General features: G+C 47.7%; 64 protein-coding genes (2 of these 64 cut by a window edge). 5 read left to right on the top strand and 59 right to left on the bottom strand.

All coding sequences use genetic code 11. From position 1 onward, the window contains the following. The 8 genes from csaB to P22_RS02380 form a co-directional block, all read right to left on the bottom strand. On the bottom strand, positions 1 to 824 hold the 5' portion of the coding sequence (csaB, locus tag P22_RS02345) for a polysaccharide pyruvyl transferase CsaB (protein ID WP_054258604.1). 286 nt of this gene lie to the left of the window's left edge; only the first 824 of its 1110 coding nucleotides appear in the window; the start codon lies at positions 822 to 824; its stop codon lies off the left edge, out of view. Then, complete coding sequence (locus P22_RS02350; RefSeq protein ID WP_054258605.1) at positions 817 to 2961, bottom strand: DUF5693 family protein; 2145 nt, start codon at positions 2959 to 2961, stop codon at positions 817 to 819. The genes csaB and P22_RS02350 overlap by 8 nt, the downstream gene beginning before the upstream one ends. 77 nt (positions 2962 to 3038) lie before the next feature. Then, entirely contained in the window at positions 3039 to 3734 is a 696-nt protein-coding gene (locus P22_RS02355) for an LmeA family phospholipid-binding protein (RefSeq protein ID WP_054258606.1), read from the bottom strand. Positions 3735 to 3752: 18 nt separating this feature from the next. Continuing rightward, positions 3753 to 4851, bottom strand: a protein-coding gene (prfB, locus tag P22_RS02360) for a peptide chain release factor 2 (protein WP_216598013.1) whose coding sequence is annotated in 2 segments (ribosomal slippage) — positions 3753 to 4778 and positions 4780 to 4851 — 1098 coding nt in all. Because the reading frame shifts where the segments join, the coding sequence is not laid out codon by codon here. 86 nt (positions 4852 to 4937) lie between these two features. Beyond that, on the bottom strand, positions 4938 to 7451 hold the full coding sequence (gene secA, locus P22_RS02365) for a preprotein translocase subunit SecA (RefSeq protein ID WP_054258607.1): 2514 nt from the start codon (positions 7449 to 7451) through the stop codon (positions 4938 to 4940). Positions 7452 to 7683: 232 nt separating this feature from the next. Continuing rightward, positions 7684 to 8403, bottom strand: coding sequence for a cytochrome b/b6 domain-containing protein (locus P22_RS02370; protein ID WP_054258608.1), 720 nt, complete (start codon positions 8401 to 8403; stop codon positions 7684 to 7686). 13 nt (positions 8404 to 8416) lie between these two features. Next, the gene (locus P22_RS02375; protein WP_054258609.1) at positions 8417 to 8728 is read right to left on the bottom strand and encodes an iron hydrogenase small subunit; all 312 of its coding nucleotides are present in this window, start codon (positions 8726 to 8728) and stop codon (positions 8417 to 8419) included. Between the two features lie 243 nt (positions 8729 to 8971). Then, on the bottom strand, positions 8972 to 10237 hold the full coding sequence (locus P22_RS02380) for a [FeFe] hydrogenase, group A (RefSeq protein WP_216598014.1): 1266 nt from the start codon (positions 10235 to 10237) through the stop codon (positions 8972 to 8974). A 176-nt stretch (positions 10238 to 10413) separates the two neighbouring features. Between P22_RS02380 and P22_RS02385 the strand changes: the two genes are divergently transcribed. Continuing rightward, positions 10414 to 10632: a hypothetical protein gene (locus tag P22_RS02385; protein WP_054258801.1), complete on the top strand. Its 219-nt coding sequence runs from the start codon at positions 10414 to 10416 to the stop codon at positions 10630 to 10632. A 46-nt stretch (positions 10633 to 10678) separates the two neighbouring features. On the opposite strand, the gene hpf is transcribed toward P22_RS02385, so the two are convergent. From hpf to P22_RS02565, 35 genes are all read right to left on the bottom strand, one after another. After that, entirely contained in the window at positions 10679 to 11218 is a 540-nt protein-coding gene (gene hpf, locus P22_RS02390) for a ribosome hibernation-promoting factor, HPF/YfiA family (RefSeq protein ID WP_054258610.1), read from the bottom strand. A gap of 141 nt (positions 11219 to 11359) precedes the next feature. After that, entirely contained in the window at positions 11360 to 12139 is a 780-nt protein-coding gene (locus P22_RS02395) for a polysaccharide deacetylase family protein (protein WP_054258611.1), read from the bottom strand. A gap of 96 nt (positions 12140 to 12235) precedes the next feature. Continuing rightward, on the bottom strand, positions 12236 to 12433 hold the full coding sequence (locus P22_RS02400; protein WP_054258612.1) for a cold shock domain-containing protein: 198 nt from the start codon (positions 12431 to 12433) through the stop codon (positions 12236 to 12238). Positions 12434 to 12547: 114 nt separating this feature from the next. Then, positions 12548 to 13267, bottom strand: a complete 720-nt coding sequence (locus tag P22_RS02405; protein ID WP_054258613.1) for an amino acid ABC transporter ATP-binding protein — start codon at positions 13265 to 13267, stop codon at positions 12548 to 12550. Next, on the bottom strand, positions 13254 to 13919 hold the full coding sequence (locus P22_RS02410) for an amino acid ABC transporter permease (RefSeq protein ID WP_054258614.1): 666 nt from the start codon (positions 13917 to 13919) through the stop codon (positions 13254 to 13256). The genes P22_RS02405 and P22_RS02410 overlap by 14 nt, the downstream gene beginning before the upstream one ends. A 286-nt stretch (positions 13920 to 14205) precedes the next feature. Then, a complete protein-coding gene (locus tag P22_RS02420; RefSeq protein WP_054258616.1) occupies positions 14206 to 14985 on the bottom strand; it encodes a basic amino acid ABC transporter substrate-binding protein in 780 nt (259 codons plus the stop codon). A 183-nt stretch (positions 14986 to 15168) separates the two neighbouring features. Further along, entirely contained in the window at positions 15169 to 15951 is a 783-nt protein-coding gene (locus P22_RS02425; protein WP_054258617.1) for a basic amino acid ABC transporter substrate-binding protein, read from the bottom strand. 194 nt (positions 15952 to 16145) lie between these two features. Next, positions 16146 to 16430 (bottom strand): zinc-ribbon domain containing protein, encoded by a 285-nt coding sequence (locus P22_RS02430; protein WP_054258618.1) that lies wholly within the window; start codon positions 16428 to 16430, stop codon positions 16146 to 16148. Positions 16431 to 16944: 514 nt separating this feature from the next. Next, positions 16945 to 17919: a dTDP-glucose 4,6-dehydratase gene (locus P22_RS02435; protein ID WP_216598015.1), complete on the bottom strand. Its 975-nt coding sequence runs from the start codon at positions 17917 to 17919 to the stop codon at positions 16945 to 16947. After that, positions 17894 to 19051, bottom strand: a complete 1158-nt coding sequence (gene pseC, locus P22_RS02440) for a UDP-4-amino-4,6-dideoxy-N-acetyl-beta-L-altrosamine transaminase (RefSeq protein ID WP_054258619.1) — start codon at positions 19049 to 19051, stop codon at positions 17894 to 17896. The genes P22_RS02435 and pseC overlap by 26 nt, the downstream gene beginning before the upstream one ends. Positions 19052 to 19065: 14 nt before the next feature. Then, the gene (pseG, locus tag P22_RS02445; RefSeq protein WP_216598016.1) at positions 19066 to 20190 is read right to left on the bottom strand and encodes a UDP-2,4-diacetamido-2,4,6-trideoxy-beta-L-altropyranose hydrolase; all 1125 of its coding nucleotides are present in this window, start codon (positions 20188 to 20190) and stop codon (positions 19066 to 19068) included. Then, positions 20183 to 20818: a formyltransferase family protein gene (locus tag P22_RS02450; RefSeq protein ID WP_054258620.1), complete on the bottom strand. Its 636-nt coding sequence runs from the start codon at positions 20816 to 20818 to the stop codon at positions 20183 to 20185. Before P22_RS02450 ends, pseG begins: the two co-directional genes overlap by 8 nt. A gap of 40 nt (positions 20819 to 20858) precedes the next feature. Next, positions 20859 to 21908 carry a pseudaminic acid synthase gene (pseI, locus tag P22_RS02455; RefSeq protein WP_054258621.1) on the bottom strand — a complete coding sequence of 350 codons (1050 nt, stop codon included), beginning with the start codon at positions 21906 to 21908 and terminating at the stop codon, positions 20859 to 20861. Between the two features lie 14 nt (positions 21909 to 21922). Beyond that, entirely contained in the window at positions 21923 to 22657 is a 735-nt protein-coding gene (locus P22_RS02460) for a cytidylyltransferase domain-containing protein (RefSeq protein ID WP_054258622.1), read from the bottom strand. Between the two features lie 18 nt (positions 22658 to 22675). Next, positions 22676 to 23272, bottom strand: a complete 597-nt coding sequence (locus tag P22_RS02465; RefSeq protein WP_054258623.1) for a hypothetical protein — start codon at positions 23270 to 23272, stop codon at positions 22676 to 22678. 34 nt (positions 23273 to 23306) lie between these two features. Beyond that, positions 23307 to 24317 (bottom strand): UDP-N-acetylglucosamine 4,6-dehydratase family protein, encoded by a 1011-nt coding sequence (locus P22_RS02470; protein ID WP_054258624.1) that lies wholly within the window; start codon positions 24315 to 24317, stop codon positions 23307 to 23309. A gap of 12 nt (positions 24318 to 24329) precedes the next feature. Continuing rightward, complete coding sequence (locus P22_RS02475) at positions 24330 to 25067, bottom strand: cytidylyltransferase domain-containing protein (RefSeq protein ID WP_054258625.1); 738 nt, start codon at positions 25065 to 25067, stop codon at positions 24330 to 24332. Further along, positions 25064 to 26062 (bottom strand): glycosyltransferase family protein, encoded by a 999-nt coding sequence (locus P22_RS02480; protein ID WP_054258626.1) that lies wholly within the window; start codon positions 26060 to 26062, stop codon positions 25064 to 25066. The genes P22_RS02475 and P22_RS02480 overlap by 4 nt, the downstream gene beginning before the upstream one ends. After that, on the bottom strand, positions 26034 to 27335 hold the full coding sequence (locus P22_RS02485; RefSeq protein ID WP_082378372.1) for a DegT/DnrJ/EryC1/StrS family aminotransferase: 1302 nt from the start codon (positions 27333 to 27335) through the stop codon (positions 26034 to 26036). The genes P22_RS02480 and P22_RS02485 overlap by 29 nt, the downstream gene beginning before the upstream one ends. After that, complete coding sequence (locus P22_RS02490; RefSeq protein WP_054258628.1) at positions 27332 to 28342, bottom strand: Gfo/Idh/MocA family protein; 1011 nt, start codon at positions 28340 to 28342, stop codon at positions 27332 to 27334. The genes P22_RS02485 and P22_RS02490 overlap by 4 nt, the downstream gene beginning before the upstream one ends. Before the next feature lie 4 nt (positions 28343 to 28346). Further along, positions 28347 to 28907 carry a GNAT family N-acetyltransferase gene (locus P22_RS02495; RefSeq protein ID WP_054258629.1) on the bottom strand — a complete coding sequence of 187 codons (561 nt, stop codon included), beginning with the start codon at positions 28905 to 28907 and terminating at the stop codon, positions 28347 to 28349. After that, positions 28889 to 30814, bottom strand: a complete 1926-nt coding sequence (locus P22_RS02500; protein ID WP_054258630.1) for a motility associated factor glycosyltransferase family protein — start codon at positions 30812 to 30814, stop codon at positions 28889 to 28891. The genes P22_RS02495 and P22_RS02500 overlap by 19 nt, the downstream gene beginning before the upstream one ends. 177 nt (positions 30815 to 30991) lie before the next feature. Further along, complete coding sequence (locus P22_RS21435; RefSeq protein WP_054258631.1) at positions 30992 to 32191, bottom strand: flagellin N-terminal helical domain-containing protein; 1200 nt, start codon at positions 32189 to 32191, stop codon at positions 30992 to 30994. A 331-nt stretch (positions 32192 to 32522) separates the two neighbouring features. Beyond that, on the bottom strand, positions 32523 to 32867 hold the full coding sequence (locus P22_RS02510; protein WP_054258632.1) for a flagellar protein FliT: 345 nt from the start codon (positions 32865 to 32867) through the stop codon (positions 32523 to 32525). Beyond that, a complete protein-coding gene (gene fliS / locus P22_RS02515) occupies positions 32864 to 33262 on the bottom strand; it encodes a flagellar export chaperone FliS (RefSeq protein WP_054258633.1) in 399 nt (132 codons plus the stop codon). Before fliS ends, P22_RS02510 begins: the two co-directional genes overlap by 4 nt. 44 nt (positions 33263 to 33306) lie before the next feature. After that, positions 33307 to 34821 (bottom strand): flagellar filament capping protein FliD, encoded by a 1515-nt coding sequence (gene fliD / locus P22_RS02520; RefSeq protein ID WP_054258634.1) that lies wholly within the window; start codon positions 34819 to 34821, stop codon positions 33307 to 33309. Positions 34822 to 34854: 33 nt separating this feature from the next. Next, complete coding sequence (locus P22_RS02525; protein WP_054258635.1) at positions 34855 to 35244, bottom strand: flagellar protein FlaG; 390 nt, start codon at positions 35242 to 35244, stop codon at positions 34855 to 34857. Between the two features lie 70 nt (positions 35245 to 35314). Further along, positions 35315 to 35581, bottom strand: a complete 267-nt coding sequence (csrA, locus tag P22_RS02530) for a carbon storage regulator CsrA (protein WP_054258636.1) — start codon at positions 35579 to 35581, stop codon at positions 35315 to 35317. A 1-nt stretch (position 35582) separates the two neighbouring features. After that, positions 35583 to 36038, bottom strand: a complete 456-nt coding sequence (gene fliW / locus P22_RS02535; protein ID WP_054258637.1) for a flagellar assembly protein FliW — start codon at positions 36036 to 36038, stop codon at positions 35583 to 35585. Positions 36039 to 36071: 33 nt separating this feature from the next. Next, positions 36072 to 36632 (bottom strand): DUF6470 family protein, encoded by a 561-nt coding sequence (locus P22_RS02540; RefSeq protein ID WP_156318833.1) that lies wholly within the window; start codon positions 36630 to 36632, stop codon positions 36072 to 36074. Between the two features lie 30 nt (positions 36633 to 36662). Further along, the gene (gene flgL, locus P22_RS02545; protein ID WP_054258639.1) at positions 36663 to 37571 is read right to left on the bottom strand and encodes a flagellar hook-associated protein FlgL; all 909 of its coding nucleotides are present in this window, start codon (positions 37569 to 37571) and stop codon (positions 36663 to 36665) included. A 14-nt stretch (positions 37572 to 37585) separates the two neighbouring features. Continuing rightward, positions 37586 to 39400 carry a flagellar hook-associated protein FlgK gene (flgK, locus tag P22_RS02550; RefSeq protein ID WP_054258640.1) on the bottom strand — a complete coding sequence of 605 codons (1815 nt, stop codon included), beginning with the start codon at positions 39398 to 39400 and terminating at the stop codon, positions 37586 to 37588. A 12-nt stretch (positions 39401 to 39412) separates the two neighbouring features. Further along, positions 39413 to 39910 (bottom strand): flagellar protein FlgN, encoded by a 498-nt coding sequence (locus tag P22_RS02555; RefSeq protein WP_054258641.1) that lies wholly within the window; start codon positions 39908 to 39910, stop codon positions 39413 to 39415. A 26-nt stretch (positions 39911 to 39936) separates the two neighbouring features. Next, positions 39937 to 40215, bottom strand: a complete 279-nt coding sequence (gene flgM, locus P22_RS02560) for a flagellar biosynthesis anti-sigma factor FlgM (RefSeq protein WP_054258642.1) — start codon at positions 40213 to 40215, stop codon at positions 39937 to 39939. A gap of 151 nt (positions 40216 to 40366) precedes the next feature. After that, positions 40367 to 40774 (bottom strand): flagellar protein, encoded by a 408-nt coding sequence (locus tag P22_RS02565; protein ID WP_054258643.1) that lies wholly within the window; start codon positions 40772 to 40774, stop codon positions 40367 to 40369. Positions 40775 to 40973: 199 nt separating this feature from the next. On the opposite strand from P22_RS02565, the gene P22_RS02570 reads away from it, so the two are divergent. Next, positions 40974 to 41567 carry an HD-GYP domain-containing protein gene (locus tag P22_RS02570; RefSeq protein WP_235814530.1) on the top strand — a complete coding sequence of 198 codons (594 nt, stop codon included), beginning with the start codon at positions 40974 to 40976 and terminating at the stop codon, positions 41565 to 41567. Here P22_RS02570 and P22_RS02575 read toward each other — a convergent pair whose 3' ends face one another. Continuing rightward, the gene (locus P22_RS02575) at positions 41568 to 42233 is read right to left on the bottom strand and encodes a ComF family protein (RefSeq protein WP_054258645.1); all 666 of its coding nucleotides are present in this window, start codon (positions 42231 to 42233) and stop codon (positions 41568 to 41570) included. Next, positions 42227 to 44386, bottom strand: a complete 2160-nt coding sequence (locus tag P22_RS02580; protein WP_054258646.1) for an SF1B family DNA helicase RecD2 — start codon at positions 44384 to 44386, stop codon at positions 42227 to 42229. The genes P22_RS02575 and P22_RS02580 overlap by 7 nt, the downstream gene beginning before the upstream one ends. Before the next feature lie 140 nt (positions 44387 to 44526). Between P22_RS02580 and P22_RS02585 the strand changes: the two genes are divergently transcribed. Then, the gene (locus P22_RS02585; RefSeq protein ID WP_054258647.1) at positions 44527 to 44799 is read left to right on the top strand and encodes a TIGR03905 family TSCPD domain-containing protein; all 273 of its coding nucleotides are present in this window, start codon (positions 44527 to 44529) and stop codon (positions 44797 to 44799) included. Positions 44800 to 44817: 18 nt separating this feature from the next. Here the strand turns inward: P22_RS02585 and P22_RS19890 are convergent, their stop codons facing one another. From P22_RS19890 to P22_RS20875, 6 genes are all read right to left on the bottom strand, one after another. Continuing rightward, complete coding sequence (locus tag P22_RS19890; RefSeq protein ID WP_069972740.1) at positions 44818 to 44967, bottom strand: YvrJ family protein; 150 nt, start codon at positions 44965 to 44967, stop codon at positions 44818 to 44820. 32 nt (positions 44968 to 44999) lie between these two features. Continuing rightward, on the bottom strand, positions 45000 to 45212 hold the full coding sequence (locus P22_RS02590) for a DUF2922 domain-containing protein (RefSeq protein ID WP_054258648.1): 213 nt from the start codon (positions 45210 to 45212) through the stop codon (positions 45000 to 45002). A gap of 64 nt (positions 45213 to 45276) precedes the next feature. Next, the gene (locus P22_RS02595; RefSeq protein ID WP_054258649.1) at positions 45277 to 45501 is read right to left on the bottom strand and encodes a DUF1659 domain-containing protein; all 225 of its coding nucleotides are present in this window, start codon (positions 45499 to 45501) and stop codon (positions 45277 to 45279) included. Between the two features lie 4 nt (positions 45502 to 45505). Further along, complete coding sequence (locus P22_RS02600; RefSeq protein WP_054258650.1) at positions 45506 to 46096, bottom strand: RNA polymerase sigma factor; 591 nt, start codon at positions 46094 to 46096, stop codon at positions 45506 to 45508. Positions 46097 to 46277: 181 nt separating this feature from the next. Then, entirely contained in the window at positions 46278 to 48152 is a 1875-nt protein-coding gene (locus tag P22_RS02605; protein ID WP_054258651.1) for an ABC-F family ATP-binding cassette domain-containing protein, read from the bottom strand. A 61-nt stretch (positions 48153 to 48213) separates the two neighbouring features. Beyond that, positions 48214 to 48363: a hypothetical protein gene (locus tag P22_RS20875; RefSeq protein WP_172675795.1), complete on the bottom strand. Its 150-nt coding sequence runs from the start codon at positions 48361 to 48363 to the stop codon at positions 48214 to 48216. Between the two features lie 193 nt (positions 48364 to 48556). Between P22_RS20875 and P22_RS02610 the strand changes: the two genes are divergently transcribed. Then, positions 48557 to 49150 (top strand): hypothetical protein, encoded by a 594-nt coding sequence (locus P22_RS02610; RefSeq protein WP_054258652.1) that lies wholly within the window; start codon positions 48557 to 48559, stop codon positions 49148 to 49150. Here the strand turns inward: P22_RS02610 and P22_RS02615 are convergent. From P22_RS02615 to P22_RS02640, 6 genes are all read right to left on the bottom strand, one after another. After that, entirely contained in the window at positions 49147 to 49626 is a 480-nt protein-coding gene (locus P22_RS02615; protein ID WP_054258653.1) for a glycosyltransferase family 2 protein, read from the bottom strand. The genes P22_RS02610 and P22_RS02615 overlap by 4 nt on opposite strands. A 74-nt stretch (positions 49627 to 49700) precedes the next feature. Continuing rightward, positions 49701 to 50387: a response regulator gene (locus P22_RS02620; RefSeq protein WP_054258654.1), complete on the bottom strand. Its 687-nt coding sequence runs from the start codon at positions 50385 to 50387 to the stop codon at positions 49701 to 49703. Positions 50388 to 50529: 142 nt separating this feature from the next. Beyond that, entirely contained in the window at positions 50530 to 52002 is a 1473-nt protein-coding gene (locus P22_RS02625) for a hypothetical protein (RefSeq protein WP_082378376.1), read from the bottom strand. 14 nt (positions 52003 to 52016) lie between these two features. Continuing rightward, positions 52017 to 52934, bottom strand: a complete 918-nt coding sequence (gene galU / locus P22_RS02630; RefSeq protein WP_054258655.1) for a UTP--glucose-1-phosphate uridylyltransferase GalU — start codon at positions 52932 to 52934, stop codon at positions 52017 to 52019. Positions 52935 to 53142: 208 nt separating this feature from the next. Further along, entirely contained in the window at positions 53143 to 53898 is a 756-nt protein-coding gene (locus P22_RS02635; protein ID WP_235814531.1) for a YdcF family protein, read from the bottom strand. 32 nt (positions 53899 to 53930) lie between these two features. Then, positions 53931 to 54665, bottom strand: a complete 735-nt coding sequence (locus P22_RS02640; RefSeq protein ID WP_054258656.1) for a hypothetical protein — start codon at positions 54663 to 54665, stop codon at positions 53931 to 53933. A 155-nt stretch (positions 54666 to 54820) separates the two neighbouring features. On the opposite strand from P22_RS02640, the gene P22_RS02645 reads away from it, so the two are divergent. Further along, positions 54821 to 55162, top strand: coding sequence for a hypothetical protein (locus P22_RS02645; RefSeq protein ID WP_054258657.1), 342 nt, complete (start codon positions 54821 to 54823; stop codon positions 55160 to 55162). A 43-nt stretch (positions 55163 to 55205) separates the two neighbouring features. On the opposite strand, the gene P22_RS02650 is transcribed toward P22_RS02645, so the two are convergent. Then, positions 55206 to 56573 (bottom strand): phosphohexomutase domain-containing protein, encoded by a 1368-nt coding sequence (locus P22_RS02650; protein ID WP_054258658.1) that lies wholly within the window; start codon positions 56571 to 56573, stop codon positions 55206 to 55208. A gap of 137 nt (positions 56574 to 56710) precedes the next feature. Continuing rightward, on the bottom strand, positions 56711 to 57671 hold the 3' portion of the coding sequence (locus tag P22_RS02655) for a mannose-1-phosphate guanylyltransferase/mannose-6-phosphate isomerase (RefSeq protein ID WP_054258659.1). The gene runs 422 nt beyond the window's last position; only the last 961 of its 1383 coding nucleotides appear in the window; the start codon falls outside the window, past its right edge; the stop codon is at positions 56711 to 56713.

A 57671-nucleotide genomic window follows, 5' to 3' on the forward strand; every position in this document is an offset into this window, starting at 1 on the left:
AGCAGCATATCCAGATTGCCCACTAGTGATAATAATTCATATGTTGTATATTCTTCGCTCAGAACATGAACCTGCTGCCGGCAGCGGGAAACAATTTTTTTTGCGGCCAGCAGGTCTTCCGGGCATTGCATGGGTATAAAAACCACCCTGGCGCCAAATTCGGCTACGATCCGGTCGGCCGTTTCCGCCAGAACCTGTTTATAATAATCCCATTCCCGCCATTCCCGCACCGATATACCGATCAGCGGCGTCGCGCCTTCCAAGGCATGACGCCGCAAAATAGCCCGCCCGATTTCCTTATCCACGGGATGCATGGCCAGCACCGGGTCAGCCGTAACATAAACCGCCGGCCGGGTAACCCGGAGCCGTTTTAACTCATCATACGAGCCTTCATCCCGCACAGTAATCAGATTCACCATATTGCCAATATAACGCATGGCTGCCTGCGCCAGTCTGCCGCATACCGGCCCGATTCCCTGGGCATACAGCATAACCGGCACCTTTAGTTTTTGAGCCAGCAGCATAATACTCAAATAGTAATACAGGCTGCGGTCGCTGGTTACATCCTGCAGCAAGCTGCCGCCGCCGCTGATTAACAGCTGGCTGCCGGACAAAGCCCTGGCGATTCCCGGATAATTGAGACGATATACGGCTTCTACTCCATGGCGTTGACGGGTATCGACCGGATTACCGGAAAGCACAATGATTTTTACTCTGGGATTCAAATCGGTCAGCGCCTCGATCATCGCCGCCAGCATGGCTTCATCCCCGGCATTGGCAAAACCGTAATAACCGGAAATAACAATCTGACATACCTCACTCATGTTCTGCAGTTCTCCTTCCCCACACAAACACCAGGTAATGAAGAAGCTGCACTCCGGCCAGCGCAATCACGCCGCATACAATCCCCATAACCAAACCGTCCAATCCGCGCACAAACGACATAAGAACCGGCGTGCGCATGTGGGCAAACGTTTCTACCAGCGACCCCTGACCAATCGTAGCCGCCACAACCAGTGCATAATGCAAAATCGAAGGCCAGCGCCGGTAGGCCGCCATAACCAGGAGAAAAAAGGCGGGATGACCGACCATAAATTCCTTGCCGCGGGGACGTGCATACATTACCTGCTCCAGCAGATATCTTAGCTTAATCTCCAGTGCAGGCACCGGCACTCCCGCCGTATGCCCGGACCGGCCGACATAAATCCAGGCCGCAAGAGCTACAAAAGCTGCTCCCAGCAGAGTTTTCATATACACGGGATAATTTAATATCCTGTTTACCTGCTGCCGGATGCTCCAAAAACCTACTTCATCCTGCTCGCCGAAAATATTGTACCGCGTCATATAGATAAGCGTAATCACCACCAGAGGCGCTACAAAAATCAGCTTTACACCCCGGAAAATTTCTATTTCCAGCAGGAAACGGACGTCGGCCAGCATCGCGCCAACATAAAAACCCCCGATCAGCGACAACAGCACCGTTACAGTAAGAGCACGGCTGGCAACCCCGATCATTTTTCCCAGGCCAACCCTTTCATCTGCGGCAAATTGTCCGTTTTGCCGCCAGCGGTCCAATTGCCAGGTCATAGCCAGTACCGGAAAAAGAATGGCACTCATTGTAGCTACTGCCTGACGGATGAACGTTCCGCCGCCGGTAAACAGCGGAATAATCAAGAGCACCGACAGCACGGCCAGCAGCCCATACTGATAACGCACCGCAAAGGGATAAATCAGCGTTAATAATAAAACCCCGGCTGCCGTAGCGCCGACTATTACCAAGGCCAGCAAATAAGGTGAAGGAAAATAGGGGGAAAAATAAGTAGCCCTTCCCAGGGTAAAACCATTCGCTTTTAACTCTCCGGCCACACCCGCCACATAATCCAGGTTAGTCTCCACCAGTGTTTTTCCTACTTCAGGCTTTTCATAAGTCCGGAGCAGATTCATCCGTATGTTGCGTTCCTGATCGGTCAGCAGCCAGCGGTGAATAGCTTCCGTCGGTTTCAGCTTGGGCTGCTCGTCCTTCGGAATGACATATACCCTGGCCGCCTGATAGCCATGGGCCGCTGCCAGATCCATTAGACCCTCCTGCTTGACAAACTGCAGCTGCAGCGGATGCTCAATCATTGCCAGGGTAAGGTTATGCTGTTTCATTTGCTCCACAGTCTGCGTCAGCAAATCGGGATACCCCAGCACTTCCTCACCGGTAAACATAATAGAACTCACGTTGCCGATGCCGGACAAACGTCTAAAGACGGCATTGACATCATCCGGTTTCACTTTGGTATAGTTGGAAGGACGTGCCACCACATAAAACCCGTTTGCAGCCACTTCCCGCATTTCCGCACTTGATAAACCAAGGTTCCACTTTATGACCTTTTCATAATCGGCCTTGATGACCAGAATCGGCGTATTCCCGTCAACCAGAACCCGCACCCGCTCCAGGCCCAGCCGCCGGATTAAGTCTTCCTTAACCTCGGCAAACGTCTCGGGGTCATGTCCGATCACATACACATCCTCCGCCCGGATGCGCCCTGCTTCCACAAAACTACGCCATAACGGATCGGCCAGTCCACTGCCGCCCGTACGATAACGCTGTACAATCTGCATGCCGGGCACGGCTGTTACCAGACCATTCTCGTTCAGTTTCTCGCCTGTGCCGTACTGCTGCAAAATCTGTGTTCCGGGTACGGTTGACACCAGGCCGCTCGCATTCAGCTTTTCCAGGGTCATCTCATATACAGACAGCGACGTAATACCGGCTTCTTTAAACCGGCGCATAAGTTCCGGCACAGCCACACCATCAATGCGCGCCAGAGTGGTAAGGTCCTCATAATCCAGTACCATTTCCACCCGGGTATTATTTTCTTCCTGAACATGCCGCTGCCATCCGATGGCCAGGGCTGCCAGCAAGCCGATAACAATAAATAAAATAAGTACTTTATTATATTTGTATTCCGTCAACAATCTCTCCACCTTTATCAAATAACTCCAAAAGAAACATCAGCAGGCAAAATGACTTCCCCACTGTTCCCGGCTGATCACCGGGACCGGTTATCCGTGTGGATCGTCACTTTGCCGTGTTCCATCACAACGTCACGCGCACTGACATTAAAGGCGAGCTTCTTCAAATCTACAAGCGGGATTTCTGTTAATACCGCACCGCCCAGATTTCCTACCAAATTATTGTTAAGCAAGAAGCGTTCCGTAACAAAAGTAATTTTCTGTCCATTACCCACGACCTTACCCTCTAAGGTAATCGCCAGGTTGGCAAAACCGCCAATGGAGAAATTGCTGCTGACCTGCACTTTGTCAGGCGTAACCGTCACGGCAGCATTCCGTATTCCTTTCACCGACTGGTTCAAATAAGCGGCTAATTCATTGGCAGTGAGAACCACAGCCAAATCCACCGTTCCCACCGAGGTAAGCTTCACTGCCCGCTGACCAAGCAGTGCCGGCATATCCAATTGGACATCGGTCAGCACGGCATGCAGTTCGCTAAAGGTCAGCTTGTCAACCTGAGCCTGGGCCGCATCCAAAGTGATTGTATCAAATCCTCCGCCCAGCATCAAGAAACCCGGAGTTTTTTCCAGTTTAACGGCAACCTGATCGCTGTGAACCAGCTCCATCAGACCATTGGTCATAACCCTTGACAAGACTGACGGCAACAGCCATTGGCTGAGAACAACCAGCGCCAATCCGCTAAGCAGCAAAATTACGATAAGGCGCTTCGACATGCAAGGTCCCTCCTTGTTTTACAGTCCGCTCTTTAAGTAAGATTCAATGAACGGGTCAATTTCTCCATCCATCACGGCCTGTACATTACCGGTTTCAGTATTAGTCCGGTGATCCTTAACCAGATTGTAGGGATGAAATACATAGGACCGGATTTGGCTGCCCCACTCAATCGCCTGATATTCACCGCCAATTTCGGCTTTTTTCTCATCCTGTTTTTGCCTTTCCAGTTCAAACAGCTTGGCCCTGAGCAGTTTCATGCACTGTTCACGGTTCTGAATCTGCGACCGTTCACTCTGGCACTGAACCACAATGCCGGTCGGCAGATGCGTCATGCGCACCGCCGAATCGGTTTTATTAATATGCTGGCCGCCGGCACCGCCGGCCCGGAAGGTATCCACGCGCAAATCCGCCGGATTGATATCAATTTGTACATTATCATCAATTTCTGGCATCACATCGGCGGCGGCAAATGAAGTATGCCGGCGCCCGCTGGCATCAAACGGGGAAATACGCACCAAACGGTGAACGCCCTTTTCCGCTTTTAAATAACCGTAAGCATTACGTCCTGAAATGAGCAGGGTAACGCTTTTTACCCCGGCTTCATCCCCGGCCAGAAAGTCAAGCGTGTCGACTTTATAGCCGTTTTTTTCCGCCCAGCGCACATACATCCTGAGCAGCATCTGCACCCAGTCCTGCGCTTCCGTCCCGCCGGCTCCCGCATGCAGGGTCAGAATGGCATTGTTCGGATCATATTCCCCGGAAAGCATCAGCGCCAGTTCCAGGTGCTCCATATCCCGTTCCAGATTGTTTAGTGTCTCCAAAACCTCCGGATATACACTTTCATCCTGTTCGTCCATGCCCAGCTGCCATAAGACCGACATGTCGGCGTAACGGTCATAGAGCCTGTTAAATTCCGCCACACTGTCTTTATAGCCGGTCAGTTCCTGCATCACTTTCTGGGCCGCCTCCGGCTGATCCCAAAAACCGGGGGCGCTGATCTGATTCTCTAATTCGGCAATCCGCTCTTCTTTACCGGCAACGTCAAAGGGAAGCCCTCATTTCATCCAGCTTCTGCCCCATTTGATTAATTTGTACCCGCAAATCTTCCAGTAACAACTGTATCAACTCCTGAAAAGGTGCTAACGGCCTGTAAGCCCTTAGCACCAACTTATTTTTTATCAAACAGCCCAAACCCGGAACGGTTATTTCCCGCAGCAGCGTTTGTATTTCTTACCCGAACCGCAGGGGCACAGATCGTTGCGGCCAATATGCTCAGCATTAACCACCGGCTGCTGAACCGGCCGCTGTGCAGCTTCCGTTCCTTCCCCATGACTTTCATGGGCCGCTTGCAAACGATCTTCCGGCTGCGTAACAATATTCACCCGGTACATATATTTCACAATATCTTCCTGTATATTGTCAATCATCTGCTGGAACATATCATATGCTTCTATTTTATATTCGATTAACGGATCACGCTGACCATAGGCTCTGAGACCAATACCCTCACGCAGCATATCCATGGCATCCAGATGTTCCATCCATTTGCTGTCAACAACCTTCAGCATCACCACTTTTTCCAGTTCACGCATGTTATCGGCTCCGAACAACTGCTCGCGCTCATCATAAGCCGCTGTTGCCGTCTGCAGCAACTTTTCCCGCAGTTCTTCCCGGCTAAGCTTACTCAGGGCTTCTTCCGTCAGCTTGCCCGGAGGTGCAAAGTAACCTTCGCAGTACTCAATCAACCCGCCATAATTCCATTCTTCCGGAAACAGTTTTTCATCGGCATACAATTCCATTCCCCGGTCAATCAGTTTTTCAAGCATATGGAAAATATTTTCCCGCATGCTTTCGCCCATCAGAATCGAACGGCGCTGCCCATAAATAACTTCACGCTGCTGGTTCATGACATCATCATACTCCAGAACATGCTTGCGGATGTCAAAGTTCCGTCCTTCGACTTTCTTCTGGGCCTGCTCAATCGAGCGGGTAATCAGGGAATGCTCGATGGGTTCATCTTCCTCCATTCCCAGTTTATCCATAATGCCGGCAATGTTGTCGGCACCAAACAGGCGCATCAGGTCATCCTCCAGCGACAAGTAAAAACGGGAAGACCCGGGATCGCCCTGGCGGCCGGCACGTCCGCGCAGCTGATTGTCGATCCGGCGGCTTTCATGGCGCTCAGTCCCGATGATATGCAGTCCACCAAGTCCAGGCACACCTTCTCCCAGCACAATATCCGTACCACGGCCGGCCATATTGGTTGCTATCGTGACCGCATTGCGCTGTCCGGCCTGAGCAATAATCTGTGCTTCCATCTCATGATATTTGGCATTCAGCACGTTATGAACAATTCCGCGCTGCTTTAACTGCAGGCTGAGTTTTTCCGACTGTTCAATCGAGGTGGTTCCCACCAGAATAGGCTGTCCCTTGGCATTTAGTTGGGCAATCTCTTCGACAACTGCCTTGTATTTAGCCCGCTTGGTTTTATAAATTACATCCGGGAAATCCTGACGCTGGACTTCCTTGTTGGTTGGAATGACCAGAACATCCAGACGGTAGATTTTACGGAACTCGGTTTCCTCAGTTTTAGCCGTACCGGTCATGCCGGCCAGCTTTTCATACATCCTGAAGTAGTTCTGGAAGGTAATGGAAGCCAATGTCTGGCTTTCCCGTTCAATTTTTACGCCTTCCTTGGCTTCAATGGCCTGGTGCAGTCCATCGGAGTACCGCCGTCCGAACATCAGCCGGCCGGTGAATTCATCTACAATGATCACTTCGCCGTCTTTTACCACATAATCCCGGTCACGCTTCATCAGCGCATGGGCTTTCAGTGCCTGATTAAAATGATGCGACAGCTCAATGTTTTCACTCTCATATAAATTCTGGACATTGAGCAGCTTTTCCGCCTTGGCAATACCGCTTTCCGTCGGTGCCACGGCATGGGCTTTTTCATCTATGGTATAATCTTCCGTCTCTTTTAATTTTGGCACTACTTTGGCCAGGACATAATACAAATCGGTGGATTTTTCCCCCGGTCCGGAAATGATGAGCGGCGTCCGCGCTTCATCAATTAAGATGCTGTCCACTTCATCGACAATGGCATAATTGAGCGGGCGCTGCACCATTTGATCGGCGTGAATCACCATGTTGTCCCGCAGGTAATCAAAGCCGAACTCGTTATTCGTACCGTAGGTGATATCGGCGGCATAGGCAGCTTTTCGTTCGTTAAAATCAAGCCCATGCACGATCAGTCCCACCGACAAGCCAAGGAATCTATAAATTTTCCCCATCCACTCGCTGTCGCGGCGGGCCAGATAATCGTTTACCGTTACTACATGAACCCCCCTGCCGGTGAGTGCATTTAAATATACCGGCAGCGTCGCCACCAGCGTTTTCCCTTCACCGGTGCGCATTTCGGCAATATTTCCGCCATGCAGCGTAATACCGCCCAACAGCTGCACGTCAAAATGCCGCATGCCCAATACCCGCCGCGACGCTTCGCGCACCACGGCAAACGCTTCCGGCAAGAGATCATCCAGATTTTCACCCTGTTCCAGGCGCCGTTTAAATTCAGCCGTTTTAGCAGATAAAGAAGAATCACTTAGCCCGGTAAGCCCTCCTTCCAAAGCATTCACCCTATCCACATATTTCATCATTCGCTTGATTTCCCGTTCGTTGTCGTCTCCAAAGATGTTTTTAAGAAACTTAAACAATTATTATCAGCTCCTCATACAACGCTTACGAATATATATAAACCGCATCCCATCCATAACTATGGATTGCTCCTCCGATACGCCGGTTATACAATACACGCTATTATAAAATTTTACCAGACTATCGACACTCTGTCAAAAACCGATCGCCATAAATTTAAACAAGTTTTTTAACCCATTTTTCTATTATTATACACCAAAACACCGATTTAAATAAAAGAGAAAGAGCAGCTTAGTTGCTGCTAAGCTGCTCTTTGCGGATACTTTCCCTGCTGGCGGATATTTCTTCATCTTCCGTCAGCCGTTCCAGTTTGTTGGCCACCCATAGGGGATTATGCTGTTTGACCTCCGATAACAACTGCGTTCCGTCTCCCAGCATGGCTTTAAATTCACCCCAGTTATACACACCCAGTATAATATGTCCGATAATACAAAGCGTCATCGCCAGGCCGATCCACAAATGACCGAATTCAATCCAATAGATGAAAACTTTTGGAAGGTAGGGTATCATTCCATATAAGATCCAGCCGCTGCCGGCTAAAAATGCTCCGCCCAAAAACATGACCAGTCCCATCAGTTTTTGCCCGGAATTCATTTTATCCATCGGCGGAACCGGGACTTCCTTGTGCAGCAGGATTTTTTGCGGATAACCGCCGCCTATTTTGAGCCATTCCAGATCGTTCTTCCCCCAGCTGAGCGTTGTCCGGAAAAAGGCGATAATCCGGTCAAACCCGGTAAGAACAAAAGTCATAGCCGACAGGCTCAGAATAGCCGCACCAATCATATGGATGCGCATAGCCAGATTGACAAAATCCTCACTGCCAGGTTTCAGCCAGATAATCACTCCGGTCGCAGCGGCCGGCAAAAAACCCAGGATCAGCCCCCAGTGAAACAGCCGGGACGGCCAGCAGTGTTTCAGTACACGGGCCTGTTCTTCCTCATGCTTATTCATAATCTATCCCTCCTTAACCTAACTTGGTCCGGTCTATATAAGCAGTATGAAACAATTCTTCGGCTAATGGTCCGAGCGGTTTCCCGGCAAACCGGTCATACATATCTTTCAAGGCTGCATTATTGTGGCTTTGCCGGACTTTGGCCTTTACGTCATCCCGGTAAAGCCCCTGCGTCCGCATCCGGATATATTTGGTGCGGTCCTGAATCAAATCGGTAGCCGCATAAGCGCCACTCCAAAGCAGAGCGGTGGCGACCCCCGCTGCAGCGATAAATTCCCGACGCGTAATTTTTACGGCTTTTTCCACATAATCATAACGTGCCATCCCTAAAACCTCCTTAATGCCACTCCCGGCACAATGTCCGACTGCCTGTTACTGACGGCAATCTTTTTTTACCGCATTCTTCCTGGTGGCGGGAACAAAAAAAGACGATGTATGCGCGGCACCGTCTCCATAATCCCGCCGGCAACACGAAAGAAACACTGATCACAACACTGTGCCAACGAGTTTATCTTCACCGGTTACTCTAAATTTACCGCGAAGTCTCTATTCATTTTTTGCTTGCAACTAAGCCCAGGGCAGCAATGCCTTATATTTATCCACCCAGGAAGTCCCCATCGGGTTAATCGGCTGTCCGCCGCCGTTAATACAGCCGCCCGGACAGTTCATCACTTCAATGAAATGATAGGGAGAGTTGCCGGCCAGTACCTTTTCCACCACCGGCCGGATATTTTCCTTAAGTCCGTGTACCACCGCCACTTTCAGGCGAATGTCCCTGCCGGTTTTGGCATCTTTCAGCACGACCTCGGACTCCTTAACGCCCTGCAGCCCCCGCACCGGCTCATACTCCAGATTCTCCATTTCCCGTCCGGTTATAACAAAAGAGGCGGTTCGCAGCGCCGCCTCCATAACCCCTCCGGTGACACCAAAAATAGTACCTGCCCCACTATACTGTGCCAAGGGATTATCTTCAGCGGACCACTCTGTTATTGCCGTGAAGTCGATATTCATTTTCTTTAACAATCGCGCCAGATCCCGTGTGGTAAGTACGGTATCCACATCCGGATAATCGGCGTTTTCGCCTTGCTTTCGCCAGTACTCCGCCGCACTGTGAAATTCCGGCCGCGAAGCTTCAAACTTTTTCGCCGTACAGGGCATAATACCCACTACATACATATTTTCCGGCTTTACCTGCCAAATGTCCCGGGCACCATACGTTTTGGCGGCCGGTCCCGCCATCATCATCGGTGATTTGGCCGATGACAAATGCGGCAAAAGGCGGGGATAATTCAATTCGGCAAACCGCACCCAAGCCGGGCAACAGGAAGTAAATTGCGGCAGCGGCCCCAGCGGATGTTCCGACGGTTCACCCAACAAATGATGCCGAATCTTGGCAACCAGTTCCGTACCTTCCTCCATAATCGTGTTGTCGGCCGCAAAATTAGTGTCAATCACCTTAAATCCGGCGGCTTTCATTGCACCATACAATTTTTCGGTAACCAGCGTACCGGGCGCCATGCCGAACTCCTCACCAATCGCCACCCGGACCGAAGGAGCATTGGTCGCCACAACCGTAATCCGCTTGTCTTTCAACTTACTGATCACTGTATTCACCGGATCGATATTGTCTCTTATCGATCCGAACGGACAGTTAATCAGGCATTGCCCGCAGGAAATACAGGTTTCACTGTTGATGCGGTGTGTCGTCCCGTATTTGCCTTCAATCGAATCCGTCGGGCAAAACTGCTTGCACGAATCACACCCTTTACACTTGTTCCGGTCAATTTCGATAATATTCTTTAATTCTTCTTCTCGTAAACCGGCCACTCCCACTCGTTATCACCCCGCATACTAAATAGCATACTACAACAGAAAATAAATCATTGCCATATTAATATAATGTATGAAACTTACAAGAAAAGGGAATACTAAATACATTATACATGTATTCTACCATAATTTCACAAAAAACTAAAGAAAAAATATTTGGAAAGGGACGACAAGCTGGTATGAAAAACCTGGACATGATGGCGCAGCTCGCCGATCTAAAAGATACCGACTATAAAAACACCCTGGCAATTTCCGTGCTACTGGAACTCTTAGTGGAAAAGAACATTCTGAGCCGTCAGGACTTCGCCAAAAAAGCCCGTGAACTGGAAGCGGTCACCCTGGCCGAAATCCTTTCCGCACGCCGCGGCCATTACACCGGCGGCAAGCAACGCGGATAAAGCAGACAAGAATCCCCGCGGAATCAATTCCACGGGGATTCTTTTTTCAAAATTCCGGCTCTATTAAACCATATCTTCCGTCTTTACGACGATAGATTACGTTAACTTCTTCTGTATCCGAGTTGCTGAACACATAAAAGTCATGATTAATTAGATTCATCTGCATGATGGCTTCTTCCACATCCATCGGTTTTACTGCAAACCGTTTGGTTTTCACTACGCCAAGGTCTTCTTTATCCATAGCCGCTTCATCCGTTTGGGCAGCTGCGGCAAACTCGCCTTTAAAAACCCCGGCGCGCATTTTGCGGGCAAGCTTGGTTTTATACTTTTCAATTTGCTTTTCCAGTTTTTCAATAACCAGGTCGATAGAGGCATACATATCAGCAGTAGCTTCTTCACCCCTAAGCAGCATACCATTGATCGGCACCGTCACTTCCACAATATGACGCCCCTTTTCAACGGTGAGGATTACAGTAATGTCTCCCAATGCTTCAAAATACTTAGTGACTTTGCCGACACGTTTAGCTACATAATCTTTTAACGCCGGTGTAATTTCGATGTTTTTTCCTCGTACATGTATTGCCATTTACCCCATCCCCTTTCCTGTGTCTTATAAAGTATTATTCCCCATTAAGGCAAAAATTCCTGTCAAAAAAAACTTTATTTGCCGGATTTTTCGCAAAACCGGTCAAAGGGCAAACGGCAGGTCTGGTAAAGGCACCGGAACTCAGGGATCGTAATCTAAAACCGACGTCTTGGGATGGTTGCGAGTCAGCAATTCCAGGATTTTATCAAAATTGGTCGACCGGAAAACCGGGATGCGCCGCAAAAGATATACATTGTCCCGGTCCGGACGGTTCAGTCCGGTCAGAACGCTGAAGGCCCCTTGATAACCGGCGGCCTGAACCGCCTCAAAAACCGGCAGGTTGTAAAAACCGCCGGGATAAGCAAAAAAGCGGACCTCCTTCCGCACGGTCTTTTCAACTTTTCTTTTGCCGTCGTACAGCTCCTGTTTTAATGCTTTTCTATCCAGACCGGTCAGATCGGGATGTGTCCTGGTATGGCTTTCCATCTCCCAGGTTTGCGCCACCATCTCCCGGGCTTGTCCTGCCGACAAACGGTCATTCCGGTCAAAATTCTCCCCTACCATAAACAACACCGCCTGAAAGCCATAATGCTCCAATATGGGATGGGCAGCCGAATAGTTATCTTCATAACCGTCGTCAAAGGTAATCACAACCGGGCTGTCCGGCAAATCGACCTGCTCTCCCCGCATATACGCATACAATACCGCAAGCGGGATGCTTTGAAATCCGGCTTCCTTCAGTGCTCTCATTTGCCGGTCGAATTCATCAACCGAAACCCCGAGTTCCGGCAGATTATCCGGTCCGTCACTAATATGGTGATACAACAGCACCGGTATCCCATTCTGATATCCGGCGGCAGCATAGCCCCCGGTGACCAGCAGCGACAGACAAAAAAATAAACCGATCAGTCCGCTTCGCAATATTGTCTCTCCTCGTGATAAAATATCTTCCTATGGTAATACGACCGCATCAAAAAACCCGGCATGCCAGCATGCCGGGGTTGGTTAACAAGATAATTATGCTTTAACGACATTAGCAGCTTGCGGTCCGCGCGCGCCGTCGACAATATCGAACTCCACTTGTTGACCTTCAGTCAAGGTTTTGAAGCCTTGATCCTGGATAGCAGAAAAATGAACGAAAACATCGCCGCCATCTTCTCTTTCGATGAAGCCATACCCTTTTTCTGCGCTAAACCATTTTACTTTACCAATCATTGTGAAACTCCTCCTAAAATAAACTACAGGCCTATCTGACCACACGTTGGATTATATCATAGATGGGTATATCTGTCAATGAAAAGGCCAGAATTCCTGTATCGCTTTCAGAAATTACAAAATTTTTGATAAAAAGGCTTTGGTACGTTCTTCTTTAGCCCCTTTAAAAAATTGTTCCGGCGACCCTTCCTCAATAATCCGCCCTTCATCCATAAAAATAACCCGGTTGCCCACCTCGCGGGCAAAGCCCATCTCATGCGTGACCACCACCATGGTCATCCCTTCCCTGGCCAGTGTTTTCATGACATCCAGCACCTCATTGATCATCTCCGGGTCCAGTGCGGAAGTGGGTTCATCAAACAACATGACCTTCGGACGCATGGCCAGGGCTCTGGCGATGGCCACCCGCTGCTGCTGACCGCCGGAAAGCTGTTCCGGGTAGACCTGGGCTTTATCGGATAAACCGACTTTTACCAGTAAATCCAAGGCAATCTGTCTGGCTTCCTCTTTGCTTATTTTACGTACTTTGACCGGTGCCAGCATAATATTCTCCAATACCGTCATGTGCGGAAACAGATTAAAACGCTGAAACACCATGCCCACTTCTTCACGTACTTTATTAATATTGGCCTCGTTCGTCAGAGGAATTTTATCAACGATGATTTCGCCTTCAGTCGGCTGCTCCAGATAGTTGATACAGCGCAGCAGCGTGCTTTTTCCCGAACCGCTCGGTCCAATAATCACAACAACCTCGCGTTCTTTGACCTGGACATCGATCCCTTTCAGCACGTGCAGTTTACCAAACTTTTTATGAACACCATTAATGCTTATCATCTATTTTGTACCTCCGCTCCAAGTAATCCACCAAGCGGGAAATAGTCAAGGTCATAATCAAATAAATAAACGCCACCGTCAGCCAAATCTCGAACGAACCATAGGTTCGGGCAATAATCAGCTGTCCCCGGCGGGTCAGCTCCTCGAAACCGATAACCGATACCAGCGAAGAATCTTTTAACATGGCGATAAACTCGTTGCCCAGCGGCGGAATAATCCGTTTGAAGGCTTGCGGTAAAATGATATACCGCATCGTCTGCGCCCAGGTCATGCCTAATGACCGGCCGGCTTCCATTTGTCCCCGGTCGATGGATTGAATGCCCGCCCGGAAAATTTCAGCCACATAGGCACCGCTGTTGATACTGCAGGCCGTAATCGCCGCAATAAAAGGATCAATCCGCTGTCCTACCAAAAGCGGTAAAGCAAAATAAATAATAAAAATCTGTACCAAAAGCGGTGTCCCCCGGATAAAATCGACATACACAGTCGCCAGTCCTTTAATCGCCCATATTCTGGACAAACGGGCTATCCCGACAAACATCCCGATAATCAGCCCCAAACCGACACTGAGCAGGCTGATCTGCAGCGTTACCCCGGCGCCCAGCAACAGTAACGGAAAGGAACGCACAATTAAATCAAAATCAAAATTCATGCATTTTCACCCTTGATCATATAATAAGTCCGCCTTCCATGCACACACTGCATAAATTATATACATTTGGTTTTAGGCATGTCAACTGTTTTTTGTCCGGCCCCTGACGGTAAAACCCGGCGGAAGGAAACCTTTCCGGCATTGCAGGATTGACTTTTGTCCGGTCTAAACGCCAACAGGAAGTCCGGCCGTTACATACCCTGTTTTTTACAAAAATCCATCTAAAAAAACAAAAAGGCGCAACGGAAACATTGCGCCTTTGCAATACGCTCTTCAGTCTTTCTTACTATGGTTTTTTGCCAAACCATTTTTCGTAAATTTTGTCGTACTCGCCATTTTTCTTCAATTCATCCAGAGCTTTATTGATTTTTTCGCTCAGCTCGGTATTCTTCTTAGCAGTGGCGATACCGTAATCTTCGGAAGTCAGCGGTTCACCCACCTGCTGCGCATCCTTGCTGCCGGCTTCTTTCATATAATAATCGTTAACCGGTTTATCATTGATCACAGCATCAACGCCGCCGGCCTTAAGCTCCATAAAAGCTTCCGGCGGGGTATTAAACTCGCGCACCTGGGCATCTTTTATCTTTTTGGCTTCATCGGCACCGGTTGTACCGATCTGCACGCCAATCCGTTTTCCTGCCAGATCGCCAAACCCTTTAATCTGATCATTGCCCTGTTTGGTAACAATCGTCAGGCCGGATTTATAGTACGGCTTGGAAAAACTGACTTTTTGGACACGCTCATCCGTTATGGTCATTCCCGAGATGACCACATCAATATTGCCCGCCTCCAAGGCCGGAATCAGACCGTCAAAACCCATGCTCTGAATTTCTACCTGCATGCCCATCTGTTTGCCGATCGCCCTGATTAAATCCATATCAAAACCGGCATATTCCTTATCGTTCTCCCCCTGAAACTCAAACGGCGCAAAGCTGGGTTCCGTGCCAACCTTTAGCACAGCCGCCTTTTCCCCGCCGCCGGCAGGCTGCTGTCCGCCGCAGCCCGTCAATCCCAGGGCAAGCAGCAAAACTCCCATAAGCAAATACGCAATCGTTTTCTTCGACAAATCGACCCCTCCAGTGATTTCGTTTATATACGGAACAAACCCGATGTTTATAATTATACAACTGAATGTATAATCAGACAAGACTTTCAGGTTAAAAAAACGTTTTTGTCCTCGTACAACACACCTCACCCTGAAAGAAAGGAAAAACCCGGTCGTATAAAACCGGGCCAACATCGATTGTACTTACTGGGCAGGCTTAGTGCCAAACCATTTTTCATAGATTTTATCATATTCACCGTTTTTCTTTAATTCATCCAGCGCTTTATTGATTTTTTCGTTCAATTCCGTGTTTTTCTTGGCCGTAGCGATACCATAGTCTTCCGAGGTTAACGGCTCGCCAACCTGTTTCGCATCTTTGCCGCCGGCTTCTTTAATGTAGTAGTCATTTACCGGTTTATCATTGATTACAGCGTCAACCCCGCCGGCTTTCAATTCCATAAAAGCCTCCGGGGCCGTATTGAACTCACGGACCTGGGCATCTTTTACCTTTTTAGCTTCTTCAGAACCGGTGGTGCCGATCTGTACGGCAATGCGTTTACCCTCCAGGTCTTTAAATCCCTTGATCGCATTGTCGCCGCTTCTCACCACAATGGTTAAACCGGATTTATAATACGGCTTGCTGAAATTCACTTTTTGGGCACGTTCGTCGGTAATGGTCATCGCTGAAATGGTAGCATCAATATTGCCTGCTTCCAAAGCCGGAATCAGACCGTCAAAGTTCATACTTTGCACTTCGACCGTTGACCCCATCTGTTTAGCGATGGCTTTGATCAGATCCATATCAAATCCAATAAACTCCTTGCTTTTTTCATCCTGGAATTCAAAAGGTGCAAAGGCAGTATCCGAACCCACTTTCAACACGGTAGCTTTGGCCGGTTCCGCCGGTTTCTGTCCGCCGCAGCCGGCAAGACCCGCCGCCAGGACGAAAACTCCCAAAACCAAACAACTAATCAGTTTCTTAGACAAATCGTTCCCCTCCCATAAATGAAAACCATAAGTAGGAATGGCCTCAGCCATTTGCTTATAATTATACATTTATGTAGATCAGCAATGCAATCCTTTTTTACGTTAAAATGGCAAAACAATAAATTTTATACAGAATACATGATTATGGGCATAAAAAAGCCTGGTTGCAAACAACCAGGCATCAAGTCTGTTATTTATCGTTTGGCATTAAAGCAGTCCCGGCAATAAATCGGACGATCATTACGCGGTTTGAACGGCACTTTGGTGGTTACGCCACACTCTGCACATACGGCTTCGTGCATTTCACGCTGAGATCCCTCGCCGCCCTCACGGCTTCTCTTTTTCGCATCGCGGCAGTCACGGCAGCGTGCAGGTTCATTTTCAAACCCTTTTTCCGCATAAAACTCCTGTTCTCCCGCCGTAAAGATAAAATCAGCCCCACAATCCTTGCACTTTAGAGTTTTGTCCTGGAACGCCATTAAAGATATCCCCTCACCCTTTTTTTGTTACAACCCGGGAATAGTTCACGAATTGTAAAGCCCTTGCTTAGCCGACCTGGTCTTTGACCCCACACTCGCCTGCTGGGAGGCCCGCTACTAGGAATTCAATCCCCTCACTACTACTCCTCTCGAACCAGGCGTTACCCTTAGATTCGGCAGGTCTTACTCCTAAGCCGCACCATGCTCAGAGCTTTTTTAAACTCCTTACGTGGATCGTTTCGCCTGCGACTGGCATCGACTTTCAACCACAGACCTAAGCAAGAGGTCTTCAACTACGATTATAGTTGCCAACAGGGAAAAAAGCAAGCATAAAATAGGGGTATATCACTAAATTTTTTAAACATTCGCAAATTTTCGAGAAAAGTCGTTTAGTGGGACATCCCAGACAACGCCCTTATGCAATTTACAAGAGCCATTCTAATATAAAATCCTTTAACCTGGATCTATATTAAATCCAGGTTAAAGGATTGCTGCAGTTAAGGCAACTGCGTTCTTACATCAAATTTGAATTACTCTTAATCCATTCGGTCGTTTTAGCAATGCCTTGTTCCAAATTAAACTTCGGTTGCCAATTTAGTAATTTTTTTGCTCGTTCATAATTACACAACAATTTCATAATTTCGCTTTGCGGGTGAATATGCGGCAAATGTTTAATTTTATTCTTATCCTTTACGATAAGAAGGGCTAAGTCATTGATGCTAATATCTTTTCCTAAACCGGCATTTACAATCTCGCCATGGACAGCTTCACTATAGCCGCATTGCACAACAAATGCTGCGCAATCCTCTACATATAGAAAATCCCGGGTTTGCGTACCATCACCATAAATACCCAGTTCTTCACCCGCCAGTAATTTTTTAATAAAAATAGCAATTACTCCGCCTTCACCGCCCGTTTTTTGAAAAGGACCATAAGTATTAAACGGACGCACAACAACAGCAGGCATTTTATAAGCATGCCAATAAGATAAAACCATATTTTCACCGGCAATCTTGCTGCCAGCGTAAGGAGATGCCGGTTTTACAGGATGCTGTTCCGTGATTCCTGTTTCATCCAATGCCCGGTCGTACACCATGCAAGTACTCATAAAAACAATTTTCGTTCCATGCTTCTTACACTCCTCCAAAACATTAAAAGTACCCACCACATCATTTTCAAAAGTGGTCCTGGGATCATCGATGCTATCCTGAACATTGATACTCGCCCCTAAATGGTAGCAAATATCGAAACACTTTGAAAACAAACTACTAAGTAGTGCGGTATCTTTAATATCACCGTATACATACTCCATAAATCCAGGATGTGTTATAAACTCTTCGATATTCTCCCGCCGTCCGTTGGATAAATCATCCAAGGCCCATACCTGATGCCCATCCTCTAATAATCGTTTAACTACCCAGCGGCCAATAAATCCCGCCCCGCCTGTTACCAGTACCTTCATACTATTTTCCATTCCTTTCCAAAACATGTTTTACACTTCTTATTACATCTTGTACATCTTGATTCGCCATTTTAGGGAAAAGCGGTAATGTAATGGCTCTTTCGTAAAACTGTTCACTGTTTCTACAGGTTACAGCCTGATATCCATTGTCCTGATAATAAGGATGTTTATATACAGGAATATAATGTACGTTAACGCCGATATTCTCCTGCAGTAACTCCTCATAAATCTTCCGGCGGTCACAAGAAAGCCTGTCCAGCCGCACCTGAATCATATATAAATGCCAGCCGGAATGGCAGCCATCCTGCTGATAGGGGACAATCAACCCCGGACAATCTGTAAATGCCCTGGTATACATTTCGGCAATTTCCCGGCGCCTTGCCAGGAACCTGTCCGCTTTTTTTAACTGACTAAGGCCCAGTGCCGCCTGAATATCCGTCATCCTGTAATTATATCCCAGCGCCTGTTGTTCATAATACCAGGGTCCATGGTTACCCTGCATCAAACTCTTATCTCTGGTAATACCGTGGCTTCTGAATAGCAGGAGCCTTCGGTAAAGCTCTTCACTGTTGGTGGTGATCATACCGCCTTCACCCGTGGTGATATGCTTGACCGGATGGAAACTAAAAGTTGTCATATCTGAAATACCACCGACCATTCTGCCTTTGTAGTCGGCACCAACGGCATGCGCCGCATCTTCAATAACAATCAAATTATGTTTCCTGGCCAACTCGGTAATTTTATCCATCTCACACGGCTGACCGGTAAAATGGACAGGAATAATAGCCTTTGTCTTACCGGTTATTCTTTTACGTATCTCTTCAGGATCAATGTTATAAGTCCTGGCATCAATATCGGCAAAAACCGGAGTACCGCCACAATACAATACACAATTGGCCGAAGCCGCAAACGTAATGGGGGTGGTTATCACCTCATCCCCTTCACCGATTCCGGCCGCAAAACAAGCCGCATGCAATGCTGCCGTACCATTAGCTATCGCCACAGCATACTTGGCCCCGACATATTGAGCAAATGCTTTTTCAAATTCGGCAATAACCGGTCCTGTTGTCAAATAGTCCGATTGCAGCACCTTAACCACTGCCTGCACGTCGTCCTCATCCAGCCATTGCCTTCCGTAAGGTAAAAATGTATCGCGCACGGTTGATTCACCCCTTAATTAGCCTCTAGACTTTGAATAATCCTATTAACGATTCGTTCCGTTCCTTTTCCATCAACCAAGCTTTGCCCTTTGCAGCTCATGTCTTTGCGCTGCTGAACGGCGTTTATCAAGGTCAGCAAGCCATCCATAAACGCATTATCAGTCAGCCGGTCATGCCAGCCTAAATTATGTATATAGCCCAACTCAGCCATTTTTTGAACAATAAATTCCTGGTTATCCGCCATAATAAAGGCCATGACCGGAGTACCGCAAGCGGCAAATTCATATAACGAACTTCCCCCGGCGGAAATCGCCAAATCAGATCGCAGCATAAGGGGGGAAATTTCTGAGTAAACAATCTCTGGAAATTCATGAATTATCGCCGAATTGGCAAAAAGAAACACATTCTCATGGCTGTGTTGCAAGCTTATTAGATCGTTTATATTAGCAAAGCCGCCGCCCACCAGCACATTAAATCGTAAGGTGCGGCATTGTTCGTGCTGCAACATAACCCTGAGCAGTCTTGTTGTTATATGATAAGGATCCGATCCACCGGTAGTCAACATAATTTCCTGAACTTGCTCATTCACAATCCGTACCGGCAAGTGACTAAACTCCGAACGAATCATATTATAACAGGGTCCCAGTAATAACAATTGTTGCTCGTTATACTTCCGGTATGTAAGATACTTCCCTGTAATATTGCCATTGACAATGATGTCCGCCGGATAGGGAAAAGCGTTGATATCATCTACATATACTAAACGTTTGACATGTGGCTTAAGTGTCCTAAAATACTCTTCGTTCACGTGATAAGAATCAATGATCAGAATATCGATCTTATCATCAGATAATATATCGATCATTTTACACGTTTCAGCCAAACGCTCTGCATCACCAAAAAAAGAGCATTTTGTAGCCTGCTCTACCAAAGGCAACCGGATAACTGCAAATTGATCAAGCCCGATTCTTTCTATACCTTCGTCCAGCTTACTGATAAAAGAGACCCTATGCCCTCCTTGCCTAAAGGCATTGGCCAGTGACAAACAGCGCATGATATGACCCATACCGATTTGTTTCCCGCCGTCAGCTCTGATCGCAATATTTAAGATTTGGCTTCCCATTTTATTTCTATTCATCTTCTGCTTTTGCAATCTTTAAAATATATTTTTGATTGTTTATCCGAAAAAATAATGGATATCTTTCATTATCCACGATCCGCATGAGATTAAACTGTTCAGCTATTGATTTATTTATATCCAATTCACTGTCGCTAGGAGTCCTCCGTCGATAAAAACCTTCTTCTCCTTCTTGGGCCATACCCACCATTGGATATGAACTCACATATTTAACAGCCATTTCCAAAATCTTATCTGCAAGCTTTTCTCTTAATTCCGTCAACAATTCATCCCCATTAAACACAACCTTATCTTTCATGTATACTTTTCCACTGTCGACTTTTGTGTTTGCTTCAAATAAGGAAAGAACGACTTCATTAATTCCTTGCAAAATTCGCCAGGTCATCGGAGACCAGCCTTTTTCTTTCGGTAAATCACCGGCATGAATTACGATGTTGCTTTTATGTAATGTTAACTGTTCTGCTGTATAGATGTTTTCACAACTTAATAAAAAAGCAATATCTCCTTCCCGCTGGTCCAAAGATGAACAAAATTCGACTTCATGTTCGCCCTTAAGTCTCTGGCATAATTTTCTGCCATACTCAATAAACCAACTATCCGGCGAGTCTACAATAACTGAAATCCTCACAATGGCACCTGCTCTCTATCCATCGTTTTATTATATTCAATCATTCAAACATATTCCAAGCAAGAGGAGTTCCTCTCTCAATATCAGTTGCAGCTTTTCTTCCTAAAATATCATGATAATATTTGGGCTGTAACCCATAACCAGGCCTTATTACTCGAGTATTTTCTTCCGTTAATATTTCGCCTTTTTTTATACTTTGCGTAACAAAAATGGATTTACGGAATATAATACTACTCTTTTCACGTTCCGATAAACTATAGCTTACTTTTCCTATAGCTTTTTCTACTGTCCTTATATCTTCGACCATACTTTTGAACTCTTGCGGCTCCATAGAGAATGATGCATCAGGATTTTCGATCTTTCTACTCAGACAAAAATGCTTTTCTATTACATTAGCTCCCATCGCCACGGCTGCAACCGCTCCTATCGATCCCATCGAATGGTCCGATAAACCTGCCGGTACATTAAAGGTTTCTTTCAAATGCTGAATGGTTTTGAGATTCATCTCGGCCGAAACTGCCGGATATGCACTGGAACACTTTAACAAACAGATATTTTCATTTCCTTGTGACCGGACTGCAGCAACAGCCTCCTCTATTTCACCTAAAGAACCCATTCCTGTAGACATGATAATGGGTTTACCCTTTGCGGCAATATATTGGATTAAAGGAATATCCACTAGTTCAAAAGAAGCAATTTTATAAAAATCCACTTCCAATTCTTCCAAAAAATCCACCGCCGTCCGGTCAAACGGGGTGGACAAAAAATCAATTCCAATCTTATCCGCTTCCTGTTTTAACCTGCCTTGCCACTCCCATGGAGTATACGCTTTTTGATAGAGTTGATAAAGGGTTTCTCCCTCCCAAGTCCCTTTCTTAACTTGAAAATAATCATTATTACAATCAATGGTGATAGTGTCCGGGGTATATGTCTGCAGTTTGATACAATCGGCCCCACTTTCTTTAGCCGCGTGAATAATTTCAATCGCCCGGTTGATATCTCCGGCATGATTAGCCGACATTTCTGCGATAATGTAACAGGGAGAACCATCGCCGATCTCACGTTGTTTTACACATATATTACGATTCATAAGCTCCTCGCAAATTAAATCTTTTTTTGTTCAATATGAGCATTAATATTATTCAATTCCGGATGTATCTTTAATAGATCTATGATATCAGGCATATAAAAATCATGATTCGTCTTATACAAATACCGATAAATCTCTTTAATAAGCGTAAAATCTTCTTCGGTGTCCAAAGTCCAACGATACCGGGAATAATCATCTTTGTTTTTATAGTGGAAGGTCTTTAAACTATTTTCATAAATGTATGGAGTGACATGTTCACGATGATACTGCTTATCAGCATGGACGAATGCTTCTTTGAGTGCATCAAAACTGAATACTTCGGTATCCAGCCCTCTGGGATACGTTCGTTGAGTTAAATCGCTTCCGGCATTAGTTACAATAGTATACTCCCCGTGCTCTTTGAAAAAAGTTACAATTTCATCCGTGACATGAGGATCAATTAAAGGGCAATCGGAAGTAATACGCACAACAACATCAGCTTCATTTTCTGCTGCCGCTAAATAATAACGGGATAAAACGTCCTCTTCACTGCCTCTGAAACACTTTACACCGCACTTTTCAGTTTCTCTTACAATGATCTCATCCTGGTCAAGTATCGTTGTTGCAATAACAATCTCATCAATATTTTGGGCCTGCCGCACTCGCTCGATAACATGCTGCAGTACCGTCTTCCCGGCTATCATTTTTAATACTTTTCCCGGTAAGCGATTAGACCCCATTCTGGCTTGGATAATAGCGACTGTTTTCATAGCACTCCGGTTACCTCGCTAGTTTATTTTTCCTGAATTGCTGCTTGCTGCAATTTCTCCCTGCAGCATTTGAAACGAAGGGATCAGTCTATAGAGCATCAGATCCCCAACACTAACCCTATCCTGGCTTTCCAGTGCCGCCTGAAGCAAGGACAATTGCTCAATTATACTATCTTTAATTTCCACAAACTTTACAACATTGGAATATAACTCCGGATGCTCACTGACAATTTGTATTGAATCAATGATCAGTTGCAAACCGTCGAATAACTGAGCGAATTTTTCCCATGTATTCTGACTAATACCCTGATAAAATTCATCGGCCAGGATTTCAACTTCAGGAATAGCACGGGACAGGTACTCCTGAATAGAAACCAATGCTCCCTCCAGCATTTCCCTTAATGTTTTCATATTAACCACAATAGTACCAATACTATCTAAATTCGCCGTGATATATTGAATATAATCTTGATATACTTCCACACCATCAATTTCTAAAGAACCGATATGCTGCTTGGTTTCAGTTAAAATCTGGTTGACTTTATCAAATACATCCTCAACCGAGGAAACTTGGTTATCACACTCAAACACCTGATCCAGTATCTTAATTTGCATTCTCTTTCCCCCGTTTATATAGTTTGGACCATGATTAAATAAGTTTATTTTCTCTTAACATTGACGATAGTATTTGCCGGTTAACAGGAAGCACGTCATGAGAGCTATAACTTTTCTGCTGGGCCTTTACCGCCCCAGGATACGAAAACTCTCTTTGCAAGTAAGCATTGGGAACAATAAACATATCCGACAGTTCATAAGCATCTTTTGCCTCTTCTGCCGTCATCAATTCCTCGTACATCTTCTCGCCCGGCCGCAAACCAATTTCCTGTAATTCAATAGCATCCATACCGATATTTAACTCTTTCGCAGTCTCTTCTATGATTACCGCGGCAAGATCTTTTAAATTTACCACCGGCATTTTCAATATAAAGATTTCACCACCCTGAGCGGTTTTCATTGCCTTAACCGTCAACTCCGTTGCCTGCTGTAAAGTCATCATAAAACGGCTCATCTGTAAATCCGTAACGGTAATTTTGCGTTTTTCAGCAATCTGCATCTTGAATAAAGGAATAACTGACCCCCGCGAACCCATTACATTGCCAAAGCGCACCGCAGAAAAAATCGTTTGATGACGGCCGCTATTATACTGCGCTGAAGATATTAACCGTTCCGCCATAAGTTTGGACGCGCCATACGTATTTGTAGGAGCAATGGCTTTATCCGTACTGGTAAACACGACCTTTTTTACACCTGTATTCAACGCTGCCGTAATCACGTTTTGCGTACCGATGATATTGGTTTTTACCGCTTCGAACGGATTGTATTCACAAGCCGGGACGTGTTTCATTGCCGCTACATGAAAAACGTAATCAATATCTTCCATCGCCCGGACTACCCGGTCACAATCCCGGACATCACCGATTAAATAGCGTATATTATGACACTGGGAAAGCGCCTCGCGCAACTCAAACTGTTTATATTCGTCACGGCTGAAAATGCGAATAACTTCCGGATTTTCCTTTAAGATATATCTCAATAAACTTTGTCCGATTGTCCCTGTCCCACCGATAATTAGTACTTTTTTCCCTTTAAAAAAATTCAAATTAACCACCCGTCATCTTGCTTTTTTCTGTTGAATGTGCTGATTCATTAATTGAATTTTAGGGTTTTGTTGTAAATAGCGCGTAATATCATATAAGCTAAATGCAGGGTCGGCAGGGTACAATTCTTCGTAAATATTTTTTATAACTTGATAATCATCCTCAGAATCCAAAGTCAGCCGGTATTCCGGGTGACGCAGATAGTGAGGAGCTTCCACATTGGACAGCTTATACAGTTCAGGATGCTCATAAAAATATAAGGAAACATGTTCCCGCACCGAAGGATCGCTAATCGTTTGTTCAACCAGTCGCAAATCCCTGGTTCTAAATATTTCCACGCTAAAACCTAAAGGATATGTCCTAACAAGCTGATTGCCGACATAGTGAAGATACGGTTGTTCCAACATACGTTCAATAATCCGGTCCACTGTTTCACTATCAATTAGGGGACAATCACTGGTAATTTGAACAATAAAGTCCGTATCATGAGCTTCCGCAGCTTCCACCGTACGCTTAAGCACATCTTCCTCACTGCCCCGGTAATATTTTACGTTCTGGCTTTTTGCAGTCTCCACTACAATGTCATCCGTTTTATTCACAGTAGTAGCAATGACAATTTCGTTCAAATACCTTGATCTTTTCAGTCTTTCTATCAATCGCACCAATGCAGGTTTCCCGGCTAAATCCATTAACACTTTTCCGGGTAAGCGCGATGATGTCATGCGTGTAGCAACAATCGCATTAATTTTCATAACAAAACCTCCCTGATGAATCCGGCCACTCGTTCTGTTGAAAGTCCATCTACCCAAATCAGGTTATCCTGACTGTAAATGTTATTGTTATTCTGGGCGATCGTATCGCAGTCGAATAGAGCTTTTAACTCGTTATACGAATGAATTAACTTTGTTAAACCCAGTTTATTGGTGATACACATATCCGCTTTACATAAATTTGGTTGATAGCTTATTGACGGTATCCCCATCAATACGGCGTGCAGTAAACCCATTGTATTCATACCAATAATTACATCATGAGCTGATATAAGCTCGGTTATATTCCCCTGTACAGCAAAATTGGAATATTGTTGTTGAAAGTCAGCATTATCTTTGGGATGGAACTTAATATGAAAAATATAATTGTCATGACTGCAAAACATCCGAAGACAATCCTCTATGACCTGTTGTTCCGTATACCCCAAATCACTTCCATATAAATTGGACAACGGCTGGGAAAGAAACAATATTTTTTTTCTTGCTTCAGCTAGATTGCTTCGTTTTCGCGGTAAAATAACATATTGATCCAGTCCAGGATGTCCCAATACTTTGATAATTCCGGACGGCACACCCGCCTGAACAGCCTCCCTGGCCGCAATGCTATCCATAACAACATAATAATCCGGATAAATGAGCTGCCCTAATTCATTTTTAAACCGAGTCTGATAATTAGTCCAATAGTCCAAAATTGAAATTGTAGGTACCTTAGCTGCTTTACAAGCCGCTATCATCTGCAATTCAAAATCATTACCCCAACTGGTTCCCGTAACCAGCCCCAGTAAACTTTCAGTATGTAACAAAGAATGAAGTTTCTGTATTACCTCAGCTTCGGAGGCACTATACAAAGCATCATGCCTCGCTGCCGGACCTACACAATAAAAATTAAGTGCTACCGATTGCTGCAACTTTTGCACCACGGGTAAAATTACATCATAACCTCCGGGATCATGAGCAAGAAATATTATTTTTTTCATACTTTTTTAATTCTTTCCGTTCATGCCAAACCTTTTCGATCACTGTTAGGAAATCATCGATATCCTTCGCTGTATAGGGCACACGGCAAATATCAGCGGTCAATAATTTTTCACCATACAATTCCTCCACTACCGGACAAATTCCTTTTTGGTAGATTTGTACAGGATCGCTGATAAATGAAAACGGATACTGGGTATGATTATAGACTTTTTTATGTTGATACATTTTTAATAAGTAAAGAGGTTTAACATAGCCTTCACCAAGTGGAAATCCTTCTGCTTTCATAGCGGAAGCAAAGGTAGCACGGCTTATTTCCCATACCGTTTGATCAAATTGAATTGGATAAACATAATAAGAATGGGTATATCCCTCAGGCACCACAACACCTTGCAATCCGTCAATTGCAGCCAGCCCATTAGTCACTTGTTCGGCTAACCTGCGGCGCATAGTCAAAAAGCCGTCCAGCTTTTTTAACTGCTCTATACCGACAGCCGCATGCAGCTCAGTCATACGGTAATTCGATCCTAATACCACAGTGTTTTCATCATCCAGGTCATCTACAGCCACTTCACCATGATTTCGGATTAACTGACAACGATAGGCCAGCTTTTCATTATCTGTTAAAATCATACCGCCTTCACCACTGTGAATGACTTTATGATAGTTTAGGCTGAATATGCCGAGATCACCAATGGTTCCTGCCTGTTTGCCATCTATTGTTGCACCTGGCGCCTGAGCGTTGTCTTCAATTACATATAAACCATGCTGTTTGGCAATCTTCACAATTTCGGGTACATTTCCCGGCAAACCGAATAAATTGGTCACAATAATGGCTTTTGTCCGCGGTGTCAGCCATTTTTTGATTTCATTAGGATTTAACGTATAGGTATCTTCACAAATATCAACAAAGACAGGCACGGCATTATTCATTAAAATAGCGCTGGCGGTAGCCGACATAGTGTACGGAGTAACCAGCACTTCATCTCCCGGTCCGATTTCACAGGCCGCTACGGCCGTATGCAGCGCCGTCGTTGCCGAATTAACGGATATTCCGTATTTTGCGCCAAATTTATCAGCAAACATCTGCTCAATTTTCTGGACCCTGGGACCGCCTAAGAAGCCTGCTCCTGCCCGCCCGAGAAAAGCCGATAAATTGCCTGACTCCATTACTTCAGCAACAGCTTTCTTTTCCTCTTCACCCATGGTATTTGTCCAGGGTATAGCCTTGTCCCTGACCGGGGTCCCTCCCAGTAAAGCCAAATTACTCATCATGCATCCACTCTTTCCTTCGAACAATGATTGTTATAAGATCTCAGTAGCGCTTCAGCCACATATAGCGGATAAATGCCGTCATCAACCGTACAGACCGGCTGTTCAATCCCATCCAGCACTTTGGCGAGGTGACTGATGGCATTTCCCAAATTTGCTTCCGACAAAAGCTTTTGTTCCTGCCGTTCTAAATACAAATTTTTAAAACCGGAAAACAAATGGTGTTCTTTTACTTCATAATAAAAAACATCATCACCGCTATTCCGTATCTCGATTTTTCCCTGTGAAAAATATAAATCCATTTCAAACAGATAATACTGCTCATCATCAAAGGCTTGGGCAAAGCCTGATACCTGTTTGTCCGTTTGAAAGGTAAAAGTAAAGGACGGATCGCCATCTCGCTCCGCTGATGTTCTCACCTTCTCCAGCACTTGAACTTGGCCTATGGTTCCGGCCCACCAGCGAATCAAGTCAAAGAAATGCGCTCCGGTATTGAAAATCCCTCTTGTATAACGGATATGCATGGTCTGCAGTTCGCCATACCGACCATTTTCTATTTGCTCACTGATCCGGCGCATTCCACTGTTCCAGCGGCGGGATAAATTCGGAATAAGTAAAGGACCGCCAAATCCAATTTGCTGTTTTAGTACAATCGCCTCCGCAACCGAACCAACCAGTGGTTTCTCACAAAAGATGATTTTAAGCTTTGCAGTCTTTAAAATATGTTGTATCTCCGATAAGTGCTGGGCCGGAGGAGTACAAATACTGATCACATCAATCGAACACTCTTGTAAGAGCTTCTCCATGTTTTGATAGAAGACCGTTCGCGGCACCATTTGTTTTAGGGCCTGTTCCTGTTCTCTTCGCGTATCGGCTGCGGCGGCCAAGTCAAACTGCGGGTGCTGCTGGTAAGCCAAGGTATGCGAAGAAGGCTTTTCTCTTTTCGGATCAAAATCATAGGTCAAACCAATTCTCCCTAAACCAATAACTGCCGCACTATAATGTCCCATAAAACTACGCCTCCACTTTTCCCCCCTGCTGCCATTCTGAACGTAGCAAACTTAAATTAACGCAATCATGGTATTCACCATCACAGAAATAAGCTTGCCTCGCGATACCCTCCCGGATAAATCCCGCCTTTTCAAACGCCCGTATGGAACCGATATTGGCTGCAACAGCCCCGGCAGCCAGGCGGTTTAGATTCAACCGGTTAAAACAATGCTGAGAAAGCAACGAAATGCTCTCAGCCGCATAACCTTTCCCCCAGCAACTCTTTTCGCCAATCATAACGCCTATTTCCGCGGAACGGAAGAAATAATTAACGGCATGTAAACCAATATTGCCAATATGGCTGTCTTCTTCTTTTAATACTATGGCAAAAACCACATCGGTTTTGCTCACTGTCTGACTGCTATAAAAAGCTCTCATGGACTCAGAACTATTAGGGAAAATACCATGGCGCATCCATTTAGTAACCGTTTGATCATTCAACCATTGAAAATAATTACCCTCAAGGTCTTTTTCTTCAATTCGCCGTAAATAAAGGCGGTCAGAAACTAAGAAAGGATGGCGCACGGTTTCTCCTCCTCTTGTTCGTCTGTAATCTGTTGCCGTTTCTGTTCCAGAATACCTTTGGCATTGTTGTATTCTTTTACAATCAAATCAATGCTGTTGACTATGACAAACATCAAATTATGTTGTAAGAAACGGTTGCGCTGCACATTTTCCTGTGTTAACGCATTACCGATCTTTTTCACATGCATAATGGTAGGAATAATCATAGGGGCAAAGTAAGCTTCAATCCCATTCGCATCAACGATTTTTCGAATAATCTTATCACCCTGCTGCATTTTAATAATCATTTTCTCTAATTGCTTGTCGGTACATGGCTTTACTAACTGTTGTTCCATTCTTATCAACATTTTCATATGTTCCAGCGCCAATTTTTGTACACGCTTTAATAAAGTCAGATCACGGTTCAGTATATTAATCACGTTACCATACTTTTGCAGCCGTTCTGCTTCATTCACTGTCTTATCCGGCAAATAATCCACCATTCTTTTTCCTATGGAAGTACGGCAGTATTTGTCAATAACCTCCTGCAGTGTCATAAGGACAGTACCTTTTATATACGCACCGCCTTCGGTCGCATCAATGACCTGCAAATCGGGATAACTGGCAACCTGCATTTCATACCATTCTTTAAACATCTTATATACAATATGTGATTTCAGCAAATTTCCCTCATGATCCTCCAGATACACCCCTTCGGTCGAATCACGATCGTCATTTTCCCCCTCATGTTCGGTATGGGTCAAATCGCTATGCTTTTTACCGCTGGTATAGGCTAAATCCTGGCCGATTAATACAATGGGGTTGCAGCCGGCCTCCCGGGCAACGGTAAAAGCCACCGTAGCACAGGAATGACCCAGTCCGACAAATTTAAACTGTTTAAATGTGTCCAGCCATATTTTTTCAAAGCCGCAATTATTGCGCGACATGATAATGGTTTTTCCCTCATATTCATCATAAATATTGGGCCAGAGAGAGCCGGGCCCCACCAGCACCAAATCCTCGGGAAACTTCCGGTCTTTGTAATAAAAAGTATAAGTTGGCTCGTCCCGTTCAATGCTTGCTACGGCATCGGGCCGGACCCCGTTTTGCTCACAGGCCCGCATGCTGGCATCGCAGGCGATGATCAGTGCCTTGCCATTCGCCTTTTTTAGTTGCCGGATATTTTTATCCAAGGATGGTCCCGCAGCCACAATAACAGCCGGAACATCCTTGTATTTTCCTCTTATATCCTCAATCGAATGGGCTTTCATAATGGCATCCGTATTGTGACACATATTGCCAAAGCCGACAAACTGGTCTGTTAAATCATTGCCGAATGACATCACCGTATTTAGCATACTCTTAGAAATTTGGCGCAGTATCGCCTTGTTTTTTTCGGCATAAATATGGTAATTGGGCAAAACCATTACCTGGGTATTATGGAGTAAATTATGGAAATTAAATTGTGGCAGAACCAGCGCCATTTTGGCGATCTGTTGTTCATCGCCCAGCAGCAACACAAACTGCCCGTCCTTAAAAACTTCAGTCAAATCCACATAGTTTAAAGTATATTTAGCCACATCCAGATTATGCTCCACAACCACCACTCTTGTCCCCGGAGAAATTCTCTCTTTCAGCTCAAATAAATGAAATCCCAATCCCAGGCCGAAAACAACGACCAAATAATCCCTTTCCTTTTCAATATCCCTCACCAGCCGTTTTGCTTCCATCACCGGGTCATAACTACTGTGCAGCAAGTACTTTTTTCCATCATGCTGAAAATACACATTCCGCTGGTCATTTGCCGCAACTTCTTCGTAAATGCCGTCCCCGATTTTAGTAAAATCGATTTGGTTTAATTCCGCTAATACAAAAAAGCTATGCTGGCCAATTGCTTCCAGATTGCTTCGTAATATTTCACTGCTCATATATTTGCTCCTCATACATTTTGTCAAAAACTCATTTTCTTCCCATGCCAAAAAGCTTCACTTATTCAGAATCGAACAGCATGTGAAACTCTTTGAAATAGGAAAACTATTATGTAATATTGTAAAATGGCTGACCGGTTAAGATCAGCCATTTTATCAGTTGTATTAGGAATACAATTAACGGAGTAACTGCAGAACGCCCTGCGGCTGTTGATTGGCTTGAGCCAACATTGCCTGAGCAGCCTGTTGCAAAATGTTGTTCTTCTGGAAGTTCATCATTTCTTTAGCCATATCTACATCACGAATGCGGGATTCAGCAGCAGTCAAGTTTTCTGAAGAAGCACCCAAGTTATTAATGGTGTGTTCCAACCTATTTTGGTATGCACCTAGTTTAGAACGTTCAGTAGATACTTTTTCTAATGCATTATTTACCAGGTAGATCGCACCATCAGCATTTTTCTGATCGGTAATATCCAATGCATTACCTTTTGAATCGCGAACCCCAAGAGCAGTAGAATCCATAGCGTTAATGCCAATCTTCAATACTTGACCGGCGTTAGCACCGATTTGAGCAGTAACGGCATTATTACCATTGGTAGCAAGAGCACCCGACTGTATCGAAATAGTAATAGTATCCCCTGCTTTAAGCTTCGTAGCATTAGAAATATTATAGGTAAGCGTCAAACCACCGGCAGTGACTGTCTGTACACTAAGTACAATCTTACCACTAGATATAATAATTTTAGATGCAGATACATTACCCAAAACAGAAGTTTTAGAAATCACAGCCGCCGAAATACCCGAAGAAATTTTCGACGAACTAACAATGTTGACATGAATAACATCAGTTTTACCGTTAGTAGACAATTTTGCATTACTAGTTAGAAGATTTACTGATCCATTGGCAAAAGTCGATTCCGTCGCTCCCGACCCTTTGATCATATCAGTAGAACCCTTGAGATCACCATTTAACAACTTTTTAGTGTTGAATTCAGTAGTACCGGCAATACGGTCAATTTCACTGGTCAACTGGTTCATTTCGTCCTGCAGAGCTTGTCTGTCGCTTACGGAGTTGGTGTCATTGGCAGCCTGTACGGAAAGTTCACGCATACGTTGCAGGATGCTGTGAGTTTCGTTCAGCGCGCCTTCAGCAGTCTGGATTAAAGAGATGCTGTCCTGCGAGTTGCGGGTTGCCTGATCCAAGCCGCGGATCTGACCTCTCATTTTTTCGGAAATTGCCAAGCCGGCAGCGTCGTCACCAGCGCGGTTGATACGAAGACCGGAAGACAGTTTTTCCAAAGATTTGCTGGCGGCGCTGTTGTTAGCCGACAGACGGTTGTACGTGTTGATAGCCGACATATTGTGGTTGATAATCATGTTGATATTCCTCCCTGATTTTTTAACTCCCGGCATCCATGCCTGGGATTATTTGCAACAGTGGTTTCCCCGGCCGGAATAAAACCCCTGCTGTTTTACTACGTTAATAATATCGTGTAGTTTTTTGCGGAACTTAATAGTTTTTTGGAAATTTCTTTGAAATTTCTTTGAAAAAAATAGAAACTAGCTACTTTTACACCCTTGCACAAAAAATCAGTCTATGTAGTTAGATTCTACATAGACTATCAAAGATATTTTCATAAAAATTATATTTTGACTTTATCAATACCGATGAAATATTTTTGCAGATTTCTCCAAATTTTGTTTACCGTCAGCTTTGCCTGTCCATCCGGTAACCGACGCCCGGGGCAAAGACGCCGTCATAGGCATTGGATACCTGGTTTTGCCGGACCGTCACATTCTTCCACAGCTTCATCTGTTCTTCAATGGCCTTGTTATTCTGCAGAATATCCTGAAAATGCTGCTTTCCCTCGCCGGTCAAGGCATAGCTTGTATCCTGGACTGAAGAAATCTTGGCCTGCAGCTTTTCCCGCTGTTCGACTAATTCCAAAACCATGTCCAGATTTTTTTTACGAATAAATTTTAGAATCTCCTGCGTCAGAAACAGATAATCCGCCCACAGCTTGTTCATGTCCTCTGATTGTTCCACGGTCATGACGATTTCATCATCGCTTTCTCTTCCCGAGCCTTCTTCATCGCCTGGTACCAGGTATCCCGCAGCTGCACCAGCATATCTTTCGCTTCTTTCAGCTTGCCGGCATCTTTTTTAAGGTTCCCCTGCACCAGGCAATACTCTATATAATCGTACAACTGCATCCAATTGTGCGATATTTCATAATCCATGTCGAGTGTCGCCATAAATTCCCGTACAATTTTCTGCGTTTTGATGTTGGTATTATGCGATTTCTCAAAATCCCTGGCTTCCAGTGCCAGCATACTTTCGGTAACAAAGCGGATGGCTCCGTTATAGAGCATCAAAGTCAGTTCTTCCGGCGACGCAGTCATAACTTGTTGCATTTTGTAGGTGGCGGCACTATTCGCAGCATCCATACCTATAGCCTCCTAAAATATTGTATTTAGCGGTTACCGGTACCTTAACTGGAGAACTGCTGTGCCAGCCAACTGCTTTGCTGACTCAGCTTCGACAAGGCGAGCTCCATGGCATTAAACTGAGCGTAGTAGCGGTCTTCCATGTCGTTCAGGCGCTCGTTAAGGGCATAAAGCCGGTCGGCATAATCCCCGATTTCTTTTCCTAAGGTGCTGGTGGTATCTTCTTTAGGCGTAGTTCCGGCAATCTCTTTCAAGTTCTCACTGGCGGTATTTAAAGAATCATACAGCCGGACCGCAATTCCCTGCTGGCTGTAGGAATCGCCTGTTCTGCCGAATATCTTGTTAACAATCTCCGGATCTTCCTCCAACGCCTTACGCAATTCGGTTTCATTCAGATACAGCTTACCATTTTCGGAATAATCCCCGGTCGTAATACCAATGCTGGAAGCGGTTTTATAATCGCCGCTGAGTCCCGAAACCGGCGAAGCGATACTGGAACGCATGCTGTTGATCAGGCTTGTCAATGTACTGTCCCGGCGCAATAACCCGCTGCGGGCAAAGGCCTGCCATTTCTCAATATCACTGTCTTCCATTGCCGCTTTCTGATCATCGGTCAGCGGCAGATAATCCCGGTAATACTTCTCGTTCACCTTACCGTTCAGCTCGCTGAGTATTTTGTTATACGATTCGACAAACGACTTTACGGCAGATATGGTTGCATCAATGTCGCCTGCCACCGTAACATTCGTTTCGCCTTCTTTTTTGAGATTGTAAGTAACTCCGGCAACCGTAAAGGTGTTGGAGGTTTGTTCAAGGGTTATGCCGTCAATCTGAACCGCCGCATTAGCCCCCTTGGTAAAATTGGCAGCCGCATTGCTCGTGCTTAAATTATTGGCATCGGCACCTAACTTTAACTTGTTGACCAGCAGGTGTGCGCCTGTACCCGCAGCATCCGACGAATTTAACGTAATCTGAGTGTCCACTCCTGTTTTCGTGGCGGAAAGGAAAAACCGGTCCAAATTACTGTCGTAGGTGGCTTTTACATTCAAGCCCAGCTTATTAATATCACTGACCAAGTCATAGATACTCTTGTCAGTCGTATCATAATCGCTTAAGCTCTTCGTTGTTGTGCCGTCACTAATTTCCAGATTAATCACTCCGGTAATGCCTAAATGATCGGCTAAGGTGGCTTTGCTGGTTGATCCGTCCGAAATAGCCCCACTGCTGGTCATACTGGCACTTTGCGCGATGGCGGTAACCTTAACATTGTGATTAAAGGTAGCCGCATCGGCATTGGCTTTGGCAGTCAATACACTGTCATTCGTTGCTTCCGCCTTTTTGGGCATTAGGGTACCCTCTAGTTTATAGTTAAAAACCGTATTATCGCGAAAACTGTTAATATCAGTATAGATTGTGTTGTAGTCTTCTTTTTTCCATTCTATCTGCGTTTTTTTCTGCGCTAAGGTATTATATCTCGTCCTCTGCGCTTCCATTATATTTTTTACCATTTGATCGACGTCAATACCCGATCCGCTTAATCCATATGTACGCATAACCATGTTATTACCCTCCTATTCCTGCTTTACAAGTTTTTACGCTTTTTTATCAAGCAACGTCCCGATATATTCGCTGATATTGGCCATTACATCCAGCATCTCATGGGGCGGCATTTCTTTCAATATGTTGCCGTCCATATCAACCACTTCCACCATCAGTGTATTCGTACGCTCATGGAGAGCAAACTGAATATTCGAATGCATCATCCGGAAGAATTTATTGAATTGATAATTGATCTCCGACAAATCTTCCAGCGTCAATTCTTTGTCCTCAGCATACAAGCCCTGGATGGTAACCTCCGCAGCCTCTCCCAAACGGCCTGCCCATCCCGGAATGTCCTTCCCGTTTTTTGCGGCCGTATCTTGTTTCGGCAAATCAGCCCCCTTGCCAACACCATTGACCGTAGCAATCGAATATATCCCCATTTAGTTTACCCTCCTTAGATTCAAATTGTCTTTGAAATTGTCGTCAAATACACTGCGGTAATGACTGTCTTTATTTTACCTCCGGCAGTTTCAGCTTAGAAGCTTTGGTTTGTCCCTTAACCTGCAGCAAACTGTCCAGGGCGTCCGGCACAATATTGGTTGCCGCCTGCTTGTTTTCTTCCACAATGGCTTCAAATATTTCGCCGCGATAAATTTTCACCTGTTTCGGGGCATGCAGTGCCAGCCTGACACTATCACCTTTTATTTCAGCGACAGTGACTTCAATATTGTCGCCGATCACGATTTTTTCACCGGCTTTACGCGTAAGCACCAGCATCTTATTCGCCCCCCTGAGCTTTTTCAGGAGCCGGCGGCGCAAACAAACGGTGTTTCGTTTTGTATACGGTTTTCTCCAAAACCACCTGCTGGGCCAGACGCCGGTCAATGTTGAATATGAGCGGCGCCAGCAGATTGGCGGTCATATCGGCGGCATTTTTCGGAACATTCACGATCGCCAGAACATGCGGACGATATTCTTCCGACAGTTCCAGTTCGGCAACCAGCTGATCGTCCAGAACAAATTCGTAGTCGGCAAAAAAACTAAATACATCCGCCAGCAAAAACATTAAGTTTTTATCCGCAACCGACTGCAGCAAAAAAAAGGGACTTTCCGGTTCATAAGGCAGCAGCAAAAACCGGCGTTCTTCTTCAAATCCCAGCAATCCCTTCGGAAAAGCGATAATATCCTTTTCCTCAATTTCCAAATCTCCCAAACGAGCCGACTCAACAATCATCGAAATAGCACCTCTTTTTTATCATATCTGTATCTATACTATCATATCTACATCGGTTTGGGTTGTCCAAAATCGGATGCTGGCATACTGATCGACAGTTATGTCTACTTGACCGCGCCGAAGCTGCGTGTCTACCCTGCCCCGTTCCGTTTGTATATTCAATTGACCGGGCCTCGGATTGAAGTGAAGCTCTCCGGGTATATACGTAATATCCGGTTTGGCCAGGGGAGCCCACACCACTTCCACATCCGGCGGGCGCATCGCCTCTTTGGCAAGCTCGGCGAATGCATTGTCCTTGTTGTAGACAGCCGCCATCCGGTCGCCATCCTGTGCTCTCTTGCCAATACCCTCAAGCACCGCCTGGCGGCCCCGCTCCGCATAATCAAACATGAATTCCAGATTGGTCTTCAAGCCATACGAAGCCCGGGTAGGCGTAAAATCAAATTCAAAATGGCCCGAGATGCTTTGAATTTCAACAATGGCCGGCCGGGTATCTATTTCCAGCCGCGGCGGGGTTGTCCTTATTTCCAGAAAAGGATCGGTAATATTCAGCCCGATCCGGGTTGGCTGCTGTTCGATATGAAGTCGAAGCATATCATTACCGCCCTTCGCCCAAAAATTCACCTACTGCAGAAAATCCGCCAGCGAAATCGGCATAATGCGCGATCCCACCGATAAAGCCGCCTTATAGACATTTTCATAGTTTTTAAAATCCACGATAGCCTTGGCAATATCAATATCCTCATTGGCCGACAAATCACCGGTAATGGTCGCATTGCTGTTTTCCATCATGGTAAGCGACATGTTATAGACATTCATGCGCGTTCCCAGTTCGGTCTGGGATTTCAGCATGCTTTTATGATCATCATCAATATATTGCAGGCCGGTGTTGGACAGCCATTCCTGGTCAGCCTTGGTACCGCTCTCCAGGTGTTGCTTGATTTCAATTAAATGGTTGAAGATCGTCAGGTTATCGCCAAACACTTCAAACCCGGTTAAATTGACGCTGTCTTTTTCCGGGGAAACAGCTCCCATCTGAATCGGCATGGACACCTTTTGGTCATCGCCATAGTAAATAATGTCATCGCCCTCGCGGGTAAACGGCTTCACCAGATCATTCTGCCCGGAAAAAATATAGCGGTCACCGACCTGGGTGTTTCCGATCTGGATCATCTGGTTGATCAGATTGTCAATTTCCTTCCCGATTGCCTGCACCGCATCCTGTGGATTGGTTCCATTGGACGCCTGTACAACCTTCTCTTTGATATTGATCATGATGGAACTCAGACTCGACATAGCACTGTCGGTTGAAGTCATCCAGGACTGGGCATCTTTTAAATTCTGGGTGAACTGTTCATTTTGCGACAGGCTGGTATTAAACCGCAGGCTGCGAACGGCCCTGACCGGATCATCCGAGGGACGGTGAATCAGCCTTCCGTCGGAAAGCTGTTCCTGCAGCTTATATTGCTGCCCGGAGGATTTATTTAAGCTGCTTAAAAAATTGTACTGCATCATATTATTGGATATGCGCACACCACATCATCTCCTTATCTTCCGACTACTCCCGTGCCGTTAATTAGTTTTTCCAGCATTTCGTCCATGGCGGTAAGCACCCGGGCCACCGAAACATAGCCTTTCTGGAATTTAATCATGTTGGTCAGTTCCTCATCCAGGCTGACGCCGGACACCTGCTCCCGCCAGTTGTTGATCTGATCCACCAATGCCTGCTGATTGTCAACTTCCCGCTGCGTATTTTGCGTTTGTATGCCCAGGTTGCTGATCATGGTGGAATAATAGCTGTCCAGCGAGGCATTGCCCAGCAGAGCGCTGGAATCGGTTTTCAGGCGGTTGCTGATCAAAGCCGCATTGTCGCCGCTGGCGGTATTCCCCTTGGAAAGGGAAAATGTATAGGTATCACCGTTAGCATTGCCGGTCGTCGCGACATCGTCAATAGCCACTTCCACCGTAAGCCCTCCGGATGTGATGGTATACGGACCGCCGCCGGCAATGGTAGTCGGAGGATCGCTCCAGGTCTGACCGCCGTCGGTGGAAGTAACGTAACTAATGCTGTCGATGGCCGGCGGAGATCCTGAAGCAATGGTAATCCGGACAGCCGTCGGTGTATCGCTGGTATAGGTGCCGGTCTTGGCAGTGACCGTTGCCTTGCCGCCGTTGACATTGCTCTGCGTAACCACAATGGTATTGTCATTCTTTTTGGCAGCAATCCTGGCCAGGCCACTGGTCTTATCAAACAGGTCCTGGTTTACTTTTAACTCGTCAATCCATTGTCCTTTTGTAAACGTCCCGGAAACAGCCGGATCACTATAATCCGGGTCAGCGGCTCCGTCGCCGCCCTGGCCGAAAAAGTTATTGCCCGTGCTGCCGTCCGTCCCGTAGCCGGTACGGTGCACCTCATTGAATTCGGTAAGCAAAAACTGGCTGATGGTACTGAGATTATTCAGATACCCCTTAACGCCGTCCGTTGTCGAATCCCGGGTGCTCATCAACCCGGCCAGCTCGCCCTGGTTGAAGTTCATCGGCAAACCGGTTTCCGGGTCCACGACTTTGACTATTTCGTAGCCGTAATCGGGATCCTTGCTGGATACCGTACCCAGTTCCACCCGGTCGGTCGCCGAAACCAGCGTAGTACCACCGCCCTGGATGATATAACTGCCGTTGGCATCTTCCGTAACCGATACGTTCATGATCTCGGACAACTGATCCACCAGGAGATCACGACGGTCCCGCAGGTCATTGGCAACGTCCGTCCCCTGTGCCTCAACCAGCCTGATTTCCTTATTTAAGTTTAACAGTTCGCTGGTGATCTGATTGGCAGTCTGTACTTTCGTATTAATATTGGTATTGATATCACTAATCGTATCCATCAATTGATTGCGCGCTGTGTTGACGGCATCCGCCAATACTCCCCCCCGTTGCCGGACGGTCATCCTTACGCCTTCATCCGAAGCATTGGTAGCCAGCGACTGCCAGGATTCCCAAAAATCATTCAGTACGGACTGAATCCCGCTATCCGAAGTGTCATTGATGATGTTTTCCACTTTGCTTAATACCGAGCCTTTCGCTTCCTGACGGCTTAACGTGGCTTTTTCCTGCCACATCTGCTTGTCAATCAGGAAATCCCGGACCCGGGCTACCGACTGAACGACAGCACCGGTCCCCTTCTGCTGGGTGCCGGCACCGGTATAAATGGTCTCCGGGTTAGTGGTGGTTATCGTAACAACCTGACGGGAATAACCGGTGGTACTGGCATTGGAAACATTGTGCCCTACGGTATCCAAAGAAACCTGATGCACAGCCAGGCCGCGCGTAACCGTATTTATTCCTCCAAACGTTGAACTCATGCTCATCAGCTCCTATGCTTTTCGATCAACAAGTGTCCGTTCCTGAACGCTTGTCCCGTTTTGTCCCTGTGCTGCATATACAGGGCCGACACTGTGCTGGGCCAATACATTAATATTAAAATCAACAAAAGCAATCGCCCGCTGCAGCAGCTTGGTATTTAATTCATTCATGGATTTTAAGTCCCGCAGTACACTCCGCAGTTCTTCACTCCCGGTTTCCAGCCTCCCGGCCGTAGAGGCATCCACCAGGTCTTTCACCTGAACCAGTGTCAGCTCTTCATCCTGCAGCCCGTTGACCTGCCGTATCTCAGCCATAACCTGCTGACGTTCTTTTTCCAGTCTGCCCACCTGCAGGATGAGTGTTTCCTCCTGCCTGGTGATCTCTTCCAGTTCTTTGACCTGTCCCGCAATCAACGTATCCTTTTTCCGCTGGCTTAAAGTCAAAATGGTTCGATACACTTCCAGAATCTCGGCCAGGAGCGCCGTTAGTCTCGCACATAACTCTTTCACAACTGTTCTCTCCCAACACTATATTCTTAGAAACCGGTCAGCATTTTCTCCGCAATGGAGCTACAGTTCACCTCATATTTTCCGGAAGCAATGCGCTCGGAAAATTCTTTCACTTTGTCTTCGCGCACTTCGGGCATATTTTTTATGCTGTATAAAAACTGACCAAACTCCTGGGCATTTGACGACGGAATAAACTCGTCCCGCTGTACGGAACCGGATTTTTCCGGTTTATTCAGCGGTCCAACCTTGTTTTGGTCACCATATACCTTAACGATATTTTGCACTTGCTTTCCTGAAACAATCACGTTCAACACCTCTATCTTCGGTTTTCCTCGAAATATTATCGAAAAAAAAAGCAAGGATATTAATCCCCGCCTACAAGCGTTTTAAAACGATTTACGCTCAAATAATAAGATTAAAGCAGAATTGCTCACCCTATCACCTGTATCTATTTTTTCATTTATTTTTATTGAGATTGGTATACATACGTCCCACTTTTTTAAACTCTTCTATCTTCGCCACTGTTTCGGCGTCTTGTGCCGCCTCGTTGCGCAGCTGCGAAGTGATATTTTTGCTGCAGGCAAGGCATACCCGCCCTTCCGTAATCAAGGTCCCGCAGGTCTCACACGGATAAGAGATAACAAAATCCCCAATAAAGCGGCCTTTTTTCATCATTCTCAAGATGGTTTTCTCTTTTACCCCGGTAGCCAGGTGAATTTCTTCAATCGAAGCCTTGCCGGAATCCCGGAGAAAATCCACAACTTTAATCTCGTCCCGTTCTTCCTGTTCCAGACAAGCCGGACACATTCCCGCCGGATTTTCAACAAATACTCTGCCGCATTCCGGACAATTTTTCAGCCCCATAGCGCATACTCCCTCCTGCAATGTCAGGTAAAAAATAACATTTATTTACATTATACCTTGTTTTCGGCTATTGTACTAGCTTTATTTGCACTGTCGATTATTTTTCTTTTAATTTTTTATCTTACAAGCAGGATTATATCATTTTTTAGCTAAATTAAACTATATTTGACTTTATGAGGAAAGGCAGCTTGTCGTGTATATGCTTACCTTGATGCAACCTCCTGAAATCTATGAAGATGCCGAATCACTGGGCACCATGATCGCCAGTCTCATGCATCTGATCGAACTGAAAAGTACTAATTTATTCTTGCACAGCCACCAGGTCGCCAACTATGCGGTGAGCGTAGCCGCAAAGATGCGCCTGCCCCGGGAAGAGATTGAGCGGATTCGTCATGCCGCCATGCTGCATGACCTGGGACAGATTACCGTTCCCAATGCGATCTTGGCCAAAATGCCGTATCTTTCCACCAGGGAACTCAGTGTATATAAAAACCATTGCAACGCCGGCAGCAATATGCTGGAAAACATCGCCTGCTGCCAGGAGCTTATTCCTTATATCCGCTACCATCATGAACGCTGGGACGGTAAAGGCTACCCTAAGCGGCTAAAAGGGGTGAACATCCCCTTAGGTGCACGGATTATAGCGGTTGCCGACCACTACGACCGGTTTATTAATCCCTGCACGCAAAACTGGGCGAAAACCAAACCGGAAGCCGTTCGTGAACTCCTCAGCCTGTCCGGCATGGATCTTGACCCGGAAGTCGTCCGGGCATTCATCGACGCTTTAGGCTGACTATTGTCCGCCTCCGGACAGAGCCAGCCCCGTTATTTTGGCAGCGCCGCTTTTCTTTAATGCCTGGGCACAGGCTTCCATCGTGAGACCGCTGGTCACAATATCGTCCGCCAATACAATATGTTTTCCCCGAATGACTTCCGGGCGCGTTACGGCAAACGCGCCTTTTATGTTTTTCCGGCGCCGGGCCAGGTCCAGCTCCCACTGCGGCAGCGTCTCCCTCCGGCGCACCAGTACATCGCCCCGCCACTTGCCTGCGGCGTTTTTTTCGCACCAGTCTTTAAATATCCGTTCGGTCTGATTATAGCCGCGTTCCTGCAGCCGTCCGGCACTTAAAGGAACCGGGATGATCAAATCGCAGCTTTCCAGGATACCCTCTGCCCGTCCTTCTGCCAGCAGCCATTGCAAATGAACGGCGTACCGTTCTGCCTGACGATACTTCATATCGTGCAGCAGCCGTTTTACGCCGCCTGTATATTCACAAATAACCAGACACTCGTCCAGCGCTTTAAAATGATGCCCTGCCGGATTAAGATACCGCACGGCCAGTATTCCGGCCAGACAAACATCGCACCACGCTCCGTGGGCGGCAACCGGCCTCCGGCATACCGGGCACTTGGGCGGATAGACGATATCCAGCAGCGCCGACCACAGCGCCCTCAACACAACGCATCCCCCCTGAGCCGTTCAGCCAGCAGGGAATAGCGTTTTTTCGTCCGGTCATTGGCGACGGCACTGTTCAGCGCGGCTTTGGTGCCCAGCAGAATGACCCGTTCTCTGGCCCGGGTTACGGCGGTATACAGCAAATTGCGCTGCAGCATGATGTGGTGCCCCGGCATCAAGGGCATGACCACAACGGAATATTCGCTGCCCTGGCTTTTGTGCACGCTCATGGCATAAGACAGCCTGAGCTCATCCGCCTCGGCCCGCTCATAGGTTACATCATGCTCGGGATACCGCACTATAACTTTGGCTTCGTCAAGATCCAGCACAAATCCGATATCGCCGTTAAATACACCCTTGGTATAATTATTGCGGATTTGCATGACCTTGTCCCGGCGGCGCAGTGTCTGGTGCAGCCCGCCCAGCTCCGCCTCGCCGTCCTTTTTCGGATTCAGTTCCTGCTGCAGCAGCCTGTTTAAGTTCTCCACGCCGCATTCCAGGCGGTGCATGGGCGATAATACCTGGACATCCTGAAACACGTCATACCCCTCTTCCACCAGTTGCCGGCAGCACAGCCTGACCACCTCCGGCGCAGCCTCCCGGCCTGCCGGTATCTCCAGAAACTGAAAATCCAGGCTGCTGCTGCAATCCGGTAAAAACCCCTTGTTAATCCGGTGGGCATTCAGCACAATCATGCTTTCACCGGCTTGCCGGAAAACCTCGGTCAACCTTACCACCGGCACACTGCCGGAACGCAAAATATCTTTTAACACCGACCCCGGCCCCACCGCCGGCAGCTGGTCCACGTCCCCCACCAGAATGACCCGGCAGCCGTCCGGCACGGCCTGCAGAAAATAGCCCATCAAAACAATATCCATCATAGATACTTCATCCACAATGACGACATCGGCATCCAGCGGATTGTCTTCATCACGGTAAAACAGCGGCGCTCCTTCCGCTCCCCCGGTGGCTTCCAGGAGACGGTGCACGGTGGAAGCCTCCCGTCCGGTCGTTTCCGCCAGCCGTTTTGCAGCCCGTCCGGTCGGTGCTCCCAGCAAAATCTTGAATCCGGCTTGCTCCAACACCGCCAAAATCCCCTTGACCACCGTCGTTTTGCCTGTCCCCGGCCCTCCGGTCAGCGTCAGGATACCGTGCTGGAGGGCGGCTATAATGGCCTGCCGCTGCTCCGGCGCCAGCGTAATACCGGAAGAAGCCTCCCAGTCATTTACCATTCCGGCAAAATCGCGTTCCGGAGCCGGTCTGGCCTTGTCCCTTAACACCAGCAGCCGCTCCGCCACCCTTTTTTCCGCATAATATAAATAACGGGGATAAATGAGGACCATGCCGTGAAAATCCTCGGTGCACAACCGGCCGCTTTTGATGAGATCGGACAAGTGCAAAGCAATCTCCGCGCCGTCAGCCCCCAGCAGCTTGGCGGTCTCCTGTACCAAAAGGCTCTCCGGCACACAGCAATGCCCCGCCTGGGCCGTTTGCTGCAGCGCAAAATCAATCCCGGCGGTCAGACGGTCGCCATGATTGCGCTCCAGCCCCAGCGACATGGCAATTTGATCGGCGGTGCGAAACCCGATTCCGTCGACTTCCGCCGCCAGCCGGTAGGGGTTATCCTGCAGCACCTCAACGGCCAGCGAACCGTAACGGGCAAAAATTTTACCGGCATACGCGCCCGTAACACCGTTGGTTTCCAAAAACAACATCAGTTCCCGCATTTCCGTCTGTTCCTTGTAGGAATTGCGGATCATCTCCGCCTTTTTGGTGCCAATGCCTTCCACTTCCACCAGCCGGTGCGGGGAAAATTCCAGAATATCCAGCACCTTGCTGCCAAAGTGCCTGACCAGCCGGGCTGCCATGGCCGGGCCGATTCCCTTGACCGCACCGGAAGCCAAAAACCGTTCTATTCCTTTTTTGTCCGTTGGCGCCACCCGTTTACAGGACGACATTTTAAACTGCCGGCCAAAGCGGGCGTGTTCCACCCACTCACCGCCAAGCTCCAGCTGTTCTCCCACCAGCGGTGCCGGCATCTGCCCCACCACCGCCGCCACGGTACGTTCGTCCAGCGTTTTCAGCTTAAATACCGTAAAGCTGTTGTCGTCGCTCTGGAATGTTATATTTTCGACAATGCCTTCGAGTTTTTCCACCTTGCATACCCCTATTACCCTTGAATATACATTGGTATTCGCAATGAAAGAAAAAAATCCTCCCTGCATAGCTATTGCCACAACGGGCACTTCGCGATAGAATACAGGTATATTCTCTATTACAGAAAGGAACCATTGGTATGTTTACTTATCAAACCTCCGGCGTCTGCTCCAAATCCATTCAGTTTGAAGTCCAGGACAACCGGCTGAAAAATGTTGCTTTCACCAATGGCTGTCCGGGCAATCTGCAGGCGTTGGGCAAACTGGTCGAAGGGATGACGGTCGAAGATGTCATCAGCCGTTTAAAGGGCATTCACTGCGGCAATAAAACCACTTCCTGCGCCGACCAGTTGGTAAAAGCTTTGGAAAAAATGCAAAATCAGCAAGACGCACAAAACAAGGAGCCCGCTTAACTAAGCGGGCTCCTTGTTTTAAACGGGCGGCCTGACCAAAATGGCTTTCGCCAGTTCGTTAATGCTGGCGGACAACTGCTCCAGCCTGGCCTCAATCCGGACCAGAAGGAAAATACTAATCACCATCGGAAAGCCGAAATTGGCGATATAAGCAAAAATTTCACTCATGGCGGCACCCCCTTCTTTTTTCTATTTCCTGCTTAGGATAGTGATACCGTTTCGCTGGTACGGACACGGGCATCCGCAAACTCAACCAGGTTGCCGTTCGACGTGTGGAAAATATTCCGGGTGATGATATCCTGCATGACCGCCTGCACCTGTGCCTGCGTCAGACCGTCTTTCGGATCGGCCAGACTGATGGTGCTGGTTTTGCCGGCCTCATTCCGAAAGACCATTTCCAATGTTGCAGCCATTTCTGCACCTCCTTTCCGGCAGCGGGCTCAGCTTCCCGCTGCTCATTTTTTCACCGCCGCCTGTTTATTCGTTCACAAGCAGGCTGTCGTCCTGACGGCCGATACTGATTACCGGATGCTGCTGCAATTCGCCAATGGCCTGCCCGACGGCGTACACATCGGCATCGGCGGCACCGGTTCCCAGATTGGTAAAAGACCGTACCCGGTATACCGGTTTTCCGCTGTCGTCAGTACCGGTCTGGACTTTCAGCTCCAGGCGGCTGCTTTGCGGTGCTTTCACAATCGCCATGTTCTCACCCCCTCTCACTGCCATACATTCCGCTGCAGGCTGCTTTTAAACGGGCCAATCCCCGGCGGCGCAAATTATGCACGGCCTGTATCGTTACACCGAGTTCCGCCGCCACACTGCTTAGACGGGAATCTTCGGCAAGCAGGCTTGTTACGGCATATCGCTGCCGTTCCGGCAGACCCGCCAAAGCCTGTACCACCTCCTCATAAATCAGCCTGTTTTCCACTTCCCGGACTATGTCGGTATGGTCCGGTACTACTTCCAGCAATCCCGGACCATCCTCTTCTTGTTCCTTTGATTGCTCAAGCGAAAACTCCCGCTGCCAGTGGCGGCGCTCCCGTTTAAACAAATTCCAGGCCGCATAGCGAACCCGGCTTTCTACATAACCGGCAAACGGCACTCCGGCTCCGGCCTGAAAATACTTGACGGCCTGCACCACCGCCAGCCAGCATTCGGCCAGTGCCTCTTCCCGTATCGGGCGCAGATGCGCCTGACCGGCGTGCTTTTTAACCAACCCGGCAAACCTTTGGCAAATTTCCTGAAAGGCACTCTCGTCCCCCTGTTGGGCCTTCTCTACCAATGTTAATAACTCCACTTTTCTCACCTGTCGTGAGAAACCGGTTTCCCTTGTATTTGCGCTGATCTCATGGTAGCACCCGACCGCCAGGCAAAGCAAAAGCCGGCCTGGCGCAGGTCAGTGCGCCGGCCGGCTTGACTCGGAGAATATGCCTAAAAAAAAGCAGGGTGCCAACCTAAGTCGGCACCCTTGTCAATCGTTACTGTACAGCCATCCATTCTTCATATTTTGCCGCCAGTTCGGCTTGTTTGGCATCATACTGTCCGGACAGTTCCCGGCTGACAGCCGGATCGGTATGGCTGGCCGGATCGTTTAGGCGAACCTCCAGTACCTTAAGCTCAACCTCCAGACCGGCGATTTCCTCTTCCAATTTGCGCATCAGACGTTCCTTATCCTGGGGCCTTTTGCTTCGTTCCTGCTTTTTCGGATCCGCTTTCTCCGCTTTTCCGTTCGGAACAGCCGGAACCGCTTTTACCGTTCCGGCTTTCTTTTCCCGGTAATAGCTATAATTTCCGGTATACTCGGTCAACTGCCCGTACTCCAGTTCAACTACACGGTTAGCCACTTTATCGAGAAAATACCGGTCATGCGATACAGCCAGGAAGGTGCCGGGAAAAGCGCAGATGGCCTCTTCCACTGCTTCCTTGGCCGGTATGTCCAGATGATTGGTCGGCTCGTCCAATACCAAAAAATTGGCACCGGTCAGCATTAGCTTCAAAAAAGCCAGCCGGGCCTTTTCGCCGCCGCTCAGTTCGCCGATGATTTTATAGACATCGTCACCGCAGAATAAAAAAGCCCCCAGGTAATGTCTGGACCGTTCTTCACTCAACCCATACTCCAGCATAATTTCATCCAGCACCCGGGCTTTCTCGTTTAAATTTTCATGCTCCTGGGAAAAGTACCCCAGCTTTACCCGGCTGCCGAGTTTTACCCGTCCGCCGCTGGCTTCCAGCTCACCGGTCAACAGCTTCAGCAGTGTCGTCTTGCCCGCCCCGTTCGGTCCGACCAGCGCCACCCCGTCGCCACGCCGGATGAGCAGCGATATTTTATCCAAAATGACCCGCTCACCATAGGCTGCCGTTGTCTCCAAAAGCTCCGCCACCCGCTCTGCGCACTCGGTTGGCGGGTTAAACGCAAAATAATCAAAACGGGCCTCACTACCGGGCAGGACGATCCGTTCCAGCCGGTTTAGCTGTGACTGCCGGCCGCGGGCCTGCCTGGATTTAATTCCCGCTTTATACCGCCGGATATATTCTTCGGTTTTGGCTATATACTCCTGCTGTTTTTCGTAAGCATTGCTCAAAGCCGCCATCCGTTCCGCCTTTTGCTCCAGGTATTCCGTATAATTTCCCCGGTAAACGGTCAGTCTCTTATTTTCCAGTTCCATAATCCGCCCGACAACTTTGTCCAAAAAATAGCGGTCATGGGATATAATCAGTACACCGCCGCCGTAACCCGTCAGGTACTCTTCCAGCCATTCCACCATACCAATATCCAAATGATTGGTGGGTTCGTCCAAAAACAAAAAATCCGGCTGCCGGATTAAAGCCCGCGCCAGAAAAATCCGCGTTTTCTGCCCGCCGGAGAACGTGGTGAGCGGGCGCGCCAGATCCTCGTCCGTAAAACCTAAGCCGAAGGCGACACGCCGGATCCTGTTTTCATATTCATAGCCGCCGCCCTGCTCAAACCGTTCCTGCGCCCGGGCGTAATCTGCCAACAGCTGTTCCTGCCCGCTTTTATCCGTTTCAGCGGCAATCTGCGCTTCCAGCCGCCGCATATCCTGCTGAACTTGTAAAACCTCCCGGTAAGCCGAACAAAGCTCATCATAAAGCGTTCCGTTCCCCAGTTCTGCCTCCTGCTCTACGTAACTGATGGTTTCACCGGACGGCACGGAAACACTGCCGCTGTCCGCCTCCTCCAGCCCCAGCAGGCACCGCAGCAACGTAGTTTTGCCGGTACCGTTGCCGCCAATCAGTCCGGCTTTTTCTCCGCGCCGCAATTCAAAACTGACTTCACTAAACAGGGTCTCCACACCAAACGCTTTGCCAAGACCCTCTACCCTTAATACTCCCATGCATTCACCCCAGTGTAACAAATAAAAACTCTACCTCCAAGGTAGAGTTCGCTGCCTGTCGTCACTCTCCTGCTTTTAACCGGCAAGCAGTTTCATCACAGGGCATACCGCAATAGGGACAACACATCACCGGTCCGGCCTGTGCTGTAAAAACTCCGCTGCAACGGCTGCATTTATAACTCTCTTCATTAAGGTCGGGACAATTTTCCATGGTTGCTCGCCTCCTACCAGTTCACAGCATATGCAAATACTGACAAAATTATGCATACCTTCTGCCGGTCCGTAATAAACGGCAGGAAGGGTCTTTTGTCGAATTATGCAAACAGATTATCCTTGTCAGAAAGTTCAAATTCTGCTACTATAAAAGAAAAACGAACATATGTTCTATGCAAGGAGTCCTGACTATGTTGAATATCCCTTCTGAAGCGGAAAGCATTACCGCCATTTTCCCCAAGTATACGGCTACCGGTGACCACACCGTCATCTACCTGTGCAGCGGGAAGCAACTGACCGGTAAAACCCGCGTTGCGACGGTGATCCGCAAGCTGGCAAACGCCCGTGCCATTGACTTATATACACTAAAAAAGCAGACGGCTGCCATAACCCAGCGCTCCATTTTGCAGCCGCTGCCTCTTACCCCTTCCCTGATCCTGGTTCCCGTCAAGATCCGCATTCCGCGGCTCCCCGGCGACTCCAGCACCGGATACTTTAACTACCGCGCTGTTACCGGCGTCTCCCCCGGTCCGGAAGACGGACCTCCGGACTGTAAAGCAGTCATTCACTTAACCGGAGGACTGACACTGCCCTGTGTGTGGACGGTAAGGACCATCAAAAAATATATGCAATATGCCTGCCTTACCGCCTGCCGGACTCCCGGACCGCTCCGCCAGACTCTCTGCGAAACATCGCCGGGTTATGTTCCGGACCTCGAACCCATCCTGCAGAAACTGCTCGAAGTGCTGGGTGATATCCTGCACTTCCGCAGGCTCCAGGGCTAATTCCGGTCCTGCTGCCTTTCCCCCAGGCCTTCATAACGGTTTAAGAGCAGGCGCAGCACATCATAATACCCTTTAACGGTCAGGCGGTTGCCCACATCCAGGATATGCACGACCTCGCCGCGGCAGAGCGGCAGAGCCTCGGCAATCGATAATACGCTGTCCGGCGCATGCACCACGCGCAGCAGGGGATATTCCCCCACCATCCGGTTCAGCATGCGGGAAGTTAAATCGCCTGAATTCCGGTCCAGTACCACCACATCACACTCAAAATCAGCCAATTCCAGTTCCCGCACCAAATCCCGCAGCATATCCTCAATTTCCTGTTCCCGGTTCCGTACCACCAGCAAAAAAGATACACCAAAGTTTTGCATACGGCGCGGCTTTTTCAGCCACAGCCATAGATCCTGCAAGAAACACCAGCTGCCGTAGATGGCCAGAGATATCAAAACCACACTTACCGAATAAGAGAGAAACAAGCTATCCTACCCCCTTATTTTGGGATAAAATAGCTTATGCCGGTACTGCTCCACAGGTTACTCCCCGTCGCCAATTATCCTTCACCCAGTTCGGCAATTTTGTTTTTCAAAGCATACAATACTGCCTGGGTCCGGTCGGAAACATTGATCTTCCGGAAAATATTCGTTAAATGATTTTTCACTGTTTTTTCACTAATATAGAGCTGATGAGCAATTACCTGATTGCTCATTCCCTGACAAATCAGGCGCAGTATCTCCCTCTCCCGTCCGGTCAATTGCTCCTCTTTGTTCAAATCCGTACTCTCCGCCGGCTTGTCCGTCACCCGGCTTACTTTCGTGGTCTGGTTGATCTGGTTAAACAACCGTTTGGCCAACGTCGGGTAGATAAACGATTCCCCGGCCTGTACACAGCGAATGGCCTGCACCAGCATCCGCGGTTCCACATCTTTCAGGAGGTATCCTGCCGCTCCGGCCCGGATGACTTCCACCACATAACTTTCGTCATCGTGGATGGTCAGGATCAGAATTTTGCTGTTTATCTGTTCCTGCTTCATCCTCTTGGCGACCTCCAGGCCATTCAGCCGCGGCATATTAATATCCAGCAAAACCACATCTGGCTTTAGTTCTTTGACTCTTCGAAGCGTCTCCTCCCCGTCACCGGCCTCGCCCACAACCGAGAAATCCGGCTCCAGTTCCAGAACTTTTCTAATGCCCTGCCTAAGCAGTGCGTGATCATCCGCAATCAAAATATTAATGAACATCCTGTTACACCTCACTTCAAACTCACCAGCGGATACATCGCAGAAAATAGAAAAAACTCTATAGATAAAATTCCACACGAAAAAAAATAATCCTGTATAAATCGACAGGATTATTTTATATAACAGGATTTTATGTAAATTTTTACCCTTTTAACGCTTTAAGTCTCGGACCCATAATCCGCTTATACGCTTCCACACCCGGCTGATCGAAACCATCGACATTAGCCAGCTCTCCCTCATAAGCAACCGACAGGGCCATCAGGTACAGCAGCTCGCCTAAATGATAGGCATTCAGCTGCGGCAGCACAAAAGTTGCATTAAACCGTCCCTCGGAAATGAGCGCTTCGGCATTGGACTCCAGCGCTACTTCCAGTGCCTGGCTGAGACGTAAACCGGAAATCTCCGACAATTTTTTAGCAGAAGGGAAACCGTCGGGAATGACAGGATCATGATCCCACTTTGCAATTTTCACAAACTGCACCACTTTGTCCTTCTTGCCTTCCTGATGCTGCTGCGTCTGGGCATGCATATCGGTGGTTCCGACAGCAACAATCGGAGTACGTCCGTAAAACACTTCGCGACCTTCCCGGTCATAGCGCTTGCCGAGTGATTCCGCGAGCAGCTGTACATACCATTCCGCCAGTGACTTCAAATAATCGGCATAAGGCATGAACACTTCAATATCCCGTCCGTGATTGGCCGCCGCCAGGTATTTGAGCACCGAGTTCAGCATCGCCGGATTCTGCCAGATATCCGGAGTCCGGCAGGCTTCATCCATGTCCCTGGCCCCGGCCAGAAAAGCATCAATATCCAGACCGATACAAGCCGCGGTAACCAGTCCCACTTCCGAGAAAATACTAAACCGTCCGCCGACACCATCGGGAACACTAAAGGTATTCCACCCCTGTTCATCCGCCAAACGTTTTAACAAGGTGGCCTTTTCCCCGCCGGCCGGATCGGTCACCGCCACCACTTCCAGCTCAATCAAAGGCTCCTGCTGTTTCAGCGCTTCATAAACCACCATAAAGGTTGACATAGTATCCAGTGTTCCGCCTGATTTGGACATGACAATCAGCATGACTTTATACGGGCCGGTCTGCCCGTGCGCTTTTTTGATCTTAGCGTCGGTCACCAGGTGGGCAATCATTTCACTGGTACGGCGGGCATCAATGTTATTGCCGTTAAAATAAAGCTTTGGATAGCCGTTGCGTTCTTGCTGTGACTGACTGTTCCAAAATTCGCCGCAGTGCATATCAAAGAACACCTTATTGCCCAGGAAGGAGCCGCCAATGCCGAAAGACACCACCGTATCTACCTTATAGCGCAGCGACTCGCCGAAATCTTTAAGCCGCCTGATAGAAGCCGGTGAATTCAGATGTCCTTCCTGCACATAGGGCAGTTGGGAAAATAGTACCCGTTCCGGTTCACCGTCCTTGGATAAATGGCCCCGGACTTCACCGGTGGCCCGCATATGCTCTACTGCGCGGTGAGCCAGACGTATCCGGTCGGCTAACGCTTCAATATCGGCATCCGTTACTTTTCCTTCCCCATACAGATTCTCATAGTCAAACACAAATCCGGAGTTTAATTTCAGATACCCCTTCTTATCAGACACATCTTTCACTCTCCTTATTTTTCAAATGAAATCGTTTCATCTCCGGCAAGCACCGGTCCTATTTTTTTTACCAAATACCGTAAAAAGTCTTCTCGCAAATCCGTCCGTTTCAGCGCAAACTCTACGGTGGCCTCCAAGTACCCTTGTTTGTCACCGATATCGTAACGCCTCCCTTCAAAATTATAGGCATAGACATCTTTTTCAGCCGCCAGTTGTTTCAGTGCATCGGTCAGTTGGATCTCACCGCCGCGCCCCGGCGCCGTATTTTCCAGAAGGGTGAAAATTTCCGGCTCAATGATGTACCGTCCAAGCACTGCCAGACGGGAAGGAGCCTCTTCCGGCGCAGGCTTCTCAATCAGGTCGAGGGCCCGGTACAGCCGGTTTTTAATCAACTCGGGTTTCACAATGCCATAGCTGGACACTTTACCGGCAGGAACCTCCTGCGTCCCGAGAATGGTGCCCGGCCTATCATCATAAACATCCATCAATTGCTTAAGGCAGGGAACTGCGGAATCGATAATATCGTCTCCCAATAAAACAGCAAAGGGTTCCTGTCCGACAAACTGTCTGGCACACAATACTGCATGCCCCAGACCTTTGGCTTCCTTTTGCCGCACATAGTGGATGGTAACCGCCGATAATTCTTCGATCATACCCAAAAGTTCATATTTGCCTTGTTCCTTCAGCGTCAGTTCCAGTTCCACCGCCCGGTCGAAATGATCCTCAATCGCCCGCTTGTTCCGCCCGGTAATGATCAGGATTTCCTCAATGCCGGACTGCATGGCTTCCTCAATAATATACTGAATGGCCGGCTTGTCCACAATGGGCAGCATCTCCTTAGGCTGCGCCTTGGTCGCCGGCAGAAAGCGCGTACCAAGACCGGCTGCCGGAATCACGGCTTTTTTTATTTTGCTCTTTTTGGTATGAGACATATCGCACCTGCCTATCGTTTAAATTTTAGGGGCGAAAAACTACTATGCTTTATGTATTTTAGATTTCACTTTTTAACGGATTTAAAAAACCATTCGCCCTAATCGTAAAATACTCCTGCTAAAATATGAAAAAAAGGATAAATTTTCTATTTATCATAAGATTTATTAAAAACCTGCTTAAAGACCAACCAGGAATATGCTTTATACCTTAATAGATTTTTGCCGCCAGTATACCCAGATACTCATGCAGGGCGAGATAGGAGCTGCGCAGCCCGTCGGCCGAGGGTGCCAGTTTGTTGACATACAGCGCGCCGCTGCCAAGGCTCACAAAATAATCGGAAGGATAAGGAATCACTTCGATCCCCTCTTTACGAAAATTCAGCACCGACCGCTCCATATGAAAAGCCGAAGTAACCAGGATGGGATGCTTAAAGTCGTGCTGTTCCATCAGCACACGCACATTCCGGGCATTCTGCACCGTATTCAGACTGGTATCCTCAATCAGAATTTGTTCTGCCGGAATACCGATGCCTTCCAGAATGCGCCGGCCGATCACCGCTTCCCGGCCGGAATCTTCAAAAACCTGACCGCCGGACAAAATCACCGGCAAATTCAGTCTTTTCTGCAGTCTGGCCGCGGTTAGCAGCCGGTTGGCCGCATTACCACTGAGCTGCCCCTCCCCGTCAATATCCGGGGTACCGAAAGTGGCCCCGCCGCCCAGCATGACAATGACATCGCCTTTCGGCTGCGCCGGCGGCACAAAACGGTCTTCCAGCGTACTCATGAGCCTATCTCCCACATACGGAGTGGAAAGCAGATAAAAAGCCAATATGATGATCCCCAGCCAGCGGGCTGCCGCCTGCCGGCGCCTCAGCATCCGGATAAAAACAGCCAGCAGGGCGACCAGGAAAATGCCTGGCGGCATAACAAAGCTTACCAGAAATTTATAGATATAAATAAACAATGCAGTTACCTCGCTACGATCAATTCTCGAAATTAAGGTTCAAGAGTACTCAAGTCATCGCTGCCGTATTTGGCAACTGCTTTTTGCTTAATGCCGGCTAACGTAACCCCGGCGGCATCGGCCGTCGATGATTGCGTAAGCTTCCAACCGCCGCGTTTTAATCCGAGCGTAAACTTCATCGCCGTCAAGCCGGTATCGTCATGCAGCGACATGGTGTCCGCCAGTTCCCGCGAATAAACACAGGTCCCGGTAATGGTTGTCGTATCGGCATAGGTTATATCCACATAACGCAAAGTAAACCGGCTGTAGTTGCCCACCCAATCGGCAAACTGCTGCGGCAGCATACTCTCTTCCGCCATAGTGTCGACAGCCTTCAGCTTATCAAAATCCCTGGTATTAAATGCCTCCAAACGTTGATTGAGCACATAGATCGCAGTCCGCTCGGCATCCGCCAAAGCCGGTCCGGCAACCGGGTTCATACTTTTAACTTCAATTACCTTTCCCCACATAATGGAAGTAAACAGATCTTCCCGGGGCACCGCTGTAAAGCTGACCACCAGCCCGTCTTTCCGGTACTGGTGCGGCAGATTGGTAGGCTGGTATTTTACCCCGTCATCCCCCATAATACCGTAAAAGCCACCGGCAATATTCACCTGGGTAACCTTGCCCGTCAGCCGGATGCCGGCATCGACCGCAAACGCCGGCACCGTAAAAACAAGCAGCAACAGCACAACAAGCAAACCAAGCCTTGTTTTGTGTATTTTCATACTCCATTCCTCCTCTGGCAAAGGCGTATTTTTTCACCCCTGTCCCTATTATCTAATAAAAATCATTTGAAAAAGAATATAAAACCACGTCTTAACAACATCCATAAACTATGATAGGATAAGCTTACAGAGAAATGCATAAGGGTGGTGAGCACATGGAAGAAATGCTCAAACAATTGTTGGAAGGGCAGAAACAGCTATTCAGCGAGGTACGGGATTTAAAATCCGATGTAAGCACTCTAAAATCGGATGTCGCGGAAATCAGAAGCACCATGGCTACCAAACAGGACATCGAAGACATTCTTATTGAACAGCAGGCGGATATCAAACATATGCTGGCCATTGTAGACAAAAAACTACGGAAATCCGTGAAAACGTGGAGTCACTGGCCGAGATCACCGGCAATCACGAAATGCAGATCAGAACCATGCTGCGGCGTTCGGTATAAGGAAGACCTATCGGACCTTCCCTTTTTATGTATCATACCTTTATTATAGCAAGATCTTTCCGGAATTAAAACAAAAACGGAGGAATGGGCGGTCAACCGGCCCTTCCTCCGTTTATTAACGCCAGCAGGTCTTTAGTCTTTAGCTGCATCAGTTCTTTATCACAGCGGGACTCCACATTGAGCCGGAGCAGCGGTTCGGTATTCGACAGGCGTACATTAAACCGCCAGTTGTCATACTCGATACTTAAGCCGTCCAGCTTCTCCACCCGCAGCGCCCCAGGCGCATATATTTCCTCCAGCTTTGCCAATACTGCCGGTCCGTCGGCCACCCGGCTGTTGATCTCACCGCTTGCCGGATAACAGCCGATGCGCTCCGCCAACAGTTCGCTGAATGCCCTGCCGGAGGAACAGATCAGCTCCAGTACCAGCAGCCAGGGGATCATGCCGCTGTCGCAGTAAAAGAAATCTTTAAAATAATGATGCGCCGACATTTCGCCGCCATAAACGGCGTCTTCCTGCCGCATCCGGTCCTTAATAAACACATGGCCGGTTTTACACTGCACGGGAATTCCTCCGGCTTTTTCCACGATCTCAATAGTATTCCAGGTCAGACGCGGATCGTAAATAATCTTGGCACCGGGCTGCCGCCGCAAAAAGGCCTGCGCTAAAAAACCGACAATATAATATCCTTCAATAAAATCGCCCCGTTCGTCAAAGAAAAAGCAGCGGTCAAAATCTCCGTCCCAGGCAATACCTACGTCGGCGCCTGCTTCACGGACAGCCCTCGCGGTAGCCTCCCGGTTTTCCGGCAGCAGCGGATTGGGCACACCGTGCGGGAAAGTACCATCCGGTTCATGATTGACTTTAACAAAAGTGAACGGAAGCCTTTTTTCCAGTTCGTCAAGAACCGCTCCGGCTCCGCCGTTACCGGCGTTGACCACTACCTTTAACGGTTTCAATTTTGCTAAGTCAATGTAAGTAAGCAAATGGGCCACATAGGCTTCCATAATACTGCTGTGGGAAACCCTGCCAGATACAGCAGCAACCTTGGGCAGCCGGCCCTCAACAACCATATTCTCAATATCCCGTAAGCCATTTTCCACCCCTACCGGCCGGGATTCCCTGCCAACCAGTTTCATGCCGTTATAATCTTGGGGATTGTGACTGGCCGTAATCATCAGTCCCCCGTCCAGATTCAGGTGGCTCACGGCAAAATAGATTTGTTCCGTACCGCAAAGTCCGATATCGACGACATCACATCCGCCTTCAGTAAGCCCCCTGACCAGCGCATCGCGAAAAGCCGGACCGGACAGGCGGATATCGTGGCCGACTGCAACCTTCTTCGCCCCCAAAACAGCAACGTAGGCCCGGCCAATGCGATAAATCATGTCCTCATTCAATTCTTCGGGCACCTTGCCCCGGATATCATAGGCTTTAAATGCCTTACGGCTTATTTCCATCTACACCTGTCCCTTCATGATTTTGAACCGCATTTTTGAACCGCAGAGTACACGGAGGACGCAGAGAAAATACCCGGCGCGATGGTATCGCGCCGATACTCCTCTGTGAACTCTGCGTCCTCTGCGGTTCAAAAAACTCAGCATCTTCCGTACATATCCTCAAACCGTACAATGTCATCCTCTTCGAGGTATACGCCGTTCTGGACCTCAATGATTTCCAATAGTGTTTTCCCGGGATTCTCCATAAAATGTTTGGCGCATTGCGGTACAAAGATACTTTTGTTTTCCGGCACCATGTATTCTTCGCCGTCAATATGTACTTTGGCCGTACCGCCGATAACCACCCAGTGTTCACTGCGATGATAATGCATTTGCAGGCTGAGGCGCTGACCGGGATTGACCGTAATTTTTTTGATTTTGTAGCCTTTGCCTTCACCAAGTACCGTCCAGCTGCCCCAAGGCCGGTACCCGGTGGTATGTTCCTCGGCTTCACGGCGTCCCCGCTCTTTTAATATATTCACCAGTTCTTTAACCTGCTGCGATTCCCCACGCTTGGCCACAACGATTACATCATCGGTTTCCACAATTAGCAAATTTTCCAGCCCGATCCCGGCGATCAACCGGCTGCGCCCCATCATTAATGTGTTGCTGCAGTCGAGCGGCAGGCAGTCACCCTGCAATGCATTACCGTCGGCATCCTTATCAAAAACATCATAGATGGCATCCCAGGAACCAATATCATTCCAGTATGCAGTCAGGGGAAGCATCACCCCCCGGGATGATTTTTCCGCTATGGCGTAATCAATCGAAATATTCGGCATGCCCGAAAAAGCACCAACCATTTCCTGAAAAGGCTGCTGCGCCAGAGTGTATATATCCGGTTGATAAGCCTCCAGTTCCTGCAGGAATAGGTCCACACGAAAGGCAAACATACCGGAATTCCAGTAATAGCCGCCTTCAGCGAGATATCGCTCGGCGGTCTTTTGATCCGGCTTTTCCTTAAAGGACCGTACTGCATACCCATTCCCGCTGGTTTCACCGGCTTGTATGTAACCATAGCCTGTTTCCGGCTGCTCCGGCTTAATGCCGAGAGTAACC

It is taken from the genome of Propionispora sp. 2/2-37, from assembly GCF_001298735.1.
Taxonomy (GTDB): domain Bacteria; phylum Bacillota; class Negativicutes; order Propionisporales; family Propionisporaceae; genus Propionispora.

What these genes read in the sequence shown, in the direction of transcription:
- P22_RS02465 (WP_054258623.1), bottom strand. Translation starts at nt 23,272, where the DNA reads ATGCAAATTAAGATACTGGATCAGGTGTTTGAGTGTGATAACCAAGTT.
- P22_RS02500 (WP_054258630.1), bottom strand. Translation starts at nt 30,814, where the DNA reads ATGAGCAGTGAAATATTACGAAGCAATCTGGAAGCAATTGGCCAGCAT.
- P22_RS02510 (WP_054258632.1), bottom strand. Translation starts at nt 32,867, where the DNA reads ATGACCGTGGAACAATCAGAGGACATGAACAAGCTGTGGGCGGATTAT.
- csrA (WP_054258636.1), bottom strand. Translation starts at nt 35,581, where the DNA reads ATGCTGGTGCTTACGCGTAAAGCCGGTGAAAAAATCGTGATCGGCGAC.
- P22_RS02375 (WP_054258609.1), bottom strand. Translation starts at nt 8,728, where the DNA reads ATGGCACGTTATGATTATGTGGAAAAAGCCGTAAAAATTACGCGTCGG.
- P22_RS02570 (WP_235814530.1), top strand. Translation starts at nt 40,974, where the DNA reads ATGCTTACCTTGATGCAACCTCCTGAAATCTATGAAGATGCCGAATCA.
- P22_RS02355 (WP_054258606.1), bottom strand. Translation starts at nt 3,734, where the DNA reads ATGTCGAAGCGCCTTATCGTAATTTTGCTGCTTAGCGGATTGGCGCTG.
- hpf (WP_054258610.1), bottom strand. Translation starts at nt 11,218, where the DNA reads ATGGCAATACATGTACGAGGAAAAAACATCGAAATTACACCGGCGTTA.
- P22_RS02370 (WP_054258608.1), bottom strand. Translation starts at nt 8,403, where the DNA reads ATGAATAAGCATGAGGAAGAACAGGCCCGTGTACTGAAACACTGCTGG.
- P22_RS20875 (WP_172675795.1), bottom strand. Translation starts at nt 48,363, where the DNA reads ATGGAAAATTGTCCCGACCTTAATGAAGAGAGTTATAAATGCAGCCGT.
- P22_RS21435 (WP_054258631.1), bottom strand. Translation starts at nt 32,191, where the DNA reads ATGATTATCAACCACAATATGTCGGCTATCAACACGTACAACCGTCTG.
- P22_RS02605 (WP_054258651.1), bottom strand. Translation starts at nt 48,152, where the DNA reads ATGGGAGTATTAAGGGTAGAGGGTCTTGGCAAAGCGTTTGGTGTGGAG.
- P22_RS02460 (WP_054258622.1), bottom strand. Translation starts at nt 22,657, where the DNA reads ATGAAAACAGTCGCTATTATCCAAGCCAGAATGGGGTCTAATCGCTTA.
- P22_RS19890 (WP_069972740.1), bottom strand. Translation starts at nt 44,967, where the DNA reads ATGAGTGAAATTTTTGCTTATATCGCCAATTTCGGCTTTCCGATGGTG.
- flgK (WP_054258640.1), bottom strand. Translation starts at nt 39,400, where the DNA reads ATGAGTTCAACGTTTGGAGGAATAAATACGGTTACGCGCGGCCTGGCT.
- P22_RS02595 (WP_054258649.1), bottom strand. Translation starts at nt 45,501, where the DNA reads ATGGCGATTGTGAAAGCACCGCAAAGCAGCCGCCTGGAGCTGAAAGTC.
- P22_RS02645 (WP_054258657.1), top strand. Translation starts at nt 54,821, where the DNA reads ATGGAAGAAATGCTCAAACAATTGTTGGAAGGGCAGAAACAGCTATTC.
- P22_RS02485 (WP_082378372.1), bottom strand. Translation starts at nt 27,335, where the DNA reads ATGATGAGTAATTTGGCTTTACTGGGAGGGACCCCGGTCAGGGACAAG.
- P22_RS02650 (WP_054258658.1), bottom strand. Translation starts at nt 56,573, where the DNA reads ATGGAAATAAGCCGTAAGGCATTTAAAGCCTATGATATCCGGGGCAAG.
- P22_RS02400 (WP_054258612.1), bottom strand. Translation starts at nt 12,433, where the DNA reads ATGATTGGTAAAGTAAAATGGTTTAGCGCAGAAAAAGGGTATGGCTTC.
- fliS (WP_054258633.1), bottom strand. Translation starts at nt 33,262, where the DNA reads ATGGATGCTGCGAATAGTGCCGCCACCTACAAAATGCAACAAGTTATG.
- pseI (WP_054258621.1), bottom strand. Translation starts at nt 21,908, where the DNA reads ATGAATCGTAATATATGTGTAAAACAACGTGAGATCGGCGATGGTTCT.
- fliW (WP_054258637.1), bottom strand. Translation starts at nt 36,038, where the DNA reads ATGATTGTTGAGTCGGCTCGTTTGGGAGATTTGGAAATTGAGGAAAAG.
- P22_RS02385 (WP_054258801.1), top strand. Translation starts at nt 10,414, where the DNA reads ATGAAAAACCTGGACATGATGGCGCAGCTCGCCGATCTAAAAGATACC.
- pseG (WP_216598016.1), bottom strand. Translation starts at nt 20,190, where the DNA reads ATGAATAGAAATAAAATGGGAAGCCAAATCTTAAATATTGCGATCAGA.
- P22_RS02410 (WP_054258614.1), bottom strand. Translation starts at nt 13,919, where the DNA reads ATGAATTTTGATTTTGATTTAATTGTGCGTTCCTTTCCGTTACTGTTG.
- P22_RS02525 (WP_054258635.1), bottom strand. Translation starts at nt 35,244, where the DNA reads ATGGGGATATATTCGATTGCTACGGTCAATGGTGTTGGCAAGGGGGCT.
- P22_RS02480 (WP_054258626.1), bottom strand. Translation starts at nt 26,062, where the DNA reads ATGAAAAAAATAATATTTCTTGCTCATGATCCCGGAGGTTATGATGTA.
- P22_RS02590 (WP_054258648.1), bottom strand. Translation starts at nt 45,212, where the DNA reads ATGGCTGCAACATTGGAAATGGTCTTTCGGAATGAGGCCGGCAAAACC.
- P22_RS02435 (WP_216598015.1), bottom strand. Translation starts at nt 17,919, where the DNA reads ATGTTTTGGAAAGGAATGGAAAATAGTATGAAGGTACTGGTAACAGGC.
- P22_RS02640 (WP_054258656.1), bottom strand. Translation starts at nt 54,665, where the DNA reads ATGAAAATACACAAAACAAGGCTTGGTTTGCTTGTTGTGCTGTTGCTG.
- P22_RS02610 (WP_054258652.1), top strand. Translation starts at nt 48,557, where the DNA reads ATGTTGAATATCCCTTCTGAAGCGGAAAGCATTACCGCCATTTTCCCC.
- P22_RS02490 (WP_054258628.1), bottom strand. Translation starts at nt 28,342, where the DNA reads ATGGGACATTATAGTGCGGCAGTTATTGGTTTAGGGAGAATTGGTTTG.
- galU (WP_054258655.1), bottom strand. Translation starts at nt 52,934, where the DNA reads ATGTCTCATACCAAAAAGAGCAAAATAAAAAAAGCCGTGATTCCGGCA.
- fliD (WP_054258634.1), bottom strand. Translation starts at nt 34,821, where the DNA reads ATGGTTATGCGTACATATGGATTAAGCGGATCGGGTATTGACGTCGAT.
- P22_RS02585 (WP_054258647.1), top strand. Translation starts at nt 44,527, where the DNA reads ATGTTTACTTATCAAACCTCCGGCGTCTGCTCCAAATCCATTCAGTTT.
- P22_RS02565 (WP_054258643.1), bottom strand. Translation starts at nt 40,774, where the DNA reads ATGGGGCTGAAAAATTGTCCGGAATGCGGCAGAGTATTTGTTGAAAAT.
- P22_RS02620 (WP_054258654.1), bottom strand. Translation starts at nt 50,387, where the DNA reads ATGTTCATTAATATTTTGATTGCGGATGATCACGCACTGCTTAGGCAG.
- P22_RS02405 (WP_054258613.1), bottom strand. Translation starts at nt 13,267, where the DNA reads ATGATAAGCATTAATGGTGTTCATAAAAAGTTTGGTAAACTGCACGTG.
- P22_RS02430 (WP_054258618.1), bottom strand. Translation starts at nt 16,430, where the DNA reads ATGGCGTTCCAGGACAAAACTCTAAAGTGCAAGGATTGTGGGGCTGAT.
- P22_RS02475 (WP_054258625.1), bottom strand. Translation starts at nt 25,067, where the DNA reads ATGAAAATTAATGCGATTGTTGCTACACGCATGACATCATCGCGCTTA.
- P22_RS02540 (WP_156318833.1), bottom strand. Translation starts at nt 36,632, where the DNA reads ATGCTTCGACTTCATATCGAACAGCAGCCAACCCGGATCGGGCTGAAT.